Source organism: Nocardia aurea (genome assembly GCF_003123685.1).
GTDB classification, from domain to species: domain Bacteria; phylum Actinomycetota; class Actinomycetes; order Mycobacteriales; family Mycobacteriaceae; genus Nocardia; species Nocardia aurea.
The window spans coordinates 57,672-102,861 of record NZ_QCYJ01000131.1 but is presented as its reverse complement, the minus strand read 5'-3'; the positions used below and the strand labels follow the sequence as shown (position 1 = coordinate 102,861).

The window sequence follows — 45,190 nt, the reverse complement described above, 5'->3', positions numbered from 1 at the left end:
GACATCGGGCAGTCGCTCGATGAGATCGTCGAGCAACCAGTCGAGGCTACGGGGCTTGGAGGTTGTCACCGGCACCTTCTTGTCGATCGGACTGCTTTGCTGAATTGTCGATTTCGACACGATTGAGTCGGCCCTGGCGGGTACCGCTCTCGATCGCCGACATCAGATTGCGCGCTTCGTCGGCGGAACGCGGTCGTGGCATCGTCACGGACCTGGTCTTCTTGGCCGCCGACTCGGCCGCGGCCTCCTCGGCGGCGCGCCTGCGCCGAGGAAGTGCTGGTTTCTCCCCGCCGCTCGGCGGCATCGCTATCGTCCGTTCTGTATTGGCCATACCCGCGGTGACCGTCGAGACCGCCGCGGGCGCGAAACTCGGCTGCGGTGGCGGAGGCGCGATCGCGGGCCTGCGTTCCACGGGTTCGTCATCGGAGCCGGTGGCGATCAGTGCCGTCGGCACCAGGACGATCGCCTTGATGCCACCGTAGTCGGATTCGGCCAGTCGCACCGAGATCCCGTGGCGCTGTGACAGTTTCGCGACCACGAACAGTCCGAGCCTGGCGTCGGTCGACAACGCGGCCACGCTGAAGTCCGGCGGCTCGGTCAGCAACGCGTTGCGTTCGGCCAGTTCGGTCGTCGACATACCGAGACCCTGGTCGGCGATCTCCAGCGCGACACCTCTGCCGACCTGATTACCCGAGATCGAGACCCGCGACTGCGGCGGTGAGAAGGCGGTGGCGTTATCGGTGAGTTCGGCGAGCAGGTGGATGAGGTCGGCCACCGCGCCGCCGGTGATCCGCAGTTCGGGCAGCTTGCCCGTATTGATCCGGGTGTAGTCAAGACTCTCGGCCACGGCGCTGCGCACGACGTCGATCAGTGGCACCGGATTGCGCCAGCGCCGACCGGGTTTCTCGCCGCCGAGGATGATCAGGTTCTCGGCGTTGCGCCGCGAGCGGGTCGCCAGGTGGTCGAGCTGGAACAGGACGTCGAGTTTGCTCGCGTTCTCTTCCTCGCGCTCGGCCCGGTCGAGCAGCGCGAGCTGGCGGTGCACCATGACCTGGCTGCGATGGGCGATATTGAGGAAGACCGCGTTCACGCCCTCCCTGGTCTTGGCCTCGGCGACGGCGGCGACGACGGCGGCGGCGTGGGCGCGGTTGAACGCGTCGGCGACCTGGCCGATCTCGTCGGTGCCGAAGTCGAGCGGAGCCAGATCGGCGTCCTCGTCGAGTTCGCGGCCAGAACTGAGTCTCTTGATGGCCTCGGGCAGGCGCTGGTCGGCCAGTTCCAAGGTCTCGCGGCGCAGCCTGCGCATCCGGCGGATGAGTCGATTGGCCAGGAACAGCGCGGCGACGAAGGCCAGCAGCGTGACGAGGCCGACCGCGATACCGCCGTAGAGGGAGTTGGACGCGGTCTCCTCGCCGGAGGCCATGGCGTTGCGGTGCGCTTCGCGGCTCTGGGCTTCCCAGAGTTTGAGCAGATCCGAACGCACATGCGCGGCGACGGTTCCCCATTCGGCGAAGCCGAGCGGCAACGCGTTCGCCTGCGCCGAGTTGGCCGACGATCCGCTCGTCGAGTTACTCGTGGAGTTGCTCGACGAATTACTCGTCGATCCGCTCGTCGAGTTCCGCCCGGCCGGGGCGTCGCTCTCCGGGGCGACCACGCCGCGGCGGATGACGGCATCCTCCATCGCGGTGAGTTGCTGCCAACTCTGTCCGTCCAGGACCGCCTTGAGCTGTGCCTTGCGATCACCGGTCAATGTGCCGGCGGCGAAGGCCATCTCACCGCGCGCGTCCCCGACGTAGCGAATGAATTCGGTGAGCTGTTCGGCGGAGAACTGATTGGTGAGCAGGCCGAGCGAACCGATCGAACCGGCTCGCGAAACCGCCTCGGCCGCCCGCAGCGGGTGGATCGCCTTGTACAGGTCGACCGCGATCTTGGCGTCCGGCGCGACCTCGGCGGCGAGCAGCGAACCCTGCACGATCGTGTCGATGACGGTACTGAAGGCGAGGAAGACCTGCTGGGGCGGCAGCGCCCGCGCGTCGATTCCGGCGCGAAGAATCGGAAGTTGTTCGTACAGTTCGGTGTAACCCTCGAGTTCCGACCTCAGGTCGGGACGAAGGAGTGCCGCGCTCTCACCCACGAGTTGCAGCGCGGCGAGCGCGTTGTCGGAATTCTTCCGCGTCGCCGCGATGTTCTCACCCACCGCGGGGTCGCCCGCCAGGAACAAGATCGAAGCGCCGCGCTCCAACTGGAAGGCCTCGATCATCAGGACCGACGGCTCGGTGGTCGCGCTGGCCAGTTCCGCCCAGTTCTCGGCGTCCTTGCCGTTGTTCACCAGGTAGACCGAAGCTCCGACACCGATGCCGAGCAGAGCGATACTCGGGATCAGCGCGATCGCGAGCAGCCGGGCGCGGACTCCGATAGGACCGTGTAGCTTTCCGCGCTTGATAGCTGTGGTCAAGGTATCGAGGAACTTGCTGTCAAACACCGGTAATCGAGCCTACCTCTGGGCGTTCCCGCCCTCTTGCGACCGGTCGACGGGGACCGGAAACCGGTGTGGCACCGGTTGTATCCCGAGCCACCCTAACGATTGAAGTCACGGTTGCGCAACAAAATGGAAGAGTCAGGTTTAATTTCCTCGCACATCCAGAGGCCCTCGGGAGAGCGTTCGTCGTGGGGTTTCGGTGCGTTCGGGGATCTCGTCAGCGCCCGCGACCAGGGTCGTCGGGATGAGGACGATCGCTCGCACGCCGCCGTAGTCGGATTTGCCCAGCCGCACCGAGATGCCGTGACGGGTCGCCAGCATGGCGATGACGAACAGACCGAGGTGCGCGTCGCTCGACAGCGCTGCCAGCCCGAAACTCGGCGGGTCGGCCAGCATCGCGTTCCGCTCGTCGAATTCGGCATCGGACATACCGAGCCCCTGGTCGGTGATCTCGAGCACGACACCCTTGCCCACCGATTGCCCCGACACGCTCACCCGGGTCTCGGCCGGTGAGAAGGCGGTCGCGTTGTCGGTGAGTTCGGCGATGAGGTGGATGAGGTCGGCGACCGCGCCGCCGACGATCCGGATATCGGGAACCCGCCCGGTATGGATCCGGGCGTAGTCCAGACTTTCTGCTACCGCGCCGCGCACCACGTCGATGAGCGGAACCGGGGTGCGCCAGCGTCGGCCCGGCTGCTCGCCGCCGAGGATGATGAGATTCTCGGCGTTGCGGCGGGCGCGGGTGGCGAGATGGTCGAGCTGGAACAGGGTGTCGAGTTTGCCCGGATCTTCCTCGTCGTTCTCGGCACGGTCGAGTAGCGCGAGCTGGCGGTGCACCATGACCTGGCTGCGACGAGCGATATTGAGGAAGACGGCCTTGACACCCGCGCGCGTCTTGGATTCGGCGACAACCGCCGCGACGGCCGCGCTGTGCGCGCGATTGAACGCGTCGGCGACATGGCCGATCTCGTCGGCGCCGAAATCCAGCGGCGTGAGGGCGGCCTCCCGGTCGATGTCACGACCGTCGTTGAGCCAGCGGATGGTTTCGGGCAACCGCTCCTCGGCGAGTGCGAGGGTCTCCTGACGCAGTCGGCGCATCCGGCCGATCAGGCGGTTGGCCAGGAACAGCGCGGCGAGGAAGACCAGCACGGTGATGGCGAGAATCGCCGCACCGCCGTAGGCCGATCTTTCCGCGCGGTCCTCACCGGCGGTCGTCGCGTCGGCCTGGCTGTCGCGGCACAGATCGACCCACAACCGTGCCAGTGCCGCACTCACCGAAGTGGCGGCCGTCTGCCATCCGACCGCGGCTTCGTCGTCGGGCACCTCCTCGGAATCCACCACGCCGCGTCGGAGCATCGCGTCTTCCATCGCGACGATCCGGCGACGCTCCGGTCCCTCGGTGATGGCCGCGAACTGGTCCGCGCGGGGACCGGAGACAGCGGAGGCCACCGTGGCCAGCTGAGCCCGTGAATCACCCACGTACCGGGTCAGATCCGCGAGTTGCGCGCCGGTGAGCCGGTCGGTGACCCGGGCGACAGCGCCGACCGCGGCCGCGCGCGAGATCGATTCGCTCGCGCGCAGCAGGAGCATGGCCTGGTACAGGCCGGTCGCGGCCTCGGCGTCCGGGGCGACCTCGGCGGCGAGCAGCGTCGCGGCGACGATGGTGTCGATGACCGTCGAATAGGCGGTGAACACCTGATCGGCGGGCACGGCGCGCGCGTCGATTCCCGAGCGCAGCGCGGGGAGCTGGCTGTAGAGCTGGTTGTAGCCGTCGATATCGCTCGACAGGTCGGGCCGCAGTGCCGAGGCCGCGTCACCCTGCGCCTGCACCGCCGCCAGGGCGGTATCGGAGTTCTTCCTCGCGACCGTGAGCGTGCCGGTGGCGAGTCGACTCCCGGCCAGGTACAGCACCGACGCACCGCGTTCGACCTGGAACGCCTCGACCATCTGGCGCGCCGGATCGGTTGTGGCGCTGGCGAGTTCGGCCCACTGCCCCGCTTTGCGCCCGTCCTTGATCAGGTAGACGGTCGCACCGGTGCCGATGCCGAGCAGGGCCAGACTCGGAATGAGGACGATCGCGAGCAGTCGGGTCCGTACACCGACCGTGCCGCGCGAACGCCCGCCCTCGGAACCTGCCGCTGTGTCACCACGAATGGAGTTGATACCTGACACCGATGTTCGATCCCCGCCTCTGAGGAATATCCGTCCACATAACTGCGAACGCCGAGCTGGTCGCCGGCTGCGCGACCGGCTGTGTGGGAAGTCACTCTATCCAGAGAAGTATCAGTTCACCAATAGAATTGGACACTCGAGACGTCGAGAGAGCGAACATCTCATCTGGGGTGGCGGAGTGCAACGGCGTTCTCGAGGGCGGAGAATACTGAGTCAATTGTTTCGGCCGTAACGATGTCTTCGCCTCGCCCGCGCTCACGGGCCCGCATCGGGAGCGGCCCGGTAGGTGGTGGACAGCGAACACGAGAATCGGTGTCCGCGCCGCTGACCCACATCGAGGACCTCGGTCGACGGCTTCGGAATCTGGTCGCGTGACCCGAGAGGCACGCGCTCTGGCCGGGATCCAGCGGCGCGGCAGTCACTGATTCCCGCGTCGCCGGGATGCTGCGGGAGCGCGGTACGACCCTCCGGATGCGTAACGGTTCAGGGAACGCTGTGATCGCGGGAACCGACGCGACCTCGGGTAATGCGTCGAGATACTCCGGTATTCGTTCGCAGCATCACGTGTCACGGACGAGGATTCATGTGCGCTGCTCGTCCGGCGGCGCACAGCGTCAGCTGTCCGCCCGGCGGGAGTCTGGCGGTGGCGGGAGTCTGGCGGTGGCGGGAGTCTGGCGGTGGCGGGGAAGACAGTCGAAGGTGACCTGGACCTGCTTGAGCGATGCCATTCTTCCACCGTATGCGCGCGTCACTACCGAGCTTTGATCGCCGACGAACTCGCAACACTCCGCTGGATCGACCGATCATGCAGTCCCGCAAAGGTATCCGCCGCCCGTACGGCAGCGTCCCTCGGGTTTCGAGGCGACGATCGGGATCGGTAACCGAGGACCCGGCATCAGAGGTCGAGGTCGCCACGCCGGTGTCGATGTCATCGAGCGGAGCGCGCCCGACACGGCTGAATCAACCGTGGAAATCATGGAAAAATGGTTCAGGCCGGAGAGAAAATCTCTCCGGCCTGAACTTTTGTAGCGGGGACAGGATTTGAACCTGCGACCTCTGGGTTATGAGCCCAGCGAGCTACCGAGCTGCTCCACCCCGCGTTGGGTAAGACCAACCCTACACGGGGGGTAGTGGAGCGCCTAATCGGCAGGTCAGCCGAACTTTATGCCCTGCGCGAGAGGTAGTTCGGCGGAGTAGTTGACGGTGTTCGTGGCGCGGCGCATGTACGCCTTCCACGAGTCCGAACCGGATTCGCGTCCGCCGCCGGTCTGCTTCTCGCCGCCGAACGCGCCGCCGATCTCCGCGCCGGAGGTGCCGATATTGACGTTGGCGATGCCGCAGTCCGAACCGTCGGCGGCCAGGAACCTTTCGGCCTCTCGTTGGTCGGTGGTGAAGATCGAGGACGAAAGTCCTTGCGGCACCGCGTTGTGCAGGGCGATGGCGTGCTCGAGCTCGTGGTAGGTGAGTACGTAGAGGATCGGAGCGAAGGTCTCCTCGCGCACCACCGCGGTCTGGGCGGGCATGCGCACGAGCGCCGGGCGCACGTAATGTCCGTTGTCGCCGAAGACCTCGACGCGCTCGCCGCCGCACACCAATTCGCCTTCGTCGGCGAGCGCGCGTTCCAGCGCGATGCGCATGTTGTCGTGGGCGGCCTGGTCGATCAGCGGTCCGACGAGCACGCCGTCGTCGAGCGGGTTGCCGACGCGCAGTTGCCGATACGCGCGCTCGATCAGGGCCGTCAACGGTCCGGCGACGTCGGCGTGCACGATCAGTCTTCGCAGCGTGGTGCACCGCTGTCCCGCGGTGCCCGCCGCGGCGAAAACGATAGCGCGCGCGGCTAATTCGAGATCGGCGGAGGGGGTGACGATCGCCGCGTTGTTGCCCCCGAGTTCGAGCAGGCATCGACCGAAGCGCTGCGCGACCCGTGGCGCGACGATCCGGCCCATGCGCACCGAGCCGGTGGCGCTGACCAGGGCGACCCGCTCGTCGTCGACCAACTGGGCGCCGATCCTGGAGTCGCCCTGGATCAGCTGGTGCACTTCGGGATCGACGCCGACGTCGACGGCCGCGCGACGCAACAGGGTGTGGCAGGCCAGCGCGGTCAGCGGAGTCGTCTCCGACGGTTTCCACACCACCGTGTCACCGCACACCAGCGCCAGGGCCGTATTCCACGCCCACACCGCGACGGGGAAATTGAAGGCCGAGATCACCCCCACCACACCGAGCGGGTGCCAGGTCTCCATGAGTCGATGCCCCGGCCGCTCCGACGGCATGGTCCGGCCGTAGAGCTGGCGCGACAGACCGATGGCGAATTCGCAGATGTCGATCATCTCCTGGACCTCGCCGACCGCCTCCGCGCCGATCTTGCCCGCCTCCAGCGTGACCAGCTCGCCGAGTTCGGTCTTGTGCGCGGTCAGCAGTTCGGCCAGCCGCCGCACCACGGCGGCGCGGCCGGGAGCGGGCACCGTGCGCCAAGCGTCGAACGCCGTCGCGGCGCGGGTGATCGCGGCGTGGGCCTGTTCCTCGGTGTCGGCCCGGATCGTCAGCAGTTGCCCGCCGGTGATGGGCGTGCGAACCGTGAGGTCGCCGGGATCCGGGATCTCGGCGCCGAACCCGCGCAGTAGCACGCGCGTCCGTTCGGCGAGTTCGGGGGTGAGCTGATCGCTGAGTGTCTGTGTCATCGCTTGCTCCGCTGCGCCTTTGGTGCTGCCATGTTGCCGGATGTGAACGAGTCGACGTTTCCGCCACGAGTAGCGTTCGCTGGGTTAGCCTTCCGTGATGGCGGATACACCGGCAAGACCCGTACTCGATGACATAGATCGCCTCTTGATTCGTGAACTGATGGCCGATGGTCGCGCCACCCTGTCGAACCTGGCCGAAAAGGCGAGCTTATCGGTCTCGGCGGTGCAATCGAGGGTGCGCAGGCTGGAGGCTCGCGGAGTGATTCGCGGCTATACCGCGCACGTCGATCCAGAGGCTCTCGGGCAACTGCTGTCCGCATTCGTCGCGATCACTCCTCTCGATCCGTCGCAACCCGACGACGCCCCCGCGGTGCTTCAGCACGTCCCCGGAATCGAGGCGTGCCACTCGGTAGCGGGTGACGAAAGTTACGTGTTGCTGGTGCGGGTGGCCTCCCCCCGGCACCTCGAGCAGTTGCTCCAGGAGATCAGGGCGACCGCCAACGTCAGGACTCGAAGTACCATCATTCTGCAGACATTCTACGATAAATAGCCGTTGACGCTAATTTATCCGCCTTTGTGTAGAGAAAGCGTAAATATTTCCGTACCCTACCGGTGTGACCATCGAACTGGAGCGCACCCGGACGGGCGGTGACACGACCCCGGTCACCCCCGCGACACGCGTACACGAGATCCTGTCGGCCCATATCCTCGCCGACGGATTCGACCTGGTGCTCGACCTACGGAAGTCCAGGGGCTGCCTGCTCGTCGACGAACGAGACGGCAGTACCTACCTGGATATGTTCGGCTTCTTCGCGTCCAACGCGTTGGGCATGAACCATCCGGCACTGGCCGAGGACGGTGAATTCCGCGAAGCCCTCACCACGGCGGCGCTGAACAAGCCGAGCAACTCCGACGTCTACACCGTCGAGATGGCCCGCTTCGTCGACACGTTCGCGCGTGTCCTCGGCGATCCGCGGCTCCCGCATCTGTTCTTCATCGACGGCGGCTCGCTCGCCGTGGAGAACGCGCTCAAGATCGCGTTCGACTGGAAGAGCAGGCATAACGAAGCCAATGGCCGATCGGCCGAACTCGGCACCAAGGTGGCCCACCTGACCGGCGCCTTCCACGGCCGCTCGGGCTACACCATGTCGCTGACCAATACCGATCCCGTCAAAACCGCGCGCTTCCCGAAATTCGACTGGCCCCGCATCGAGACCCCGTATCTGACCGACGACCGCGATATCGAGGCCGCCGAGGCGACCGCGCTCGCGCAGCTCGGCCGCGCCTTCGCCGAAAACCCGCACGACATAGCGTGTTTCATCGCGGAACCGATCCAGGGCGAAGGCGGGGACCGGCACATGCGCCCGGAATTCCTGCTGGCCGCGCAGCGGTTGTGCCACGACAACGATGCCCTGTTCATCGTCGACGAGGTGCAGACCGGGGTCGGCATGACCGGAACCACCTGGGCCTACCAGCAGTTGGGGCTCGAACCCGACGTGGTCGCCTTCGGCAAGAAGACCCAGGTCTGCGGTGTGATGGCGGGCGGACGCGTCGACGAGGTGCCCGACAACGTGTTCGCGGTCGGCTCCCGGCTCAACTCGACCTGGGGCGGCAACCTCACCGATATGGTTCGTACCCGCCGCATCCTCGAGGTGATGGAACGCGATCACCTCGTCGACGGGGTCGCACCGCTGGGCGCGCACCTGCTCGAACGGCTGGAGAAGTTGGCCGCGGCGCATCCACGCGTCACCGAACCCAGGGGGCGCGGACTCATGTGCGCCATCACCCTGCCGTCGGCCCGGCTGCGCGACGAGATGGTGACCGCGCTGCGGGAACGCGAGCACATCATGATCCTCGGAACGGGGGAGCGCGGTATTCGCTTCCGGCCACCGCTCACCGTCACCGTCGAGGAGTTGGACACCGCCGTCGACGCCATAGAACGGGTGCTCGCGACAGTCGACTGAGACTGTCGCGACCGCTCGGACCCGGAAGGCGCGCCTCCGGTGGCCGACGCCGTGGATCCCGGTGCTTCAGACCGGTCGAAGGCCGAGCGCGCCTTCGACGAAACGCCGCACCGTGGTCAGGCCGTCCTCCAACGCCGGTTCGTACCCTTGGCGCGCCCACCCGGTGATCCGCGCCGACCCGTCCGCCGCGGGGGTGGCGCCGACCTCGGCGACCATCTCGGCCGTCGTCGGCTCGCATACCGCCCAGGAGTAGTGGGTCTCGTTGTCCCACTGGGCTGTTCGCGTGGTGACGTAATCCGGATCGGTGATGCCGCCCGTCGCGAGGGCCGGACGGTCGTCGATGCGGTCGTCGGCGCGCATCGCCCGCAGGTACCAGCTGCCCGCGTTGATCTCGATGGGTTCCATCAGCCTCTCCCGGTGTCGATACGCACCGGTGGTTTTTCGTCCACGAGGCAAGGCTAGCGCGGCCCCCGACACCGTGACCGAGGCGACGTCGGGCAGGTCACACGGTTCGTGCTGTTCGCCGGGCCCGGGCGAGGCTAGGCTCCAAGTGGGGCCGGGGAGTACGGCGGCAATGCCGTGAACTGGTCTTTCGTTGGCGCGCTCGGACATTCGCGAGCCGGATCGGCTCCAGCGGCGCACGTCAACGGTGACTGGGAGGTTCGCGATGGGCGACGCTCGGTTCGGTCGCTACCGGCTGCAACGGCTGCTCGGCAAGGGCGGAATGGGCCAGATCTGGCTCGCGCGCGACCCGGAAGAGCGACGGGTCGCGCTGAAACTGCTGCCGCCGGAACTCGCCGCCGACGCGAGCTACCGCATCCGCTTCGAGCGGGAAGCCGAACTCGCGGCGGCGCTGCGTGATCCGCACCTGGTGTCGATCCATCGGCACGGTGAGGTCGACGGTCGGCTGTTCATCGATATGGAATACATCGAGGGCACCGATCTGGAAGCCAGGCTGGCCGCGGGCGGGCCGATGGCCGCGCCCGAGGCCGTCGACATCCTGGCCCAGGTAGCCGCGGCGCTGGACACCGCGCACCGGGCCGGACTCGTCCACCGGGACGTGAAACCGTCCAACATTCTCGTGCGACCGGACGGATTCACCTATCTGATCGACTTCGGCATCGCCCAGCGGGCGGGGCAGACGGGCGTCACCGCGGCCGGATTCGCCATCGGCACCTGCGCGTACATGGCTCCCGAACGCTTCAACGGCAAGGCCGACGCCCGCACCGACGTCTACTCGCTGGCCTGCGTGCTCTACGAATGCCTGACCGGGCAGCGCCCCTACGGCGACGCCGACCCGGCCCAGCAGATGCACGCGCACCTCATGATCGCCCCACCCCGCGCGTCGACCGTCGACCCGACGATCACACCGGCACTCGACGCCGTCATCGCCCGCGCGATGTCGAAGGAACCGGCGAACCGCCACCGGAGCGCGGGCGAATTCGCCCGTGCGGCTCGGGCCGCCATCGGCCACTCGCCCGGACCGGCTCCCGCGCCCGCCGGGCAGCCTTCGGTTGCCGCGCCTGCCGGGCAGCCTTCGGTTCCCGCGCCGACCCGGCCGCCTTCGGGTGCGGTGGCCGATGCCTCACCCTTCGCCCCCTCGGCCGCGTCCGACCCCGCGACAGCGGGGGAATCGGAGCGGGGCGCGACCGAGAAATACCCACGCGCCCGGCGGCATCCCGGCGTCGAACTGTCTTCGGGCGTGTTCAACGGTGAATCCGGAGTGGCGGGTGTCCCTCGCGCGTCCGCGCGCGAGGAGGGAAACCCGCAGCCGAGCGACGGTCCATCGCCCGGGTCCACGTCGGCTGGAGCACCGTCGGGAATCCTCGCGGACGATCCCGCCCGGGTTCCGTCGCCGACGAAGATCATCACCGAGGCGCCGACCCCGACGCGGGTGGACCCACGCCCGCTGCCGCCCGTGCGCCACGATCCCACACCGGCGCAGCGGTATCCGGTGGACGAGACGCCGGGGCCCGAGCCGACGAAGGTGATGCCCGCCCCGGGACCGACGCCGACCAGGGTGGAGACCCGCCTCGATCCGGCCGCCGGTGCCGCGCTCGCCGCGAGCTATCGGCCCGTTCCGGCGGTGTACCAGCCGAATCCGTATTTCCGTCCACCGGTCCGGCCCGCTCCGCCGGTGCCTCGCCCGTACACGCGCCGCCCGCCCGCGGCCAGGAGTCAGTGGGGTGCGGTGCGGTGGCCGTCACGGGGACCGGTGCCGGTGGCCCCGCCACGGCGTCCGGCGCCGCGTCGCCGGGTGCCGAAGCGGCGGCGCGGTGGGGTGCTGAGGAAGGTGATCGGCGCGCTGGTCGTGATCTTCTTGGCCCCCTTCGCCTTCGCGGCGGGGTGTTTCGCGCTCATCGCGGGCGGCAGTTCGGGCGGCTCGGACAGCGCGCGCCCGCCCGCCGTCGCCGACGAGAATCCGGGATCGGGTTCGGGTGGTTCCGGCCCCGCACCGGCGGGCGCGGCGGTCCGGGACGGCAAATTCGAGTTCGCGGTGACCGGCATCGAATCCGGTGTCGGCCGTGTCGGACTGCAATCCCCGAAGGGCACCTACCTCGTCGTCACGCTCGCGGTGCGCAATATCTCCGACGAGACGAAATGGTTCCTGCCGTTCGGGCAGAAACTGGTCGACAGCCGGTCCCGCGCCCTCGACCACGACACCACCGCTACCGCATGGCAAACACTCGGGCACGGCCAGGGCTACTCGTTCGAACTGGCTCCCGGCGCGTCCGGAACCACCCAATTGGTCTTCGACATCCCCTCGGACGCGACCCCGAACCACCTCGAACTCCACGATTTCGTCCTGTCCGACGGTGTCTCGGTCTTCCTCTGGTGACCGCCCACACGACCGCGCCCGGGGCCGGACGGAAACCGTCCGCCGCGTCGTAGCCCAGTCGACTCAGGCCGCGGCCACGATGGCGCCGAGGGTGGCGTGGGTAGCGCGCCGACCGATTTCGATGGCCGTCGTGAGCAGGTCGGTATCGCGGCAGGCGCTGTCGATATCGGGGGAGCCGACGGGGGGATGGATCTGGAGGGCGGCGGTGGTCAGCGCCGCGGTGAAGCGGTCCTCCGCGCCCTGCTGACCGGTGCGGGCCAACCACGCCCGGTACGCGCCGGGAGCCCGAAGCCGCAGGTAGCCGCCGCCGACGATCTGGTGCAGGCGGGAGGCGGGCGGGCGGTGCTCGTCGAGGCGTCGGGTCCGCAGGATCAGCGAATGGGTCGCGCCGTCGCGGACCGCGAGACGGATCGGCACCGACTCGGCGAGACCGCCGTCGAAATACCGCGATGATCCGAGTGCGACGGGCGGTCCGGCCAGAATCGGCAGACCGGCCGAGGCGCGCAGGGCGGTTTGCAAGGTGGCCTGGTCCACGATGTGCGGGTGCAGGTCCACCGCCAGCCCGGTGCGGATATCGGTGGCGACCGGGTGGAAGGTCGTGGGATTGGCGAGGATCGCCGGGAAGTCCATCGGCTCGATACCCTCGTACACCTGGTGCACGAGCCAGCGCAGATCGAAGGCGGGACGTCCGCGCAACATCCTGGCCGGATATACGGTGCCGCGCATGATGTCGGGATCGGTCCACGTCCGCATCCCGGGCACGACCCGGCCGGACAGGAACCACGCGCCGTTCAACGCCCCCGCCGACGTGCCGTACACGGCGTCGAAAACCCCCGAGAGCCCGAGTTCTTCCAGCGCCTGCACCATGCCGCCGGCGTACACGCCGCGGCTGCCGCCACCTTCGATGACGAGCACCAGGCGGTGTCCGTCTGCCCGGCTCGCGGTATCCCGGCGGGCGCGGATCACCTCCGCCACGGTGGGCCCGATCGACGAACTGCTCACCGGCTCACGATACGACAGCGCCGCGAGCACCGCGCAGCGCCCGTCTCTCTAACCAGGGAAACGCGAAAGCGGGCGTGGACTCGAAAGTCCACGCCCGCTTTCGCTGTGACCTACGGCCTACTTGATCTCGGCCAGCACCGTGCCCTGGGTGATGGCGGCGCCCGCCTCCACCGACAGCCCGGTGACCACGCCCGCCTTGTGCGCGTTGACCGGGTTCTCCATCTTCATGGCCTCGAGCACCACGATGAGATCGCCCGCCTCGACGGACTGGCCCTCTTCGACGGCGACCTTGACCACGGTGCCCTGCATCGGCGCGGTGACCGAGTCACCGGAGGCCGCGGCACCACCCGCGCCACCGCGCTTACGCGGCTTGGGCTTCTTGCGGATGACACCGGTGCCGTTACCGCCCGCACCGCCGCCGACGGAGAAGCTGCCCGGCAGCGAGACCTCGACGCGACGGCCGCTGACCTCGACCACGACCTTCTGGCGCGGCAGATCGTCGTCCTCGTCCTCGGTCGCACCGGCCGGGGTGTACGGCTCGACCGAGTTGACCCACTCGTTTTCGATCCACTTCGTGTAGACGTCGAACTTCTCGCCGTCACCGATGAACGCCGGATCCTCGACGATCGCCCGGTGGAACGGGATGACCGTGGCCAGACCCTCGACCTCGAACTCGGCGAGCGCGCGCCGGGCCCGCTCGAGCGCCTGGGTGCGGTTCTCGCCGGTGACGATCAGTTTGGCCAGCATCGAGTCGAACTGCCCGCCGATGACGCTGCCCTGCACCACACCGGAATCGACGCGCACGCCGGGGCCGGTGGGCTCGCGATACACCGAGACCGGGCCGGGGGCGGGCAGGAAGCCGCGGCCCGCGTCCTCGCCGTTGATGCGGAATTCGAAGGAGTGTCCGCGCGGGGTCGGGTCCTCGGTGATGGACAGTTCGTGACCCTCGGCGATACGGAACTGCTGACGCACCAGGTCGATGCCCGCGGTCTCCTCGGTGACCGGGTGCTCGACCTGCAGGCGGGTGTTCACCTCGAGGAACGACACGGTGTCGCCCTGCACGAGGTATTCCACGGTGCCCGCGCCGTAGTAACCGGCCTCCTTGCAGATGGCCTTGGCCGAGGCGTGGATGCGCGCGCGCTGATCGTCGGTGAGGAACGGCGCGGGCGCCTCCTCGACCAGTTTCTGGAACCGGCGCTGCAACGAGCAGTCACGGGTGCCCGCGACCACGACATTGCCGTGCTGGTCGGCGATGACCTGGGCCTCGACGTGGCGGGCCTTGTCCAGGTACTGCTCGACGAAGCATTCGCCGCGACCGAAGGCGGCGACCGCCTCGCGGGTGGCCGATTCGAAGAGTTCGGGGATCTCCGCGATGGTGTGGGCGACCTTCATGCCGCGCCCGCCACCGCCGAAGGCGGCCTTGATCGCGACCGGAACGCCGTACTGCTCGGCGAACGCGACGACCTCGTCGGCGTTCTTGACCGGGTCCTTGGTGCCCGCCGCCATCGGGGCCTTGGCCCGCTCGGCGATATGGCGCGCGGTGACCTTGTCGCCGAGGTCGCGAATCGACTGCGGGGAGGGGCCGATCCAGATCAGCCCGGCGTCGATGACGGCCTGGGCGAAGTCGGCGTTCTCGGAGAGGAATCCGTAGCCGGGGTGGATGGCGTCCGCGCCGGATTTGGCGGCGGCGTCGAGGATCTTGTCGAAGACGAGGTACGACTCGGCCGAGGTCTGACCGCCCAAGGCGAACGCCTCGTCGGCGAGCTTGACGAAGGGGGCTTCGGCGTCCGGTTCCGCGTAGACCGCGACACTGCCGATTCCGGCATCCTTGGCCGCCCGGATCACGCGCACGGCGATCTCGCCTCTGTTAGCTACGAGTACCTTCGTGATCCGCGCGCTGGCATGGCTGGGCACTGAGCCTCCTGGTTTGCAATCTTCTGGTCGCTTCGCGGGGGTGGGTTGCTGCGCAGGCTCCATTTCCCGTGGTCGACAATTAACGTCTCGGGCGAGTGTAGGCAGTCTGTCAACAGACGCGGAACCCGGATGTACCTACTGGGCAGTAGGTCGTGGATCACAGTGCTGTTTCCGATGTGAGATACGCCCTGGTCCGGCCGGTTTCGGTGTTAACGCTGCCGACTACGTCGCGCGGGGGTGACCGGCGCCTCACCGGGCTGCTCGCCGGTGGCGATCGGTAGTCGTACCGAGTTGCCCCATTCGGCCCAGGAGCCGTCGTAGTTGCGGACCGTCTCGTAGCCGAGCAGATAGGTCAGCACGAACCAGCTGTGGCTCGACCGCTCGCCGACGCGGCTGTAGACGACGACATCGTCGCGGCCGTCGAGCGCCTCGTAGATCTCGTCCAGTTCGGCGCGGGAACGGAACCGGCTGTGTGTGGTCGTCGACCGGGTCCACGGGATGTTGACCGCGGTCGGGATATGCCCGCCGCGCAGCGCCGCCTCCCCGGGCTCGGGGTCGGCCTCGCCCGAGTACTCGCCCGGCGAGCGCACGTCGACGATCGGCTTGCCCAGGTGGATCAACACGTCGTCACGGAAGGCGCGGGCCGAGGTGTCGTCGCGGCGCACCGTCGGATACTCGGAGCGGGCGGGGTAGGCGGGTTCGAAGGTGGTGTCGCGTTCCTCGGAGATCCACTTCTCGCGTCCGCCGTCGAGCAGTCGCACATCCTGGTGACCGAACAGCGTGAACAGCCACAATGTGTGTGCCGCCTGCGCGTTGTTGCGGTCTCCGTAGATGACCACGGTATCCTCGCGCTCGATTCCCTTGGCGCGCATCAGCTCGGTGAATCGGGAGCCGTCGATATAGTCACGGGCGACCGGATCGCTCAGGTCGCCCCGCCAGTCGATCTTGACCGCACCGGGAACGTGGCCGATGTCATACAGAAGGATGTCTTCGTTGGACTCGATGATCTTGAGTCCCGGCGTGCCTATGTTTGCCGACAGCCACTCTGTGGTTACTAGTCGGTGTGGGTGTGCGTAGGAACCGAATGCGGGATGTGGGTCCGGAGCAACGGGCACGATGTTGAGTCCTTCACGCGAGGTAGACGGGCGGTTACAGCGGTTCGGGTAGCAGGGCGATGGTAAGTGTGGGGACGAAAGTGAAACTCGTTTCAGATCACGAATCGGCTGAATGGGCGAATAAATCGCACCCACATCCGATAAAGTCTCTCGGGAGGAGGGGTGAGCTATGTCCGATTCTTGGCCGCGACGTCGACTGCTCGCGATCCTACGTGGCGCCAGCGAACCTCTCGATGCCCAGGAACTGGCTCGCATCACCGGGCAGCACGTCACCACTGTCCGATTTCACCTCGATGTCCTGACCAAGGAATCCCTGGTAAGGCAATTCCAGCAGCCGCCACGCGGTCGCGGCCGTCCGCGTATCGGTTACAGCGCCGTCCAGCGATCTGTCGGCTATCAGGAATTGTCCCAGGTTCTCGCCGACCAGCTCGGTCCCGATCCTCGACGTCGTTCCGAGGCCGCCATCACCGCGGGCCGGGTCTGGGGCGCCAAACTGGACGCGGGTGACCACCCGGTGAAATCACTGGAGGACGCCAAGGACGTCACCGTGACACTGCTGTCCGAACTCGGCTTCGCACCCGAACGCGATCAGTCGGGTGAGCCCGATGACCAGGTACTCATCAAGATGACGGCGTGTCCGCTGCGCGATCTGGCGCGCACCCACTCCGAGGTGGTCTGCGGCGTCCATCTCGGTCTCATCAACGAAGTTCTCGATCGCAACGGTTCGCGCGGCGCGGTGAACGTGCGGTTGCAGCCGTTCGTGGAGCCCGAGCTGTGTGTCGTGCGCTTGGAACTCACGGCCGCGCGCCGCACCCTGGAGAATCGCGATGCGGCGGCTCCTGGGCGTGCCGAGGGCCCGCCGCTGAACGAACCGCCGCTGGCGCAGACCTCAGCCGGGCATGTCGGCGGCCCACAGTTGCGCAATGCCGACGCCGACATCGCCAAGCAGGCGGCGAAGCAGTGGTAGCCCGATACCGATGACACTCGACGGATCGCCGTCGATCCGGTCGACGAACCAGCCACCGCGCCCGTCCAAAGTGAACGCGCCCGCGACCTTCAACGGTTCCCCGCTGTCGATGTAGGCGTTCAGTTCCTCGGGCTCGGGTTTTCCGAAATGCACGGTGGTGGCGCTGCAATCCAGCGCCGAACCCACGATCTCACCGTCGCGCACGCGCAGTACGCAGTGTCCGGTGATCAGATCCGCGCTGCGGCCCGCCATGACGGCCCAGCGTGTCCGCGCGATCTCGGGGGTGTGCGGTTTGCCCTGGAGTTCGCCGTCGACCAGCAGCATCGAATCACAGCCCACGACGACGCTGTCCGCGCCGAGCTCGGCCGTTCCGGCGGCGAGGAATTCGGCCGCGACGGATTCGGCTTTGGCCCTTGCCAATTCGACGACGACCCGGTGCGGCGGTGTCCCCTCCGGCAGTGCGGCGGCGACGGCGTCCTCGTCCACGTCGGAAACGAGGACGACGGGTTCGATACCCGCCGAGCGGAGTACTTCCCGGCGCGCCGGGGACGCGGACGCGAGAACGAATCGCGTCACGGCCGCGCCCCGGGGGCGTGCGGTTCGGTCACGGCGTGCCGGAAGGGCACGACCTCGATCGTTCGCTCGTCGCGCCCGGTCACGTCAGCGCAGATGCGACAGCTGTGGGAAGGCGTACGGCGAGAACGGCGACGTGCCGCGGTGCATCAGGGTCGGTCGACCCCAGGCATCCGACGGACCACGGTCGGTGCCCGAACCGTCACCGCTCGCGGCGGCGGCGAAAACACAGACCAGCGCGGCGATCTCGGCGTCGCTGGGGGATCCCTTGACGATGCGGATGAACGCCTGCTCGCCCGCGCCGTCTGCGGTCGCCGTGCTCTCCGCGACCGCGTCGACCTCCTCCGCGATCGGGTCGACTGTGAGCTCCAATTCGGCGGTGGTCAACAGTTCTTCTTCTGCCACGGTCGTCACAGTGCCAGATCCTCTCTCTACCTCGATCAGGCGTCCAGCCCTCGGTACACCCATGCTCGATGTCTCCGGATGATGTGATGGTCATCCTCGGATCCACTCATCGCATCATCTACGACAAGTGTGAGCGGCCTACCGAGGGTATCGCGCAATCACAGCGGGATGTTGCCGTGCTTCTTGGGCGGGAGGGTCACCATCTTGCGCTCGAGCAGACGCAGCGCCGACACGATCTGACCGCGCGTGTGCGACGGCGGGATGACCGCGTCCACGTAGCCGCGCTCGGCGGCGACGTAGGGGTTCACCAAGGTGTCCTCGTACTCGTTCTGAAGCTCGAGACGCAGCGCGTCCACGTCGTTTCCGCTCGTCGCGGCCTCTTGCAGCTGTTTGCGGTAGACGAAGCCGACGGCGCCGGAAGCGCCCATGACGGCGATCTGCGCGGTGGGCCACGCGAGGTTCACATCGGCGCCCATGTGCTTGGAACCCATGACGTCGTAGGCGCCGCCGTAGGCCTTGCGGGTGATGATCGTGATTTTGCCCACAGTGGCCTCGCCGTAGGCGTAGAGCAGCTTGGCTCCGCGCCGGATGATGCCGTTGTACTCCTGGCCGGTGCCGGGCAGGAAGCCGGGAACGTCGACCAGGGTGATGATCGGGATGTTGAACGCGTCGCAGGTGCGGACGAAGCGCGCGGCCTTCTCCGAGGCGTCGATATCGAGGCAGCCAGCGAACTGGGTCGGCTGGTTGGCGACGATACCGACGCTGCGGCCGTCGACCCGGCCGAAGCCGACGATGATGTTCATCGCGCGCTCGGCCTGGACCTCGAGGAATTCGTCGTCGTCGAGCAGTCGCCGGATGACCTCGTGCATGTCGTAGGGCTGGTTCGGCGAGTCGGGGATGATCGTGTCCAGTTCGAGGTCCTCGTCGGTGAGGGAATCCTCGATGGCCCCGTTGATGGGGTCGGTGGCGGGCAGGCGCGGCGCTTCGGCGCGGTTGTTGCTCGGCAGGTAGGACAGCAGATCCTTGACGTAGTCCAGGGCGTCCTGCTCGCCGGAGGCGACGTAGTGCGCGACACCGGATTTGGTCATGTGGGTGTGCGCGCCGCCCAGATCCTCCATGGTGACGTCCTCGCCGGTGACCGTCTTGATGACGTCGGGGCCGGTGACGAACATCTGGCTGGTCCCGTCGACCATCACCACGAAGTCGGTCAGCGCGGGGGAGTAGACATGACCACCGGCGGCCGGGCCCATGATGAGCGAGATCTGCGGGATCACGCCGGAGGCCTGGATGTTGCGGTGGAAGATCTCGCCGTACAGGCCGAGGGAGACGACGCCCTCCTGGATGCGCGCGCCGGCGCCCTCGTTGATGCCGACGAGCGGGCGGCCGGTCTTGAGCGCCAGGTCCATGACCTTGACGATCTTCTCGCCGTAGACCTCGCCGAGGCTGCCGCCGAAGACGGTGACGTCCTGGCTGAAGATGCAGACGTCGCGGCCGTCGATGGTGCCGTAGCCGGTGACGACACCGTCGCCGAGCGGGCGATTACTGTCCAGGCCGAAATTGACGGAGCGGTGGCGGGCCAGCGCGTCGAGTTCGACGAAGGATCCCTCGTCGAGCAGGGCGAGGATGCGCTCGCGCGCGGTCATCTTGCCCTTGGCGTGTACCTTGTCGACCGCGGCCTCACCCATCGGGTGCTGCGCCTCTTCCAGCCGATTCCGCAGGTCAGCCAGCTTCCCGGCGGTGGTGTGGATATCGGGGGAGTCCGCCGAACCGGAGGCGGACTGCTGCTGGACACTCGTCATGGTCCGGAGTGTAACCAGAGCCGATACTTCTCCGTAACCCAGTCTTGGCTACCCGCCAGTACAAAAAACCGCAGCTAGATCAGTTTCCGCGCAGGTCCGGAGCCTGGAATCCCCTGGTCGGTCCACATACAGGACTGTGCCATCCCACAACGGATCCGGGGGTTCTCGGTGGGCCTCGGGCGGCGAAAATCACTGGCGTGCCCGGCCCGGCCCCGGATATCGTCGGGTAGTCCGAATTTCAGCTCTGGGGAGGAGCCGGACCATGTGGGAGGCGTGCCCGGCCCGGCCCCGGATATCGTCGGGTAGTCCGAATTTCAGCTCTGGGGAGGAGCCGGACCATGTGGGAATGGGGAAAATGGGTTGCGGAATTCGCCACCGCCGCGACATGGACCAGTTGGCGAGCCGTCGAGACGAAACCGACGATTCTGGATCCGGAGTACTGGGAGACGGAGTCAGGTACCGAAGGGGCGGCGTCCTCCGAAACGGCGAGGATCGCCCCGGAATCGGAGTGCGCGATGAACGCGCGGTATCTCACGGCCGCGGAGGACGTCACGGCCGCGGAGTGGGAGTTCGATCTCGTCGGGTGAATCCGGGTTATCGGGGGCACGCCGAGTAGCGTGCCCCTGGTGACCACGCCCTCGTCGGAATCGCCGCAGCATCGACCACCGTTGGACGCGGAACTCCTGCGTCGTCGCGTCGCCGAGTCGTCGCGGCTCCCGTTCTACTCCCGCGTCGACGTGGTGGAGTCGACCGGATCGACCAATGCCGATCTGATCGCGCGGGCCGGTCGCGGTGACGCCGACAACAGCGTGCTGATCGCCGAGGCACAGGAGGCGGGACGCGGGCGACATGCCCGCAACTGGGTCAGTCCGCCGCGGGCGCAGATCGCGATGTCGGTACTGGTACGCCCGAGCGGGATAGATCCCGCGGTACTCGGCTGGCTGCCGTTGCTCACCGGGGTCGCGGTGGTCGACGCGCTGCGCGGCACCGCGGGCGTCGACGCGAATCTCAAATGGCCCAACGACGTACTGATCGGCGGACGTAAGGTCGCGGGCATCCTCGCCGAGGTCGCCAGTGCGGGCGAGGCCCCCGTCGTCGTCATCGGCGTCGGCCTCAACGTCAGCCTGGACGAGGCGGAACTACCTGTGCCGCACGCGATCTCGTTGACACTGGCGGGCGCTTCCACCGTCGACCGGACCGAGTTGGCCGCGAGCGTTCTGCGCGAATTCGCCCACCGGTTCACCGCCTGGCGCGACGCCGGATGGGATGTCGCGGAGTTGGCCGCCGCCTACCGCGAACGATGCGCGACCCTCGGCAAAGAGGTGCGAGCGGAACTGCCGGGAGGAGAGGTCCTGACCGGTGTCGCCATCGATGTGGATCACAGTGGCCGGGTGGTGATCGGCGATCGCGCGGTCTCGGCGGGCGACGTCACTCATTTGCGCGCCGAATACTGAACACCCGCAACGCGTCACGTGCCCCCACCCGATGCGGGTGACGGGCACGTTGCGCGAAGTCGATCCGTCGTCAGGCGGGCTGCCTGGCTCCCCGGGCGGCCTCCCTGGCGAGCATCCGGTCACGCTGCTCCTCGAACCGTGACGCGTCCTGCTCCAATTTCTCCACGAACGCGCCCAGCGCGTCGCGCGCTCGTTCGCCGGGCTCGGTGAAATCGGCGCGCTCGAAGATATTCCATTTCTTCAGCACCGGAAGCACCACTTCGTCGAGGTGCTGGCGCAGGTCGTAGATGCCGTGTTTGGCCATGAGCACGCCGTTGCGCCGGAAGTTCGGCATCCCGAGACCCGGCATCATGAAGAAGGTGAGCACCAGGTTGAGGGAGACCATGGCCTGGTCGGGCACCAGATCCAGCGCCGCGCCGCAGATGTTGCGATAGAAGATCATGTGCAGGTTCTCGTCGGCGGCGATGCGCTGGAGCATCCGGTCGGCGACGGGGTCGTCGCAGACGCGCCCGGTGTTGCGGTGACTGACCCTGGTGGCCAGCTCCTGAAACGTCACGTACGCGACATTGCTCAGGAAACCGCCCCAGTTCGGCGGCGCGGACACGCCGTTGGTCATGTGGACCATCCTGGCCTGTTCCAGCGCGACCGGATCCACCGCTCGGGTGACGACCAGGTAGTCGCGCATCACGATGCCGTGCCGGTTCTCCTCGGCGGTCCAGCGCCCGACCCAGGTGCCCCATGCGCCGTCCTGGGAAAAGTTGTGGGCGATCTCGCGGTGGTAGGAGGGCAGATTGTCCTCGGTGAGCAGGTTGGTGATCATCGCGACGCGGGCGATCTCGCTCAGCGCCGACTGCTCGGGAGCCCAGTCGACACCGCCCATCGCGGCGAAATTACGGCCCTCGTCCCACGGCACGTAGTCGTGCGGATGCCAGTCCTTGGCGATCGACAGGTGTCGATTCAGATTCTCCTCGGCCACCGGTTGCAGTTCTCGCAGGATTTCGAGCTGGGTCAGATCCTTGGTCACGCGCGCCTCCACGGTCGGTTCGGCATTCGTCGGTCGGATCGAGCAGTCGAGCAGGAGATGTCGAGCAGAAACCACTGTGCCTCGCGCCCCGGTCGCCGGGCAGGCGAATTCAACCCCCGCGGCTGAAGATTGTGCAGCACGCCATGGTTCGGTGTCAGGCGTTCGGGCATCTTCACACGGTAGGGTTCCGGCATGGGTTACCCGGAGGATGTGCTCGCGCCGGACGAGCAGTTGATACTCCATCGCCATCCGCACTGGAAGATGCTGTTCTGGCCCGCGGTGATATTGCTGGTCGCCACCGCGGTCGCGGGTTTCGCCGGCGGATTCGTCTACCGGACCACCGATCCGCCGACCAGGTCGATCCTGCTGATCGTGGTGCTCGTGCTGTGGCTCGCCATCCTCGGATGGCGTTGCGTCGCACCGGTTGTCAGCTGGAAGTCGACACATTTCATCGTGACCGAGCGACGTGTGCTCGTGCGCCAGGGCGTGTTGACGCATTCGGGTATCGATATCCCGATGAACCGCATCTCGAGCGTCCAGTTCCGGCACGGATTGTTCGACCGTCTGCTCGGCACCGGCACGCTGATCATCGCGTCCTCGTCCGACGAACCGTTGGAATACGACGACATCCCGGACGTGCAGGGTGTGCACGCCATGCTGTACCACCAGGTCTTCGAGGTGGAACAGGGGCGCGGCAGCCGCATACCGGACGGTGACTACTGATGATCCGCCGGACGTCGTGACGCGCGTCGATTCCGCGGTGGCCGTGCCGGTTGTGCGCGTCGGGACCGCCGCTGTCCGTAATCTGGGACCATGACCGCCGTACTGCTGGCCGAAGACGACGAGGCCATCGCCGCGCCGCTCTCGCGGGCGCTGGGGCGGGAGGGCTACTCCGTCACGGTCGAGAGTTTCGGTCCCGCCGTGCTGCGCCGTGCCCTCGAGGGCAATCACGATCTGCTGATCCTCGATCTCGGCCTGCCCGGCATGGACGGTCTCGAGGTGTGCCGTCAGGTCAGGGCCCGAGGCGCGGATCTGGCGGTGTTGATGCTGACCGCGCGCACCGACGAGGTGGATTTCGTGGTCGGCCTGGACGCGGGCGCCGACGATTACGTCGGAAAACCGTTCCGGCTCGCCGAACTGCTGGCCCGGGTGCGGGCGTTGCTGCGGCGCAGCGGTATCGGTGACGAGGCGGTCGAGGTCGGCGGGATCAGACTGGAACCGGCCGCGCGCCGCGTGCTGGTCAACGGCGCCGAGATCGGTCTCGCGAACAAGGAATACGAACTGCTCAAGGTGCTCATCGACCGGGCGGGTCAGGTGGTGCCGCGCGAGACCATCCTGCGCGAGGTGTGGGGTGACGCCGAACTGCGCGGTTCGAAGACCTTGGATATGCACATGTCGTGGCTGCGCCGCAAGATCGGCGACGAAGGGCCGATGGCGGAACGCCGCATCGTCACCGTGCGCGGTGTCGGATTCCGGCTGAACACCGACTGACGTGCGTCGCAGAATTCTGCGTTCCATGCTCACCGTGCTGACCATCACCACGGTGGTGCTCGGCGTGCCGCTCATCTACACCGCCTGGCTGTGGGTGGAGGACATCACCCGCAACGATCTGCAGGACCGGCTCGACCGCATCGCCACCGAGGTGATCAGCCAGGAACAACAGGACGGCATGGTGCGCGGCGGTCTCGACATCCGTTCGGTCGGCGCGCTCGTGCCCAAGGACGGCAAGCTCACCGTCGTCTATCCGACCCCGCAGGACAATGCCTCGCGGCTGGATGTCGGCGTGGCCGAAGTCGACGATCCGCTGGTGGAATCGCTGTCGATGGGGACTTCGGGGTCGCTGCGACTCGAGGTCCCCGCCGCGCCGATGCACGCGATGCAGCGCCAGGCCGTCGCGGTGGTGGCGCTGGCGGTGCTGGTCTCGCTGGCCGCCGCGGCGGCGGTCGCGGTGGTCACCGCGCGCCGGGTCGCCGATCCGCTGCGGGACGTGGCCGCCCGAGCCGCGCGCCTGGCCATGGGTGATTTCCGCCCCGATCCGCGCAGGCACGGCATCTCGGAACTGGACCGGGTCTCCGATGTGCTCGATTCCGCGACCGTGGAGATCGCGGGACGTCTGCAACGCGAACACGCACTGGTCGCCGATGTCTCCCATCAGCTGCGCAGCAGACTGACCGCGGTGCGACTGCGGCTCGACGAACTGTCCGCGCATTCCGATCCCGAGGTGGTGCACGAGGCCGAGGAGGCGATGGCCCAGGTCGACCGGCTGACCGAGGCCATCGACGATCTGGTCCGCGCCTCCCGCGACGAGGATGCCGCCGACCGCGACCCGATTCCGGTGATGGACGAACTGAGCGGTGTCGTCGAGGAGTGGAAACATCCGTTCACCGAGGCGGGCCGGACCCTGGTACTCACCGGCGACCAGTCGCTGAGCGCGCCGATCACCGCGTCTCGGCTGCGCGAGGCGGCGGCGGTGCTCGTCGACAACGCCCTCATGCACGGCGGCGGCACCTGCACCGTCTCGGTCCGCACGGTGCGGCCGGGGAACGCTCGGGAGCCGCTGGTGTGCGTCGAGGTCGCCGACGAGGGCGACGGCATCCGCGACGAACTGGCGCCGCACATCTTCGACCGGGGTTTCTCGGCGGGTGGTTCGACCGGTGTCGGGCTGGCGCTGGCCAGGGCCCTCATCGAAGCCGACGGCGGCCGATTGGAATTGCAACGGCGCAGACCCGCGCTGTTCGCGGTCTTCCTCGGCGCGTCCCCGCCGAATCGACAGGGCGTCGGCACCGTGACCGAACCGCGTTAGCCTCAGCTGCGGTCGAGCTGTTCTTCCTCGAGCAATTCCTCGAACTCCTCGACGATCTCGCTCATCTCGTCCGGGAAGACCCAGCGGCGCATGGCCCAGAACCGGAACGCCATCTGGAGCAGATTGCCGATGACGAAGGCGCTGATGAAATCGGCGACGTTCTCGACGGCGAAACTCACATCGGGCTGGCGCAGGTCGAGCCAATAGCTGGAGATCCACAGCGGAATATTGCTCAGGATCACGCCGATGCCGCTGACGAAGAAGAACAGCAGCGCCTCGTGATGCTTCTCGCGCCCGCCGCGGTTCTTGAACGACCACTCGCGATTGAGGACATAGGAGGCGATGACGGCGATGACGCCGGAGATGATCTTGGCGGTGACCGGTTTCTCGGCCAGAACGGTCCACTTCAGCGTGTAGAAGATGCCGCTGTCGATGATGAATGTGGTGGCGCCGACGATGGCGAATTTGATCAGCTCGTGATGGCGGAAGGCGATCTCCCGGAGGGGCTGGGGGAGGACGCTGACCACGTCGTCGACGAATGACACAAGCGCCGAGTGTACCGGTACCGATCATTGCCACCTGACATGACAAGATTGATCAGCGTGACACCCCGTTCCTTCGATCCGTCCTCGATGCCCACCGTCGCCATGGTCGGTGGCGGCCAGCTCGCGCGGATGACCCACCAGGCGGCGATCGCCCTCGGCCAATGCCTGCGCGTGCTCGCCGAGAACCCGGGCGACCCGGCCGCCCAGGTGAGTTCCGACGTCGTACTCGGCAGTCACGACGATCTCGCCGCGCTGCGCAAGGTCGCCGTCGGCTCGCACGCGTTGACCTTCGACCACGAACACGTGCCGACCGAACATCTGGAAGCGCTCGTCGCCGAAGGGGTCAACGTCGCGCCGCCGCCGGGGGCCCTGGTCTTCGCGCAGGACAAACTGGCCATGCGCGCGAAACTGGCCGAACTCGGCATCCCGATTCCCGCTTTCACCGCCGTCACCGAGCCCGCCGACGCGGTGCGTTTCGGTGACGAGCACGGCTGGCCCTTCGTGCTCAAGGCCGTGCGCGGCGGTTACGACGGACGCGGTGTCTGGATGCCGGAGTCCGCCGCGCAGACCGAGGCGTTGGTGACCGAGCAATTGGCCAACGGCGTGCTGTTGCTGGCCGAGGCGAAGGTCGCGTTGCGCCGTGAACTGTCGGCGATGGTCGCCCGCTCGCCCTACGGGCAGGCCGCGACCTGGCCGGTGGTCGAGACGGTGCAGCGCAACGGGCAGTGTGCGGTGGTGATCGCGCCCGCGCCGGATCTGGCCGAGGAATCGGGGGCGGCGGCCGAGACACTGGCGTTGAATCTCGCGCGCGAACTCGGCGTCGTCGGGGTGATGGCCGTCGAGCTGTTCGAGACCGAGGGCGGCCAACTGCTGGTCAACGAGCTCGCGATGCGTCCGCACAATTCCGGTCACTGGGGGATGGACGGTGCGGTGACCGGCCAATTCGAACAGCATCTGCGCGCCGTGCTGGACTACCCGCTCGGCGATACCGCACCGCTCGCGCCGGTCACGGTGATGGCGAATATCCTCGGTGCGCCGCAGGCGCCGCAGATGTCGATGGACGAGCGGCTGCACCACCTGTTCGCTAGGTTGCCTCGGGCGAAGGTGCACCTGTACGGCAAGGGCGAACGCCGCGATCGCAAGATCGGGCACGTCAACGTGCTCGGCGACGATGTCGCGGTGGTGCGGGAGCAGGCAGAGCGGGCGGCGTACTGGATGTCGCACGCGGTATGGACCGACGGATGGGATCCGCATGAGTAATCCACTTGTCGGCCTGATCATGGGTAGCGACTCCGACTGGCCGACGATGGAGGCCGCGGCGGAAGCGTTGGCGGAGTTCGGGATTCGGTTCGAGGTCGGCGTGGTCTCCGCGCACCGCACCCCGCAGCGCATGCTCGACTACGCCCGTGACGCCGCGGGCCGCGGCCTGAAGGTGATCATCGCGGGCGCGGGCGGCGCGGCCCACCTGCCCGGCATGGTCGCCTCCGCCACCCCGCTGCCGGTGATCGGCGTCCCCGTCCCGCTCAAATACCTCGACGGCATGGATTCCCTGCTGTCCATCGTGCAGATGCCCGCCGGTGTCCCGGTCGCCACCGTCTCCATCGGCGGCGCCCGCAACGCGGGCCTGCTCGCCGCCCGCATCCTCGGCACCGCCGACCCCGCCCTGCGCGAACGCATGGAAACCTTCCAGGCGAGCCTGGAAACCATGGTCCTGGAAAAGGACGCCGCCCTGCGCGCCCGACTCCTCGGCTAGCCGAGCCGCCCGTCCGATGTCGAAAGGCCAACCGCTCCCGGGCGGGGAGGGTTGGTCGGCGGGGGCCAGTACTGTGGTCCGGTGGCAACTGGCGAGAGCGTTCGGCCCCGGATGGACGACGACGCGGCGCGGTTCCGGTTGACGGTGGTGGATCAGGCGCTGCGGTTGTTCGCCGAACAGGGGTACGAGGCGACGACCGTCGACGAGATCGCGGAGGCGGCGGGGATTTCGCGGCGGACGTTCTTCCGGCAGTTCCGGTCCAAGGAGGATGTGGTCTTCGCCGATCACGAATCGCAACTGGCGCAGGCGTCCGCGTATCTGGAAGCCGCGCAGGGTGATCCGTGGGACGCCGTGTGCGGGGCCGTGGTCGAGGTCTTCGAGAGATTCACCCAGTGGCGCGAGATCGCGGCTCGGCGATACCGGGTGGTGCGGCGGGTACCGGCGCTGCGCGAACGCGAGATCGTCACGGTCTTCCGCTACGAGCGATTGTTCACCGACTATCTGCGTGAGCGGCTGCCCGAGGCGCCGGATCTGGCCAGGGTGCAGTTCACGGCGGCGGTGACCGCCACCCACAACTATCTGCTGCGCCGAATGGTTCGAGGGGAATCGGCGGCGGGCGCGGCGGATCTGCGGATCGAACTGGCCTCGATTCCGCGGGGGCGCGGGCCGGTGCACAGTGACGAGGATCTGGTGGTGGCGGTGTTCCCGAGGGATATGCAGCCGCGGCAGGTCGCCGATCTGCTCGTCCGCAAACTCGGTACGCTGTGACCTGGCGAACTCGCGTCGCCCGGCATAACCCGCCGTCAGCGGACTTTCGATGCCGGATCGCCGCCCGGCCCGTCGACTGACACCCAGTGCCATCGAGTATCCCCATGTGGTGTGGATCTTCCGGCGTATACTCGACCGCAACGTGGCACTGAGTGCCGATAACGGATACTCTGCCCAACGCAGCGATGCGCAATACGGCGATCGAGACCACAGACCAGGAGAGTGCCCCCATGGCGGGAAATCCGAACTTCGACCTCTTCAAGCTCGAGGACTTCCACGACGAACTGCGGTCGGCCATCCGCGGGCTCGCCGAGAAGGAAATCGCCCCGCACGCCAAGGACGTCGACGGTAACGCCCGCTTCCCGGAGGAGGCGCTGAGCGCACTGAACGCCGCAGGCTTCAACGCGGTGCACGTGCCGGAGGCCTACGGCGGTCAGGGCGCGGACTCGGTCGCCACCTGCATCGTGATCGAAGAGGTCGCGCGGGTCTGCGGTTCCTCCTCGCTGATCCCCGCCGTCAACAAACTCGGCACCATGGGCATGATCCTCAACGGTTCCGAGGAACTGAAGCAGAAGGTGCTGCCGGATATCGTCAACGGCGAGATGGCCTCCTACGCGCTGTCCGAGCGTGAGGCGGGCTCGGATGCCGCGAGCATGCGCACCCGCGCGCGCAAGGACGGCGACGACTGGATCCTCAACGGTTCCAAATGTTGGATCACCAACGGCGGCAAGTCTTCCTGGTACACCGTGATGGCCGTGACCGACGCCGACAAGGGCGCCAACGGCATCTCCGCCTTCCTGGTCCACAAGGACGACGAGGGTTTCGTCGTCGGCCCGCTCGAGCACAAACTCGGCATCAAGGGTTCGCCCACCGCCGAGCTCTACTTCGAGAACTGCCGAGTCCCGGGTGACCGCATCGTGGGCGAGCCCGGCACCGGCTTCAAGACCGCGTTGCAGACCCTCGACCACACCCGCCCGACCATCGGCGCGCAGGCCGTCGGCCTGGCCCAGGGCGCACTGGACGCCGCGATCACCTACACCAAGGATCGCAAGCAGTTCGGCACCGCCATCGCCGATTTCCAGAACACCCAGTTCATGCTCGCCGACATGGCGATGAAGATCGAGGCCGCGCGCCTGATGGTCTACACCTCGGCCGCCCGCGCCGAGCGCGGCGAGAAGAACCTCGGCTTCATCTCCGCCGCCGCCAAATGCTTCGCCTCCGACGTCGCCATGGAAGTCACCACCAACGCCGTCCAGCTCTTCGGCGGCGCCGGTTACACCACCGACTTCCCGGTCGAGCGCATGATGCGCGACGCCAAGATCACCCAGATCTACGAAGGCACCAATCAGATCCAGCGCGTCGTGATGTCGCGCGCCCTGCTCAAGGGGTAATTCAGTCGCAGTCGAAGCGCTTCGACCGAACCCGGTGCCCGTAGCCGCGCCGTCGGTTGCGACGATCCGTCGAAGCGCCTCGTCGAGACGGATCAGCGGTACCGTTCGCAGGTCGTGCGCTGCTGGTCCTGAGAAGAAGTGGCGGCTGATGGTTGTCCGCTGAAGTGTTTGACACAGCAGCGGGGCACTCCTATAGTTGCGATCACTCACCCAGTCCTCTCGTAGGGCTGGGTCTTTTTTTCCTCCGCGTACCTACGGGTGGAGGCCGGCTCTGAGAACACCCAGGTCAGCGATAGCGCAGGAGGGGTTGAAGTGCGGGTGGGGGTGTACGTCGACGCATTTAATCTGTACTACGGCATGCGTGGTATCTGTGGCCGAGGAAGCGCCGGTTGGCGCTGGCTCGATGTTCGAGCACTCGCCGCCGCGCTATGCGGTTGGACCGACTCCTTCGTTGACCGGGTCGTGTACTGCACCGCTCGCGTCGATGCCGGGGACAGCCCCGGCGCGTACGCCGATCAGGACGTATATCTGAAGGCTCTTCGCGGTCATGCCTCGATCGATGTGCTCGAACTCGGCCGGTACGTGGCTTGGCCGAAAAAGGTGCCCTTGGCGAACGAGTCGAAAAATGGACGTGCTCAGCTGATCGTTCCCACCGGGGCGGAGGCGTGGTCGCCGGAGCTGCCGATCTACAGAAAATCGAACGGGATCGGGGACGACGTCCTTCTCGCGACGGTGCGGATGAGGGAGGAGAAAGGCTCTGATGTCAATGTGGCCACTCACCTACTCGCGGACATCTTCCAACAAACGGTGGACGCGGCCATAGTGGTATCCAACGACTCCGACCTTGCATTGCCTCTTCGTGTAGCGCGCACTCAGGTGCCGGTGGGCACCGTCAATCCCGGCTCCAAGCCCCTTGCCGGCGCGTTGCGAGGGAGAAGAACCGATGGACCCGGCGGTCACTGGTGGAAGAACCTGACGGCACAGCACTATTACCCCCACCAGTTGCCTGATCCTGTGGCGGGCCGGTGGTACAGGCCGACGGGGTGGTAAGTCGGCTGATCCTCATGGTCGAGAGACGGCCGCTAGCAAGCTGAGTCGCCGACTGACGGCACCGCCGTCGCCTGAAGACCACACGAGCAGACGCGCAGTCCAAGTCGAAGACGGGCTCGCACCTGTCGTTCGTTCGCAGCGCACTCGTGAAGGGCGCTTCCGGAGTGGGCGATCCGAATCCGCGGCTCGCCCAGCCGGGCGCGGGGATCAGGCCACCAGGTCGGCGTACTCGTTGTGTTCGACAATGTACTTCTCCACGTACCAGCAGGTGGGGATGACGGTGAAACCCTCGGAACGGGATTCGTCGAGCGCGAACCCGACCACCGCGCCCGCGACGCCGCGACCACGGAATTCGGGGAAGGTCATGGTGTGGTGGAAGTCGCGCACTTTCGCGTCGTCCCGTTCGGCGTAATCGGCGTACCCGGCGAGGGTGTCGTCGATGTAGATCTCGAAACGGGTGTCGGCGACATTGTGCTCGAGCCTGGTGGTCATGTTCTGACAGAACTCCTCGGTGGTCGGATATGTTCCGGCCCGACCGAGGCCGGGCCACGCTCGAAGTCGAGTGTATAGCCGTGTTCACCGCACCCCCCGTGCCGCCGCCCTACCCTCACAAGCGCCCCGCCCGGCCACACCCGCCCGACCGGAATATCGTGAGCCCGATACCACCCCGACCGGGTAAGGAACCAGACTCGTCTCGCCTCGCTCCGGACCACCCCACCTACAACGCCCTAACGAAGTCTTCGCGAGTTACACACCACCGCTGTCGCATCGAAACGCGCTAAGTGCCCACCCCCCGTCGTTCCCGCACCCGACACCACGCCTCCACACCACCATCACCCCCACCCCGCACGGCGCGAGTCTTACGAGTGCCCCGTTCGCGGCCCGTCTCGCGTCCGAGTGGTCGAGACAATGCGACGCAGTCGCGAGTCTCGACCACTCGGACGCGAGACAAAGGGGGCCGCGAACCCGCGGCCCCGGCCGCTATATCACAGCCCCCGGATTCAGGATTCCGTGTGGATCGAGCGCGTCTTTCACGCGCTGGGTCAGTGCCATCACCTCGGGCCCGACTTGGGCGGGCAGCCAGGCTTTCTTGAGTCGGCCGACGCCGTGTTCACCGGTGATCGTTCCGCCGAGTTCGATGGCGAGGTCCATGATTTCGCCGAAAGCCCGGTGCGCGCGTTCGGTATTCGCGGCGTCGGTGGGATCGTGCACGATCAGCGGGTGGGTGTTGCCGTCGCCCGCGTGCGCGATCACCGAGACCAGTACGTCGTTGCGCCGGGCGATCGCGGCGATGCCGGTGATCAGGTCGCCCAGTCGAGGCAGCGGAACGCCGACGTCTTCGAGCAGGAGCGGGCCGATCCGTTCCACGGCGGGAATCGCGAAGCGTCGCGCGGCGGTGAACGCCTCGCCTTCGTCGGGGTCTTCGGTGTGGAAAACCTCCGAGGCTCCGGCCTTCTCGCATGCGGCCACCATCAGTTCGGCCTCGCGTGCGGCGAATTCGCCGGGTGCGTCCGACCGTGCGACCAGCAGCGCGGCGGCGGAACGATCCAACCCCATGCGCATCTCGTCCTCGACGGCGTTGATCGCCACCGAGTCCATGAATTCGAGCATCGAGGGGCGCAGCATTGCGGTGATGGCGAGGATCGCCTCGGTGGCGGCGGTCAGGGAGGCGAAGGTCGCGACGACGGTGCTCTGGCGCGGCTGGGCGGGCAGCAGCCGCAGTGTCAGTTCGGTGATGACGCCGAGGGTGCCCTCGCTGCCGACGAACAGTTTGGTCAGCGACAGTCCCGCCGAATCCTTGAGTCGCGGCCCGCCGAGTCGTACGGCGGTGCCGTCGGCGAGTACGACTTCCATGCCGAGTACGTAATCGGTGGTCACCCCGTATTTCACGCAGCAGAGCCCGCCCGCGTTGGTGGCGGCATTACCGCCGATCGAGCAGATCTCGAACGACGAGGGGTCCGGCGGGTACCACAGCCCGTGTTCGGCGACCGCGCGTTTGACCTCGACGTTCAACAATCCGGGCTGCACGACCGCGGTCCTGGTGACCGGATCGACGGTGATCGCGCGCATCCGCTCGGTGCTCAGCACGATCCCGCCGTCGACCGCCGTCGCACCCCCGGACAGCCCGGAGCCCGCGCCGCGCGGCACCACGGGCACCCGATGCTCGTCGGCCCAGCGCAGCGTCGCGCCGACGTCGGCGGTGCTGGTCGCGCGCACCACGGCCAGCGGCGTTCCCGCCCCGGGATCGCGGGCCCAGTCGTGGCGATAACCGGCCAGCAGGTCCGGATCCGTGAGTACGGCGCCGTCGGGAAGCAGATCGATCAGGTCATGCAGGTCCACAATCGTCCACGGTAACGTTCCCGTCCCGGTATGCCCGGAAAATCTCGTGGACCGCGTGGGCCGGGGAAACTATGGGTTACCACGGGCCGCGCACCGGCGCTACGGTATGCGCAGGGTGCGCTGCGGTCATATCCGCTGAGCAGGGGTCGCGTAGGGACGGACGCCGTCCGGAATTCGATGACAAGGGAGGCTGGTCGGATGCCGAGCCACACGCCGGACTACCGCGAACTGGTGAGCGCAGCGTTCGAGGGCGAGGCGGTCGAAGGCGGCGTGGACGTCGCGGCGCTGCGACGGATCCGCGCGGGGGAATTCGGCGAATGGCTCACCGCGCTCGACCACTCCGGACTGTTCGGCGCCGACGCGCTGTCGAGGATCGCCGAGCAGTGGCGGGCCGATCCGACGGTGCTGCTCGATGCCCTGCTCGCGGGGGCCGACACCGTCACCACGCGACGCACGCGGGCGGAATGGGCGGCACTGGACCGCCCGGAATCGCGGTCGCGCCTCGGCTGAGCCATCACTCGGTTCGCCGAGTGCTCACCTGATGGAAACCTACCGCTGGCATGCTGTCGCCGTGCTCGATCCGGCCGTCACCAGCGACACTCTCGCCGACCGATTCACCCGGTGGTGCGAGGCCGTCGTCGCCCGTCTGCCGTTCGGCGTGCACAGTGTGGTGCCGCCGACGTTCCTCGGTTTCGCGCTGATCAACGGATTCACTTTCGCGGTGGATCTGCTGCTCCTGACGATCTTCCACGGATGGTGGGATTGGCCGCTCTGGCTCTCGGTCACCCTCGGCTACATCTGCGCCTTCGGGCTGAGTTTCTTCCTGAACCGCACCTTCAACTTCCATTCGCACGCCCCGGTGGGCCGTCAGGCCGCGATCTACGTCGTGGTGGTCGCGATCAACTACGTCGCGTTCATCCTCGGCGTCGGCGCGGGCCTCACCGCTCTCGGGCTCGAATACCACCTGTCGCGGTTGCTGGCGGGTGGCTGCGAAGCGGTCTACATGTACAGCGCGATGCGCTGGGTGGTGTTCCGCGCTCGCCGTTCCGAAACCGCGTCCGCGTCAGCGGGTTCCGATCGCTGAGCCGTTGCCGTGCGATTCGGGACCTGAACGCGGTCGCCCGAAGTCGTCGGACGCCCGCGCGGTGCCCGGCATTCTCAGGGCGTGCGGAGCACTTCGACGCGGTCACCGTCGACAAGGACCACGTCGTCATCGGTGAGTCCCCAATATCGGACACCGTTCGCCCGGAAGTCCTCGGCGAGTCGGTCGCCCGAACCTTCCGGGTCCAAGGGCGAATTCAGGTGCGGGACGATCGGGCGATCGACCAATCCCAGTCCGTCCCATAGTGGTTCGATTCCACAGGTGGTCACTACCTCGCCCGGATCGTCGCTGGTTTCCAGGCCGTGCAGGTCGGGGGTGAGCAGGCACGCGCCCGCGCTGTAACCGGCGTAGACGAGGGTGTCGGCGGCGAGGAGGCGGGGGAGGACGAGATCGGCTCCGCTGCGGGCGAATTGGGCGCGCAGGACGAAGGTGTTGCCGCCGCGGACCCACACCATGGGGAATTCGGCGAGTTGCCGCTCCAGATCGGCTGGGTGGCCGATGAAATCGCGGAGGTCGAATACTTCGGGGCGGTAACCGAGGGAGCGTAGCGGGATCATGTCGATGGAGTCGATGGCATTCCAGTAATGCGGCCAGGCGTCGCAGGCATTGGGGATCACCGCGACGCGACCGGGCTCGCCGACCAGGGCACGCAGTCGGTCGGCGTGCGCGCCGAAACGGTAGCTGGACAGGAAAAGTCGCATCGGTCAGAGGGTGAAGGCCAGGTTGCGCACCACACGCAGTCCGACTTCCTCGTCGCCGGTGATGGTGATGTCGCCGGAATGCTCGTCGGCGGTGGTGCGGCCGCCGCCGAGCCGGACCAGCAGACGCGAATCGAGGCGGACCGACACGGTGGGGTCGTCGAAGGCGTCGGCGTAGGCGGCTCGGCCGTCGACTTCGATCGACAGCGTCCGCGCGAGCGGGCCGGTCAGATCGAGGGCGATCCTGGAGCCGTCCGGGGCCTTCCCACGTTTCACGACGACGCGGGGCAGTGATTCCGCGAATTCGGCGAATGCCTCCTCCCCGCGCGGTCCGCCCTCGTCGACTGTCCTGCCGAGCGCGTCGGCGATATCGAGTTCGTGCATCCAGCAGTCGAACAGGCGTACCCGCATGAATCGGCCGTAGCCGACCTGGCCGACCGGTGAGGGTGTTGGGGTCTTCCACACGGCGTCGCCCATCTTTCCGAGCATGGCGAGGCGTCGGTCGGTGATGGCGCCGAACATCTCCAGCAGTCGCGCGCCGGTCAGGGGGCGCAGCCGGTCGACCCAGATCTCGTTCATCACGGCGGTCTCGTTGCGCACGTGCGGGAGTTCGCGCACGTCGATCTCGTTGTCGGCGGTGTCGCGTGGCGGCGGTTTCTCGCCGAGCAGCCACGATTCGGTGCCGATCATATGGGCGACGACGTCGAAAACCGTCCAGCCGGGCAGGGCGGTCGGCGTGCGCCAGCCGTCTTCGTCCAGGTCGGCGACCAGCGCGGTGACGGCCTGCCACTGCTGTGCGAGCAGGTCGATCGTCTCGATCCGGTCCGGCGTCGGTTCGGTCAAGGCTGTGTCCCTTCGATATCGCGCGCGTTGTCGTCGTCCAATGCCGCGAGCCCGGCTCTGATACTCGCGGCGGTTCCGGCCGGGTCGTGGGATCGGCGTAGCAGGAATCCTTTCGTGACGCCGAAGAGATCACCTTTCCTGCGCGGGATGACATGCAGATGGATATGCGGGACGGTCTGGAAGGCTGCCCTGCCGTCGTTGAGTATCAGGTTGGCCCCGTCGGCGGCCAGTGCGCCGCGCCGCATCGCCAGTGCGAGCCGGTGTCCGGCGCGGAAGATCTCCGCGCCGAGGTCGGCGTCCAGATCATCGAGTTCGGCGGCGTGCGTCTTGGGGATGATCAGGGTGTGTCCGGTGGCGATGGGCCGGATATCGAGGAACGCGCACAGGGTGTCGTCTTCGTAGACCTTGGTCGACGGAGCCTCGCCCGCCACGATGCGGCAGAAGCGGCAAGCATTCACACCGCGACCCTACGACCTGTGCGGGACCGCGAACACCCCGAATCGGGCATCCGACATGATGCACATCACTGTTTCCGAGTGCGACACACCACCGGAATGCTGTCCGTTCCCGATTCTCGTCGTGTAGCGCGTGCGGCCGAGAGCGTGGCGCTCACCTGCGTCGATGAGTGTCGACGGCGTGGCGGTCGCCGTATCGATCGGCGATCGTGACGACCTCGACGCGGCTGCGAGGCGGCGGCCCGGGTGTCCTGGCGTGCGCACGGTGGTTCGGGCGTGTGATGGGCATCTCAGCTACGCTCACCGCGAGCCGGATACAGTTGCGAGGATTCGGATGAACTTACTCACGAGTAACTTCATCTGTCCGTCGTTCGGTGGCTAATGGCCAGCACGAGAAGGAAGTCTGACAAGTGGAGACAACGCAGAGCGCGGGCGACTCGTCGCCGCGCGGAGCGCGTGTCGGAGTCGTTCGCGAGTCTAACGCGGGCGAACGGCGTGTCGCATTGGTGCCCAAGATTATCCCGGCCTTGTTGAAACAGGGGGTCGAGGTAGTCGTGGAATCCGGCGCCGGACTGGGTGCGCTCATCCCCGACGAGGCGTATGTAGAGGCCGGGGCGACCATCGGTGATCCGTGGTCGGCCGAGGTCGTCGTGAAGGTGGCCCCACCCAGCGACACCGAGGTGGCGAAACTGTCCAAGGGACAGACGCTCATCGGCTTCCTCGCGCCGCGCAACAGTGACAATCAGATCGAGGCGCTCACCGATGCCGGGGTGCAGGCGTTCGCCGTCGAGGCGATCCCGCGTATCTCGCGCGCGCAGGTGATGGACGCGCTGTCCTCGCAGGCGAACGTGGCCGGATACAAGGCGGTCCTGCTGGCCGCGTCCGAGTCGACGCGCTTCTTCCCCATGCTCACCACCGCGGCGGGCACCGTGAAACCGGCGACCGTGCTCGTGCTCGGCGTCGGTGTCGCGGGCCTTCAGGCGTTGGCCACGGCCAAACGACTAGGAGGCCGGACCACCGGCTACGACGTGCGACCCGAGGTCGCCGATCAGGTGCGTTCGGTCGGCGCGCAGTGGCTGGATCTGGGCATCGACGCGGCGGGCGAGGGCGGCTACGCCCGCGAGCTCACCGACGACGAGAAGGCCCAGCAGCAGCAGGCGCTCGAGAACGCGATCAAGGGTTTCGACGTGGTGATCACCACCGCGCTGGTGCCGGGACGTCCCGCGCCGCGCCTGGTCACCGCCGCCGCCGTGGAGGGTATGAAGCCCGGCAGCGTCATCGTCGACCTGGCGGGGGAGACCGGCGGCAACTGCGAACTCACAGAACCCGGTGAGACCGTGGTCAAGCACGAGGTCACCATCGCCTCGCCGCTGAACCTGCCAGCCACCATGCCCGAGCACGCCTCGGAGCTGTACTCGAAGAATATCGCGGCACTGCTGGAACTGATGCTCGTCGACGGCAAGGTCGTGCCGGACTTCGAAGACCAGGTGCTTGCCGATTCCTGTGTCACCCGTGAGCGAGGCTTGCCGAGCGAACCGATCAAGGCTGAGGTGCAGTCGTAATGTACAACGAACTGCTCGCGAATATCGCGATCCTGGTGCTGTCCGGATTCGTCGGATTCGCCGTCATCTCCAAGGTGCCGAACACCCTGCACACTCCGCTGATGTCGGGTACCAACGCCATTCACGGCATCGTCGTGCTCGGCGCGCTGGTCACCCTGGGCAAGATGGAGGATCCGTCCATCGGCATCCAGATCATCCTGTTCGTGGCGGTGGTGTTCGGAACGCTGAACGTCATCGGCGGATTCGTCGTCACCGACCGCATGCTCGGCATGTTCAAGGGTAAGAAGGCCGTCCCGGCCGACGGCGCCGAGAAGGCGGGGAAGTAAACGTCATGGACTACCTCGTCAACATTCTCTATATCGTCGCGTTCGCGATGTTCATCTACGGTCTGATGGGGCTGACCGGCCCCAAGACCGCGGTGCGCGGCAACTGGATCGCGGCCATCGGCATGGGTATCGCCGTGGTGGCGACCCTGATCGCGGTGCGCGACACCGGCAACTGGATTCTGATCGTCGCCGGACTCGTCGTGGGTGTCGCGCTGGGCGTGCCGCCCGCGAAGTACACCAAGATGACCGCGATGCCGCAGCTGGTCGCCGCGTTCAACGGCGTCGGCGGTGGCACCGTCGCACTCATCGCGTGGGCCGAATTCCTGGATACCAGCGGTTTCTCGGCGTTCAAGCACGGTGAGTCCCCGACCGTGCACATCATCGTCGGTTCGCTGTTCGCCGCGATCATCGGCTCGATCTCGTTCTGGGGTTCGCTGATCGCCTTCGGCAAGCTCCAGGAGATCCTGCCCGGCAAGCCGATCGGCGTCGGAAAACTTCAGCAGCCGCTGAACCTGGTGCTGCTCATCGTCTCGGTGGCCGCCGCGGTCGTCATCGGCCTCGGAGCCTCCGACGGCGGTGCGCCGTGGTGGTGGATGGTGCTGTTGCTGCTCGCCGCGGGCGTACTCGGCCTGATGGTCGTGCTGCCCATCGGTGGCGCCGATATGCCCGTGGTCATCTCTCTGCTCAACGCGCTCACCGGTCTTTCGGCCGCGGCGGCGGGCCTGGCGCTGAACAACACCGCGATGATCGTGGCGGGCATGATCGTCGGCGCGTCCGGCACCATCCTCACCAACCTCATGGCCAAGGCCATGAACCGGTCGATCCCGGCCATCGTGGCGGGCGGCTTCGGTGGTGGCGGTACCGCACCCGGCGCGGGTGGCGGCGAGGCCAAGCAGGCCAAGGCGACCTCGGCCGCCGACGCCGCGATCCAGATGGCCTACGCCAATCAGGTCATCGTCGTGCCCGGTTACGGCATGGCCGTCGCCCAGGCCCAGCACGCGGTCAAGGAGATGGCGGCGCTGCTCGAAGCCAAGGGCGTGGAAGTCAAGTACGCCATCCACCCGGTCGCGGGTCGCATGCCCGGCCACATGAACGTGTTGCTGGCCGAGGCCGAGGTGTCCTACGACGCGCTCAAGGAAATGGACGATATCAACGGTGAGTTCTCTCGCACCGATGTCGCCCTGATCATCGGCGCGAACGACGTCACCAACCCGTCCGCCCGCGAGGACGCCTCCAGCCCGATCTACGGGATGCCGGTCCTCAACGTCGACCAGGCGCGCAGCGTGATCGTGCTCAAGCGTTCGATGAACTCCGGGTTCGCCGGTATCGACAACCCGCTGTTCTACGCCGACCACACCTCCATGCTGTTCGGCGACGCCAAGAAATCCGTCGGTGCGGTCACCGAGGAGCTCAAGGCGCTGTAGATCCGCTGTTGGTCTACAGCGTCGTAGACACGCAGGGCGCGACAGCCCCCGTTCATCGAACGGGGGCTGTCGTGTGTGTCGTGCGGTCGCGGGGCGAACCCGGCCGGATCAGCCGACCGGGACGATCGGAGTGCCGCGACCGGCACCCGGCGTCGGCGGAACCAACGCTCCCGCAGGCGGATTGGCGTTGGGCGCGGCCGGTTTGGGCTGCGGGATCAGATTGGTCGCCCCGGGCTGGGGCAGCGAAGGCGGCCGAGGGGCGGGTGTGGTCGTCGCGGGCTGCTCGCAGGAGGTCTCGGTCGCGACGCATTCGGACTCGGGCGCGACGGGCACGATCGGCGCGGCTTCGGCGACCGGGCCGAACCCTACGGCGTGGGCGACCGAGCCGAACGCTACGGCCGAGAACAGTGCGCCCGCCGCGATTCGGGCAGCCCGGCTCACAGCCACACCGGATCGCCGTAGACCGAAATCGAATTGTCGGCCGTCGCGGTGGACATGGACACGATCGCGAAAGAGCGCAGGCTGACCGCGCCGAGGCAGCCGTCGACCTTGATCTGCACCTGCTCGGTGGTGATCGAACCGCGCGGCCCCGCCAACGCCTTCGTCCCGAAGGGCAGGCTGACGATGCTGCCGGGTTTCGCCGTCATCGACATACTCGGCACGACCTGCGCGCCCACCCCGACGTTGACTCCCGAGGTGGAAATGCCGACGCTCGGCCCCATGGTCACCCCGAGACTCATGGTGACACCACTGGAAACGTCGACCTGGCATCCGACCTGATATCCGAGTTGCAGGGAACCCGAATCCACCGCGACCCGGCCGTCGCCGCCGATATCGGCACTGGCGGAAAGGCTGACGAAAGCCTCCCGGCTCAGTGGCGTATTGGCGAGATTGGCCGCGCGGTCCACATTCTCCGCGGATTTGGTGATCCGCAGTTCCCAGCCGTCCTCGGTGGTGACGGCACGCGATTTATCCGCTGTCTGTTCCGCGGCGGCCACCGCGCCGTGGAAACCCAGCGCACCCGCACCGCTGAGAACCGACGTCGCCGCCGCGCACATACAGAGCAGCGCTCTTGTCGAGCTCCTCATCTGACTTTCCTCATTCTCTGAAACATTTCCTAGGCTAAATACAACGTACCCGCGCATTCCGGGCGGTGTCGCGGGGGCGGAGGCGGTCGCCGGTCGTCGGCCGGAATCCGATACATTTGCCGCCAGAGTTGCCCGCCGGACGGCGGTGAGTTCGACCCAGGGAGAGTACGTATGAGCACGCCGCCGCAATACCCGCGGCAGATACCCGCCGACCCCGCCCCGGGTGATGTGGACCACCTATCGGAGTCCGACGACTATTCGCCCGACGACGAACACGGCGAGAGCACTCTGGTGGCGGTACTCAAACTCCTCGGTGTATTCGTGGTGCTCGGACTGGCGATATTCGCGGCGCGCACGTATTTCGCGACCGGCGACGAGCCGGTCCGGGTCGGCAGCTGCGGGAAACTCTCCGGCAGCACGGTCGAAGCCGAATTCGCGGTCGCCGAATGCGCTGACGCCGACGCCAACTACGTGGTGGCCCAGCGGCTCGACGGTGTCGACGCGGAATGCGCGAGCGCCGACTACGCGAGTTACTACCAGACCTCCGGCGCCGAGTACACGCTCTGCCTTCGCCTCAATGTCGGGGAAGGCGACTGCGTCGACAGCGCGCTGATGGGTGCGAGCACGCGGGTGGCCTGTACGGCCGCGGCCGATTTCAAGGTCGCCCGGATCGTGCGCGGCACCGCCGACCGTTCGGCCTGCGGCAGCGCCGCGATCGACGGGGACACCATCGTCTACCCGCAACCGGAACCGATGACGCTCTGCCTGGCCCCGCCGGTCTGAGCGGTGCCCGCCGTCGTGTAACCGGTACCGGGCGTGCGATTTCCGGCGGGACGTGACTAGGTGACGGCCCGCCGCCGCTCGCCGTCGACCGGGGCGACGATGCCCGCGAACCGTTCGCAGACCAGGATCGCCACCAGCGGCACGGCCAACGCGGCGGTCAACGGGACGATCGCGGTCAGCCAGCCGATGAGCGCGGGTCCGGCGAGTAGGCCGAGATAGCCGATGCTGAAGACGCGTGACATGTCGGTGGCGACGGTCACCGAGCCGAGATTGCCCGCGGCGGTGAAGATCTGCGGGATCACCCCCGACAGTCCGAGCCCGACGCAGGCCCAACCGAGCAGGGTCAGTGGCGTCCACACCGACGCCATGATCACCGCGAGTCCGCCCGCGCAGATCAGCGTCCCGTAGCGCACCACCGCGACCGGGCCGAACGCGCCCGCGAGGCGATCGGTGGCGAATCGTCCCGCGGTCATGGTGCAGGAGAAACCGGCGAAAGCCAGTGCGGCGGTGGCCTCGTCGGTGCCGAGATGGTCGCGCACCTGTAGCGCGCTCCAGTCCGCGGCCGCGCCCTCGGTCAGCAGGCAGATGAAGGCGACGGCGGCGAGTCCGAAGACCTTCTTCGTGCGATCGGAGGCCCGAAGGGCACCCGGCGCGTCGCCCGGATCGGAAACCGCCGCTCCCGAGGCGGGAACCGACGCGATCTCGACCGTGTCGGAGACGAATTCGGTGCCGGGCTCGCGCAGGAGCAGCGGAACCGCCGCCGCGACGAGCCCGAGCCCGGCCGCCGCGGCGATCGTCAGCGTCAGCCTGATATCCATCCCGGCTCGCAGTGCCGCCGCGCCCGCGAGAGAACCGAGAAGTCCGCCGCCGGAGAAGAAGGCGTGGAAGGCCGACATCACGGGCCTGCCGTAGGCGCGTTCGACGTGTACCGCCTGGGTGTTCATCGACACGTCGAGCGCCCCGTTGCCGAATCCGAAGCAGGCCAACGCGATCGCCAAACCGACGGGGCCTGTGGCCAGGCCGGGGCCGATCACCGTGACCGAGATCAGGCACGCCGCCACCGCCACCATGGTGCGGCTGCCGAAGCGATCGGCCAGCGGGCCGCTGATCCGCATGCCGATCAGCGCCGCACCGGCGAGTATCAGGATGAAGCTGCCCAGTGTGGATTTCGCGATTCCGGTCCGATCGCAGACCGCGGGGATGTGCACCACCCACAGCGCGAGCAGACAGCCGTTCAGCGCGAACACCGCGAACACCGCCGCGCGCGCCAGGCGCAGCCTGCGGTCGACCGTCGGAACCGGCACCCGTTCAACGGTACCGACGATCGGTCCCGCGCGGGACGGCATTCGTCCGAGTACCGGCGGCGCCCGCGTCTACCCTGGTGAGGTGGATGTCCTCGCCGGCCTGCTCGAAGGTCCACGCGCCAGGGGTGCGTTCGTGGTCTGCTCGCTGCTCGACCCGCCCTGGTCACTGCGGATACAGGACGAGTCGCCCTTGACCGTGCTGTCCATCGTCCGAGGGACGGCCTGGATCATCCCCGACGCCGATCCGAAACGGCCCGAATCCGCCGCGCCGCGCAGGCTGGAGGCGGGTGATATCGCGATCTCGCGCGGGCCCCGCCCTTACACCGTCGCCGACGCACCGGAGACGACCCCGCAGATCCTCATCCACCCGGGCCAGATCACGACCACCCTCGACGGCGAATTGCTTTGCGAGGCACTGACACTCGGCGTGCGACAGTGGGGGACCGATCCGGACGGGGCCACCATGATGGTGACCGGCACCTACGAATCCGCGGGTGCGGTGAGTCAACGGCTGTTGCGTGCGCTGCCGCCGTTCGTCGTCCTGCGTCGCGGTGAATTCGACGGCCGCGTCCTCGACCTGTTGGCGGACGAGGCGACCAGGGACGAACCGGCCCAGGGCGCGGTCCTGGATCGACTGCTCGATCTGGTGCTCATCACCGCGTTGCGCGCCTGGTTCGCGGGCAACGAGGCGCCCGCCTGGTACCACGCCTACACCGATCCGCTGGTCGGCAAGGCACTACGGCTGTTGCAGCACAATCCGGCGCACGGCTGGACGGTCGCGGGTCTGGCGGAGGCGGTCGGGGTGTCGCGGGCCGCGCTGGCTCGCCGGTTCACCGATCTGGTCGGCGAACCGCCGATGGCCTTCCTCACCGAGTGGCGGCTCGAACTCGCCGCCGATCTACTGCAAGGTTCCGAGGCGACCATCGAGGCCATCGCCAGGCAGGTCGGGTACGGCAGCGCCTTCGCGCTCAGCGCCGCGTTCAAACGCCATTTCGGCGTCAGCCCGCGCGACCACCGGCACGGCGCGACACCCGCTGAGCTATCGTCGGCGGGGTGACGCAGCAGTATCCAGTGCTCTGGCCGGTGCCGACCAGGTGGGCGGACAACGACCACTACGGCCACGTGAACAACGTGACGTACTACTCGTATTTCGACACCGCGGTCAACGCCTGGCTCATCGACGCCACCGGCACCGACATCAGGAATCTGCCCGCACTCGGGGTGGTCGCGCAGACCTCGTGCCAGTACCACGGTTCGCTCAGTTTCCCCGATCAACTGCGCGTCGGCCTGCGCGTCTCGCGTCTGGGCCGTTCCAGCATCACCTACGACCTCGCGATCTTCCGCGAGGCCGACGGTGCGCTGGAACTGGCGGCCACCGGTGTCTTCGTACACGTCTACGTCGATTCGGAGACGCGTAAGCCGGTCGAGATCCCCGAGGTCATCCGCACGGCGGCGACCACGCTGGTCACCGACTGAATCAGGCCTGAAGGGCGGCCTGGAAGCGGCGCATGCCGTCGATCCAGCGGTCGTAGTCCGAACCCTTGTGGCGGTACATCTTCAGCACCTCGGGATGCGGCAGGATCAGGAATCGCTCGCTGTCGATACCGGCGACCACCGATTCGGCGACCTCCTCGGTGCTGAGCACCGGACCCGCCGTGGTGACCGCCTTGACGGCCAGTTCGGCCGCCTCGGGGTTGTCGGGGATCAGATCCTTCTGGAGCAACCGGGTGTCGACGCCCATGGGGCACAGGCAGCTGACGCGAACACCTTTGTCGCCGTAGGTGATCGAGAGCCATTCGGCGAATCCGACGGCGGCGTGCTTGGTCACCGAGTACGGGGCGGAGCCGATCTGGGTGAGCAGGCCCGCGGCCGAGGCGGTCGACAGGAAATAGCCCTCGCCGCGTTCGACCCAGCCCGGCACGAGCAGTCGGGCGGCGCGCACATGCGACAGCACATTGATCTCGATCGACGCCGACCATTGCGCGTCGGTGCTGTCCAGCCCCGGCCCGCCGCCGATACCCGCGTTGGCGACGAACAGGTCGACCGGCCCGAACGCCTCCTCGGCGCGGTCGATCAACTGCTGGATCACCTTCTCGTCGGCGACGTCACCGCCGACCGCGACCGCGGCGGAACCGATGGATTCGGCGACCGCCGCCGCCGAGTCCGCGTTCAGATCGGCGAGGACCACCTTCGCGCCGCCCGCCGCCAGTCGCCGCGCCACCGCCGCTCCGATACCGGCCCCGGCTCCCGTGACGATCGCAACCTTGTCCGTAATCTCCATGTTCGGACCATAGCGGGCAATGCCGGAAAGAGACACACTGAACTACACGTCGCTTTTTCCCGACTGGTCGCGCCCGGCCAGTCGTTCGAGTAGCGGAGCGGTGCGCGGGCCGACCAGCGAGCGCATCACCAGGGCCATATTCGTCCGTTCGACGCCGGGAATCTTCAGGATCCGCCCGGTGATCCGATACAGATCGTCGGCGTCGCGCGCGACCACCCGAACCGTGAGATCGGTCTGACCGGTGAGGCCGCAGACCTCGGTGACCTCGGGGACCTCGCCGAGTTCG

At 67.4% G+C, this 45,190-nt stretch carries 44 protein-coding genes and 1 tRNA gene (1 of these 45 running past the window's edge); 22 read left to right on the top strand and 23 right to left on the bottom strand.

Annotation, left to right across the window (positions count from 1 at the left end; translation table 11 throughout):
- Positions 1-46: 46 nt before the first annotated feature.
- The 4 genes from DAT37_RS35235 to amaB all read right to left on the bottom strand — a co-directional run bounded on the left by DAT37_RS35235 (position 47) and on the right by amaB (position 7,332).
- Positions 47-2,482, bottom strand: coding sequence for a sensor histidine kinase (locus DAT37_RS35235; protein WP_232840198.1), 2,436 nt, complete (start codon positions 2,480-2,482; stop codon positions 47-49).
- A 141-nt stretch (positions 2,483-2,623) separates the two neighbouring features.
- On the bottom strand, positions 2,624-4,651 hold the full coding sequence (locus DAT37_RS35230; RefSeq protein ID WP_232840197.1) for a sensor histidine kinase: 2,028 nt from the start codon (positions 4,649-4,651) through the stop codon (positions 2,624-2,626).
- Between the two features lie 1,026 nt (positions 4,652-5,677).
- Positions 5,678-5,751 (bottom strand) — tRNA-Met (locus DAT37_RS35225).
- A gap of 51 nt (positions 5,752-5,802) precedes the next feature.
- A complete protein-coding gene (gene amaB / locus DAT37_RS35220; protein WP_109529256.1) occupies positions 5,803-7,332 on the bottom strand; it encodes an L-piperidine-6-carboxylate dehydrogenase in 1,530 nt (509 codons plus the stop codon).
- A gap of 97 nt (positions 7,333-7,429) precedes the next feature.
- On the opposite strand from amaB, the gene DAT37_RS35215 reads away from it, so the two are divergent.
- Positions 7,430-7,882 carry an Lrp/AsnC family transcriptional regulator gene (locus DAT37_RS35215; RefSeq protein WP_109529255.1) on the top strand — a complete coding sequence of 151 codons (453 nt, stop codon included), beginning with the start codon at positions 7,430-7,432 and terminating at the stop codon, positions 7,880-7,882.
- 64 nt (positions 7,883-7,946) lie between these two features.
- Positions 7,947-9,296 (top strand): L-lysine 6-transaminase, encoded by a 1,350-nt coding sequence (lat, locus tag DAT37_RS35210; RefSeq protein ID WP_109529254.1) that lies wholly within the window; start codon positions 7,947-7,949, stop codon positions 9,294-9,296.
- Positions 9,297-9,362: 66 nt separating this feature from the next.
- Here the strand turns inward: lat and DAT37_RS35205 are convergent, their stop codons facing one another.
- Complete coding sequence (locus tag DAT37_RS35205) at positions 9,363-9,701, bottom strand: hypothetical protein (protein WP_109529253.1); 339 nt, start codon at positions 9,699-9,701, stop codon at positions 9,363-9,365.
- A gap of 262 nt (positions 9,702-9,963) precedes the next feature.
- Between DAT37_RS35205 and DAT37_RS35200 the strand changes: the two genes are divergently transcribed.
- Positions 9,964-12,135: a protein kinase domain-containing protein gene (locus DAT37_RS35200; RefSeq protein ID WP_109529252.1), complete on the top strand. Its 2,172-nt coding sequence runs from the start codon at positions 9,964-9,966 to the stop codon at positions 12,133-12,135.
- Between the two features lie 63 nt (positions 12,136-12,198).
- On the opposite strand, the gene DAT37_RS35195 is transcribed toward DAT37_RS35200, so the two are convergent.
- The 3 genes from DAT37_RS35195 to DAT37_RS35185 form a co-directional block, all read right to left on the bottom strand.
- The gene (locus DAT37_RS35195) at positions 12,199-13,137 is read right to left on the bottom strand and encodes a patatin-like phospholipase family protein (RefSeq protein WP_109529271.1); all 939 of its coding nucleotides are present in this window, start codon (positions 13,135-13,137) and stop codon (positions 12,199-12,201) included.
- Positions 13,138-13,254: 117 nt separating this feature from the next.
- Complete coding sequence (locus DAT37_RS35190; RefSeq protein ID WP_109529251.1) at positions 13,255-15,051, bottom strand: acetyl/propionyl/methylcrotonyl-CoA carboxylase subunit alpha; 1,797 nt, start codon at positions 15,049-15,051, stop codon at positions 13,255-13,257.
- A 209-nt stretch (positions 15,052-15,260) separates the two neighbouring features.
- The gene (locus DAT37_RS35185) at positions 15,261-16,166 is read right to left on the bottom strand and encodes a sulfurtransferase (RefSeq protein WP_109529250.1); all 906 of its coding nucleotides are present in this window, start codon (positions 16,164-16,166) and stop codon (positions 15,261-15,263) included.
- A gap of 169 nt (positions 16,167-16,335) precedes the next feature.
- On the opposite strand from DAT37_RS35185, the gene DAT37_RS35180 reads away from it, so the two are divergent.
- A complete protein-coding gene (locus tag DAT37_RS35180; RefSeq protein WP_109529249.1) occupies positions 16,336-17,133 on the top strand; it encodes a helix-turn-helix transcriptional regulator in 798 nt (265 codons plus the stop codon).
- Here DAT37_RS35180 and DAT37_RS35175 read toward each other — a convergent pair.
- From DAT37_RS35175 to DAT37_RS35165, 3 genes are all read right to left on the bottom strand, one after another.
- Positions 17,056-17,709, bottom strand: a complete 654-nt coding sequence (locus DAT37_RS35175; protein ID WP_109529248.1) for a Maf family protein — start codon at positions 17,707-17,709, stop codon at positions 17,056-17,058. The genes DAT37_RS35180 and DAT37_RS35175 overlap by 78 nt on opposite strands.
- Positions 17,710-17,793: 84 nt before the next feature.
- Entirely contained in the window at positions 17,794-18,120 is a 327-nt protein-coding gene (locus tag DAT37_RS35170) for an acyl-CoA carboxylase subunit epsilon (protein WP_109529247.1), read from the bottom strand.
- Between the two features lie 149 nt (positions 18,121-18,269).
- Positions 18,270-19,910: an acyl-CoA carboxylase subunit beta gene (locus DAT37_RS35165; RefSeq protein WP_109529246.1), complete on the bottom strand. Its 1,641-nt coding sequence runs from the start codon at positions 19,908-19,910 to the stop codon at positions 18,270-18,272.
- A gap of 338 nt (positions 19,911-20,248) precedes the next feature.
- Between DAT37_RS35165 and DAT37_RS35160 the strand changes: the two genes are divergently transcribed.
- Complete coding sequence (locus DAT37_RS35160; protein ID WP_109529245.1) at positions 20,249-20,497, top strand: hypothetical protein; 249 nt, start codon at positions 20,249-20,251, stop codon at positions 20,495-20,497.
- A gap of 39 nt (positions 20,498-20,536) precedes the next feature.
- A complete protein-coding gene (locus DAT37_RS35155; protein WP_232840196.1) occupies positions 20,537-21,364 on the top strand; it encodes a biotin--[acetyl-CoA-carboxylase] ligase in 828 nt (275 codons plus the stop codon).
- Between the two features lie 70 nt (positions 21,365-21,434).
- On the opposite strand, the gene DAT37_RS35150 is transcribed toward DAT37_RS35155, so the two are convergent.
- A complete protein-coding gene (locus DAT37_RS35150) occupies positions 21,435-22,388 on the bottom strand; it encodes an acyl-ACP desaturase (protein WP_109529269.1) in 954 nt (317 codons plus the stop codon).
- A 192-nt stretch (positions 22,389-22,580) separates the two neighbouring features.
- Here DAT37_RS35150 and DAT37_RS35145 point away from each other — a divergent pair, with 192 nt between their 5' ends.
- From DAT37_RS35145 to DAT37_RS35135, 3 genes are all read left to right on the top strand, one after another.
- The gene (locus DAT37_RS35145) at positions 22,581-23,111 is read left to right on the top strand and encodes a PH domain-containing protein (RefSeq protein ID WP_109529244.1); all 531 of its coding nucleotides are present in this window, start codon (positions 22,581-22,583) and stop codon (positions 23,109-23,111) included.
- A gap of 90 nt (positions 23,112-23,201) precedes the next feature.
- Positions 23,202-23,879, top strand: a complete 678-nt coding sequence (locus tag DAT37_RS35140) for a response regulator transcription factor (RefSeq protein ID WP_109529243.1) — start codon at positions 23,202-23,204, stop codon at positions 23,877-23,879.
- 1 nt (position 23,880) lies between these two features.
- Positions 23,881-25,191, top strand: a complete 1,311-nt coding sequence (locus DAT37_RS35135) for a sensor histidine kinase (RefSeq protein ID WP_109529242.1) — start codon at positions 23,881-23,883, stop codon at positions 25,189-25,191.
- Positions 25,192-25,193: 2 nt separating this feature from the next.
- On the opposite strand, the gene DAT37_RS35130 is transcribed toward DAT37_RS35135, so the two are convergent.
- A complete protein-coding gene (locus DAT37_RS35130) occupies positions 25,194-25,736 on the bottom strand; it encodes a GtrA family protein (protein ID WP_109529241.1) in 543 nt (180 codons plus the stop codon).
- A 39-nt stretch (positions 25,737-25,775) separates the two neighbouring features.
- Between DAT37_RS35130 and DAT37_RS35125 the strand changes: the two genes are divergently transcribed.
- The 5 genes from DAT37_RS35125 to DAT37_RS35105 all read left to right on the top strand — a co-directional run bounded on the left by DAT37_RS35125 (position 25,776) and on the right by DAT37_RS35105 (position 30,698).
- Positions 25,776-26,996 carry a 5-(carboxyamino)imidazole ribonucleotide synthase gene (locus DAT37_RS35125; protein ID WP_109529240.1) on the top strand — a complete coding sequence of 407 codons (1,221 nt, stop codon included), beginning with the start codon at positions 25,776-25,778 and terminating at the stop codon, positions 26,994-26,996.
- Positions 26,989-27,489, top strand: coding sequence for a 5-(carboxyamino)imidazole ribonucleotide mutase (gene purE, locus DAT37_RS35120; RefSeq protein ID WP_109529239.1), 501 nt, complete (start codon positions 26,989-26,991; stop codon positions 27,487-27,489). The genes DAT37_RS35125 and purE overlap by 8 nt, the downstream gene beginning before the upstream one ends.
- A gap of 111 nt (positions 27,490-27,600) precedes the next feature.
- Positions 27,601-28,257 carry a TetR/AcrR family transcriptional regulator gene (locus DAT37_RS35115; RefSeq protein ID WP_109529238.1) on the top strand — a complete coding sequence of 219 codons (657 nt, stop codon included), beginning with the start codon at positions 27,601-27,603 and terminating at the stop codon, positions 28,255-28,257.
- 230 nt (positions 28,258-28,487) lie between these two features.
- Positions 28,488-29,648 (top strand): acyl-CoA dehydrogenase, encoded by a 1,161-nt coding sequence (locus tag DAT37_RS35110; RefSeq protein WP_109529268.1) that lies wholly within the window; start codon positions 28,488-28,490, stop codon positions 29,646-29,648.
- A gap of 312 nt (positions 29,649-29,960) precedes the next feature.
- A complete protein-coding gene (locus DAT37_RS35105) occupies positions 29,961-30,698 on the top strand; it encodes an NYN domain-containing protein (RefSeq protein WP_109529267.1) in 738 nt (245 codons plus the stop codon).
- 207 nt (positions 30,699-30,905) lie between these two features.
- Here the strand turns inward: DAT37_RS35105 and DAT37_RS35100 are convergent, their stop codons facing one another.
- The gene (locus tag DAT37_RS35100; RefSeq protein WP_109529237.1) at positions 30,906-31,190 is read right to left on the bottom strand and encodes a GNAT family N-acetyltransferase; all 285 of its coding nucleotides are present in this window, start codon (positions 31,188-31,190) and stop codon (positions 30,906-30,908) included.
- Between the two features lie 489 nt (positions 31,191-31,679).
- Positions 31,680-33,038: an FAD-binding oxidoreductase gene (locus tag DAT37_RS35095; protein ID WP_408637480.1), complete on the bottom strand. Its 1,359-nt coding sequence runs from the start codon at positions 33,036-33,038 to the stop codon at positions 31,680-31,682.
- Between the two features lie 198 nt (positions 33,039-33,236).
- On the opposite strand from DAT37_RS35095, the gene DAT37_RS35090 reads away from it, so the two are divergent.
- Together DAT37_RS35090 and DAT37_RS35085 are read left to right on the top strand one after the other, a co-directional pair.
- On the top strand, positions 33,237-33,548 hold the full coding sequence (locus DAT37_RS35090; RefSeq protein WP_109529235.1) for a hypothetical protein: 312 nt from the start codon (positions 33,237-33,239) through the stop codon (positions 33,546-33,548).
- A gap of 31 nt (positions 33,549-33,579) precedes the next feature.
- Positions 33,580-34,122 (top strand): GtrA family protein, encoded by a 543-nt coding sequence (locus DAT37_RS35085; protein WP_109529234.1) that lies wholly within the window; start codon positions 33,580-33,582, stop codon positions 34,120-34,122.
- A gap of 74 nt (positions 34,123-34,196) precedes the next feature.
- Here the strand turns inward: DAT37_RS35085 and DAT37_RS35080 are convergent, their stop codons facing one another.
- Genes DAT37_RS35080 through DAT37_RS35070 form a run of 3 tightly spaced genes read right to left on the bottom strand, consistent with a single transcriptional unit; the run spans position 34,197 to position 36,139 of the window.
- Positions 34,197-34,841: a Type 1 glutamine amidotransferase-like domain-containing protein gene (locus DAT37_RS35080; protein ID WP_109529233.1), complete on the bottom strand. Its 645-nt coding sequence runs from the start codon at positions 34,839-34,841 to the stop codon at positions 34,197-34,199.
- A 3-nt stretch (positions 34,842-34,844) separates the two neighbouring features.
- On the bottom strand, positions 34,845-35,681 hold the full coding sequence (locus DAT37_RS35075; RefSeq protein ID WP_109529232.1) for a maleylpyruvate isomerase family mycothiol-dependent enzyme: 837 nt from the start codon (positions 35,679-35,681) through the stop codon (positions 34,845-34,847).
- On the bottom strand, positions 35,678-36,139 hold the full coding sequence (locus DAT37_RS35070; RefSeq protein WP_109529231.1) for an HIT family protein: 462 nt from the start codon (positions 36,137-36,139) through the stop codon (positions 35,678-35,680). The genes DAT37_RS35075 and DAT37_RS35070 overlap by 4 nt, the downstream gene beginning before the upstream one ends.
- A 407-nt stretch (positions 36,140-36,546) precedes the next feature.
- On the opposite strand from DAT37_RS35070, the gene DAT37_RS35065 reads away from it, so the two are divergent.
- From DAT37_RS35065 to DAT37_RS35055, 3 genes are read left to right on the top strand one after another with little or no spacing between them, the layout of a single operon-like run.
- Positions 36,547-37,698 carry a Re/Si-specific NAD(P)(+) transhydrogenase subunit alpha gene (locus DAT37_RS35065; protein WP_109529230.1) on the top strand — a complete coding sequence of 384 codons (1,152 nt, stop codon included), beginning with the start codon at positions 36,547-36,549 and terminating at the stop codon, positions 37,696-37,698.
- A complete protein-coding gene (locus DAT37_RS35060) occupies positions 37,698-38,024 on the top strand; it encodes an NAD(P) transhydrogenase subunit alpha (protein WP_109529229.1) in 327 nt (108 codons plus the stop codon). Before DAT37_RS35065 ends, DAT37_RS35060 begins: the two co-directional genes overlap by 1 nt.
- A gap of 5 nt (positions 38,025-38,029) precedes the next feature.
- A complete protein-coding gene (locus DAT37_RS35055; protein WP_109529228.1) occupies positions 38,030-39,448 on the top strand; it encodes an NAD(P)(+) transhydrogenase (Re/Si-specific) subunit beta in 1,419 nt (472 codons plus the stop codon).
- A gap of 108 nt (positions 39,449-39,556) precedes the next feature.
- Here DAT37_RS35055 and DAT37_RS35050 read toward each other — a convergent pair whose 3' ends face one another.
- On the bottom strand, positions 39,557-39,889 hold the full coding sequence (locus DAT37_RS35050; protein WP_109529227.1) for a hypothetical protein: 333 nt from the start codon (positions 39,887-39,889) through the stop codon (positions 39,557-39,559).
- On the bottom strand, positions 39,886-40,536 hold the full coding sequence (locus DAT37_RS35045; protein ID WP_232840195.1) for an MspA family porin: 651 nt from the start codon (positions 40,534-40,536) through the stop codon (positions 39,886-39,888). The genes DAT37_RS35050 and DAT37_RS35045 overlap by 4 nt, the downstream gene beginning before the upstream one ends.
- A gap of 171 nt (positions 40,537-40,707) precedes the next feature.
- On the opposite strand from DAT37_RS35045, the gene DAT37_RS35040 reads away from it, so the two are divergent.
- Complete coding sequence (locus DAT37_RS35040; protein WP_109529225.1) at positions 40,708-41,319, top strand: LppU/SCO3897 family protein; 612 nt, start codon at positions 40,708-40,710, stop codon at positions 41,317-41,319.
- A gap of 56 nt (positions 41,320-41,375) precedes the next feature.
- On the opposite strand, the gene DAT37_RS35035 is transcribed toward DAT37_RS35040, so the two are convergent.
- Positions 41,376-42,665 carry an MFS transporter gene (locus DAT37_RS35035; protein ID WP_109529224.1) on the bottom strand — a complete coding sequence of 430 codons (1,290 nt, stop codon included), beginning with the start codon at positions 42,663-42,665 and terminating at the stop codon, positions 41,376-41,378.
- A gap of 40 nt (positions 42,666-42,705) precedes the next feature.
- Here DAT37_RS35035 and DAT37_RS35030 point away from each other — a divergent pair, with 40 nt between their 5' ends.
- Together DAT37_RS35030 and DAT37_RS35025 are read left to right on the top strand one after the other, a co-directional pair.
- The gene (locus DAT37_RS35030) at positions 42,706-43,680 is read left to right on the top strand and encodes an AraC family transcriptional regulator (protein ID WP_109529223.1); all 975 of its coding nucleotides are present in this window, start codon (positions 42,706-42,708) and stop codon (positions 43,678-43,680) included.
- Positions 43,677-44,099: an acyl-CoA thioesterase gene (locus tag DAT37_RS35025; protein ID WP_109529222.1), complete on the top strand. Its 423-nt coding sequence runs from the start codon at positions 43,677-43,679 to the stop codon at positions 44,097-44,099. Before DAT37_RS35030 ends, DAT37_RS35025 begins: the two co-directional genes overlap by 4 nt.
- A 1-nt stretch (position 44,100) precedes the next feature.
- Here DAT37_RS35025 and DAT37_RS35020 read toward each other — a convergent pair whose 3' ends face one another.
- Complete coding sequence (locus DAT37_RS35020; RefSeq protein WP_109529221.1) at positions 44,101-44,904, bottom strand: SDR family oxidoreductase; 804 nt, start codon at positions 44,902-44,904, stop codon at positions 44,101-44,103.
- A 42-nt stretch (positions 44,905-44,946) separates the two neighbouring features.
- Positions 44,947-45,190: the final stretch of an Lrp/AsnC family transcriptional regulator gene (locus tag DAT37_RS35015; protein ID WP_109529266.1), read on the bottom strand. The gene runs 272 nt beyond the window's last position; only the last 244 of its 516 coding nucleotides appear in the window; the start codon falls outside the window, past its right edge; the stop codon is at positions 44,947-44,949.

Coding starts and splice junctions, on each gene's coding strand:
- purE (WP_109529239.1), top strand. CDS start 26,989: ATGAGTAATCCACTTGTCGGCCTGATCATGGGTAGCGACTCCGACTGG.
- DAT37_RS35040 (WP_109529225.1), top strand. CDS start 40,708: ATGAGCACGCCGCCGCAATACCCGCGGCAGATACCCGCCGACCCCGCC.
- DAT37_RS35145 (WP_109529244.1), top strand. CDS start 22,581: ATGGGTTACCCGGAGGATGTGCTCGCGCCGGACGAGCAGTTGATACTC.
- DAT37_RS35045 (WP_232840195.1), bottom strand. CDS start 40,536: ATGAGGAGCTCGACAAGAGCGCTGCTCTGTATGTGCGCGGCGGCGACG.
- DAT37_RS35020 (WP_109529221.1), bottom strand. CDS start 44,904: ATGGAGATTACGGACAAGGTTGCGATCGTCACGGGAGCCGGGGCCGGT.
- DAT37_RS35080 (WP_109529233.1), bottom strand. CDS start 34,841: ATGCGACTTTTCCTGTCCAGCTACCGTTTCGGCGCGCACGCCGACCGA.
- amaB (WP_109529256.1), bottom strand. CDS start 7,332: ATGACACAGACACTCAGCGATCAGCTCACCCCCGAACTCGCCGAACGG.
- DAT37_RS35200 (WP_109529252.1), top strand. CDS start 9,964: ATGGGCGACGCTCGGTTCGGTCGCTACCGGCTGCAACGGCTGCTCGGC.
- DAT37_RS35085 (WP_109529234.1), top strand. CDS start 33,580: ATGGAAACCTACCGCTGGCATGCTGTCGCCGTGCTCGATCCGGCCGTC.
- DAT37_RS35165 (WP_109529246.1), bottom strand. CDS start 19,910: ATGACGAGTGTCCAGCAGCAGTCCGCCTCCGGTTCGGCGGACTCCCCC.
- DAT37_RS35055 (WP_109529228.1), top strand. CDS start 38,030: ATGGACTACCTCGTCAACATTCTCTATATCGTCGCGTTCGCGATGTTC.
- DAT37_RS35140 (WP_109529243.1), top strand. CDS start 23,202: ATGACCGCCGTACTGCTGGCCGAAGACGACGAGGCCATCGCCGCGCCG.
- DAT37_RS35110 (WP_109529268.1), top strand. CDS start 28,488: ATGGCGGGAAATCCGAACTTCGACCTCTTCAAGCTCGAGGACTTCCAC.
- DAT37_RS35090 (WP_109529235.1), top strand. CDS start 33,237: ATGCCGAGCCACACGCCGGACTACCGCGAACTGGTGAGCGCAGCGTTC.
- DAT37_RS35115 (WP_109529238.1), top strand. CDS start 27,601: ATGGACGACGACGCGGCGCGGTTCCGGTTGACGGTGGTGGATCAGGCG.
- DAT37_RS35035 (WP_109529224.1), bottom strand. CDS start 42,665: ATGCCGTCCCGCGCGGGACCGATCGTCGGTACCGTTGAACGGGTGCCG.
- DAT37_RS35060 (WP_109529229.1), top strand. CDS start 37,698: ATGTACAACGAACTGCTCGCGAATATCGCGATCCTGGTGCTGTCCGGA.
- DAT37_RS35100 (WP_109529237.1), bottom strand. CDS start 31,190: ATGACCACCAGGCTCGAGCACAATGTCGCCGACACCCGTTTCGAGATC.
- DAT37_RS35160 (WP_109529245.1), top strand. CDS start 20,249: ATGTGGGAATGGGGAAAATGGGTTGCGGAATTCGCCACCGCCGCGACA.
- DAT37_RS35215 (WP_109529255.1), top strand. CDS start 7,430: ATGGCGGATACACCGGCAAGACCCGTACTCGATGACATAGATCGCCTC.
- DAT37_RS35205 (WP_109529253.1), bottom strand. CDS start 9,701: ATGGAACCCATCGAGATCAACGCGGGCAGCTGGTACCTGCGGGCGATG.
- DAT37_RS35180 (WP_109529249.1), top strand. CDS start 16,336: ATGTCCGATTCTTGGCCGCGACGTCGACTGCTCGCGATCCTACGTGGC.
- DAT37_RS35125 (WP_109529240.1), top strand. CDS start 25,776: ATGACAAGATTGATCAGCGTGACACCCCGTTCCTTCGATCCGTCCTCG.